We start from the raw sequence: 57,671 nt of genomic DNA, 5'->3' as shown, positions 1-57,671 counted from the left end.
GAGCAGGCGTTACTAAGGCTATTAAAGCAAGCGTCTGATTCGCGATCCAACCACCGCCGATCTTCGTCAGCAACTCAACGCGCTGGTCAAGCTGCAACCGGACCATTCCGAGCGCGCTGAACGCGCCCGGCAGACCTACGACCAGCTCAAGGCCCACCTGATGCTGGCCCGTCCGGACAAAGCCGACGCTGATCTGCTGGTCAAAACCCTGGCCAACGTCGAATCCTCCGCCCTGGTGTTGTGCCAGGCCTCTGGCAAACCCTGTCACCCACGCTTTGGCATTTCTATGGCTAGCACCTGGCCGCCAACCCCGCTTGGCGCATCGAGCAGTTTCTAAAGCGGCAATTGAGCGGCGTGTTGCGCAAGGAGGGCAGTCAGTGGGTTGTGGACCCACGTCATCGCCAAGAGTTACGTTTCAACCCGGCGTTTCTCAGCGCCATCAACCAGCTCAGCGACCTCGCCGATGTGCTCTACACCGACGGCGGCATGGGGCTGAGTTTCGAGCTGCAAGGCAAAACGGTGCGCGATGTGGTGCAGACCACCTTCATCCTCAACGGCGACCGGCACCAGTATTTCAACTAGAAGGAAAGTTGGCAGCGCTTCCACTGGCCGGGCCACAGCGACTATCCGGGCGTGAGCCTGAGCTGGACCAGCGTGCATGCCGGCGAGCGTCTGTTCGGCGACTACTCTGATACCTGGGACCTGATCCGCTGGCTGGGAAACGCCCAGGTCACGCCGTTGGACGACAATCACAGCCGCTATCGCCTGCTGCTCAAGGCGCCGGATGGCTTGAGCCTGACCTGGCACCTGCGCACGGAATTGGATGCGGGACCACTGGCGGTGCTCAAGTTGAGAGGCTTCAAGTTGCCGCAACAGATATTTCTCAGCTCAAATGACACTTGAGCCCGTTGAGTATGGTGCCGTGGGGCTTAGGTGGTCCCCGGTACATTCGGCCAAAGATCCGCCACCAGAAACAGCCGCTCCGCTTCCTGCCAATCCCCACCGTTGTGCATCATGCGCACCAACAGTTGCGCCGGCGCCATCGGATCAAGGTCGGCCAGCCAGCGCTGCATCTGCTCCTCACTCCAGATTTCCCCTGCCGGGTAATGCGCCGGCGCGAGCCAGGCATGGCGGGGCAGGGGTTGCCAGCGGCCCGGCGGGCTGGCATTGATAAAAGCCAGCCAATCGCGCTGATGCAACCAGCTCCCACGCAGATGCTGTGGATGGGCGCCGAGGGGCGGTTCGGCCTCGCCGGGCCAGGGGTACAGCAGGTAGCCGCCGAGCCACAGATGGGCGGTGAAATCCCTAATATCCAGGGCTGCCAGCATCTGCCGGCTTTGCGCGCTCGCCGAGATGGGCAGTTGATGGTCGGCCAGATGGGCCAGCTTGCGGTCCAGGCGGTCGTGACAACCGGGGCCTAGCCATTGCGCGGTATCACGGCCGTCGCCCTCTTGCGGGCCCAGGTAGAGCTTGATCGCCAGTTCCAGATGATGCACGCCGTCACGGTCGCGCAGCAGCATGTCCAGCTCCCCCAGGGTATGGCCGGCCTGGCGGATAGGCAGGTTGGCCGCGAGCAATTCCACGCCGGGCGCGTGTTGCACGGCAAATTGCCACAGGCGTTCGTAATACAGGCCCAGGCGCCGGGTACGTGCCAGGCTCAGCCAGTGCAGCAGGCGGCTGCTGTCCTGGTCCAGTTGCCGCAGCCATTGTTCCAGTGCCGCGGGTTGCTGCACCCAATCGCTGCCGGCCAGGGGATGGCGTTGCGGCCAGGGTGTTTGTTCCAGCATCGGCGGGGCGAGGATCACCCACGCCAGGTCCCGCACTTCGGGATGACGCAATTGACGGGGCAGGTACTGCAGGTCGGGAAACGGATTCATGGTCCGAGCATAGCTGTTTCCTACTCGCTGCGGGACCGTGGCGGGTGTTGAGAACCGTTGTCGTCTGGGCCCCGTGGCGACAAAGGATTTTGTCTAATGCGGCCTTTCGCCCATAATCGTTCTTTTTGCCAGACCCAAACCCTGCAGGAGCCCCATGGAGCAATTTCGCAATATCGGCATCATCGGTCGCCTGGGCAGTACCCAGGTTCTGGACACGGTCCGCCGGCTGAAAAAGTTTCTGCTTGAGCGCCACCTGCATGTGATCCTCGAAGACACCATCGCCGAGATTCTGCCGGGCCACGGCCTGCAGACCTCATCGCGCAAAATGCTCGGTGAAGTCTGCGACATGGTGATCGTGGTCGGCGGCGACGGCAGCCTGCTGGGCGCCGCCCGGGCCCTGGCGCGGCATAACGTGCCGGTGCTGGGGATCAACCGGGGCAGCCTGGGGTTCCTCACCGATATCCGCCCTGACGACCTGGAAGTCGAAGTGGCCAAGGTGCTGGACGGCCATTACCTGGTAGAAAACCGCTTCCTGCTGCAAGCCGAAGTGCGCCGCCATGGCGAAGCCATCGGCCAGGGCGATGCCCTCAACGATGTGGTGCTGCACCCCGGCAAGTCGACGCGGATGATCGAGTTCGAGCTGTACATCGACGGCCAGTTCGTTTGCAGCCAGAAGGCCGACGGCCTGATCGTCGCCACGCCCACAGGTTCCACGGCCTATGCGCTGTCAGCCGGCGGGCCGATCATGCATCCCAAGCTCGATGCCATTGTGATCGTGCCGATGTACCCCCATATGTTGTCGAGCCGGCCGATTGTGGTCGATGGCAACAGTGAGCTGAAAATCGTGGTCTCCAAAGACATGCAGATCTACCCGCAAGTCTCCTGTGACGGGCAGAACCACTTTACCTGCGCCCCCGGTGACACCATCACCGTGAGCAAAAAAGCGCAGAAGCTGCGGTTGATCCACCCGCTGGATCACAACTACTACGAAGTGTGCCGCACCAAGCTGGGCTGGGGCAGCCGCTTGGGGGGTGGAGGCGACTGATGCTCGATCCCGCGCGTAGCTACGACCTGATTGGTGACGTGCACGGTTGCGCTCATACCCTTGAGCACCTGCTCGACCAGATGGGTTACCACAAGCAGGGCGGCACCTGGCGCCATCCCTCCCGCATGGCGGTGTTCCTCGGCGATATCATCGACCGTGGCCCGCGCATCCGCGAGGCACTGCATATCGTCCACGACATGGCCGAAGCCGGCCAGGCGCTGTGCATCATGGGCAACCATGAGTTCAACGCCCTGGGCTGGAGCACCCTGGCGCCGCCCGGCAGTGGCAAGCAGTACGTGCGTGAACATTCGCCACGCCACGCGCGGCTGATCCACGAGACCCTGACCCAGTTTGAACACCACCCCGGCGACTGGCATGACTTCCTCGGCTGGTTCTACGACATGCCGTTGTTTGTCGATGCCGGGCGTTTTCGCGTGGTGCACGCCTGCTGGGATGCGGGGCTGATCGAACCGCTGCGCGGGCAGTTCCCCGACGGCTGTATCGACGAGCATTTCCTGCAGGCGGCGGCGGTGCCGGGCAGCTTTGCCTGCAATGCCTTCGATCGCCTGCTGCGCGGCACCGATATGCGCCTGCCGGACGGCCTGACGCTGACCGGTGGCGATGGCCTGACCCGTTCGTTCTTTCGCACCAAGTTCTGGGAAGACGACCCGAAGACCTACGGCGATATTGTGTTCCAGCCCGATGCCTTGCCCGACCCGGTGGCCCGTACGCCGTTGTCCTCGACCGAGAAAAACTCCCTGCTGCGCTATGGGGTGGATGAGCCGCTGCTGTTTGTCGGCCACTACTGGCGCAGTGGCAAACCGGCGCCGATCCGCCCGAACCTGGCCTGCCTGGACTACAGCGCAGTGCTCTACGGCAAGCTGGTGGCGTATCGCCTGGATCAGGAAACCTGCCTGGACCCCAACAAGTTCGTATGGGTCGATGTCGAGCGCCCTGAGGTGATTCATGAGTAACGTGGCCGTTTTACGCTTGCCGCTGACGGTTGACCTGGCTGGATTCGTCAAACTGTTGCAGCGCATGCAGGTGCCCCATCGCGTCAGCGAAGAGGCCGGCGAGCAGGTGCTCTGGGTGCCGGACGCGATCAGCGAAGACGTGCGCAGCCTGTATCAGCGTTTCCCTGCCGGCGATCCGCACCAGCAGCTGGATATTCCCCAGGAACCGGTAGCCAAGCGCGCCGGTTTTCTCCAGCAGTTGCGCCACAGCCCACTGACCGCGGGTGTGTTGCTGCTGAGCCTGATCGTCGGTGCGGTCACGATGCTTGGCGACAACTTGCAAGCCATGAGCTGGCTGACGTTCCTGAATTTCCACGTGGCCGGTGAATACCTGTACTTCACGCCCCTGGCCGACAGCTTGGCGGCGGGGCAGTGGTGGCGGTTGGTGACGCCGATGCTGATCCATTTCGGCATCCTCCACCTGGCGATGAATGGCATGTGGTACTGGGAACTGGGGCGGCGGATCGAGGCGCGCCAAGGCAGTATCAACCTGCTGGGCCTGACGTTGCTGTTCAGCCTGGCCTCCAACTACGCGCAATACACCTTTGGCGGCCCGGGCCTGTTCGGCGGCTTGTCTGGCGTGTTGTACGGCTTGCTCGGCCATTGCTGGATCTACCAGATGCTCGCGCCCAACCCGGCGTATCGCCTGCCGCGTGGCGTGCTGGTGATGATGCTGGTGTGGCTGGTGCTGTGCCTGTCGGGCCTGGTCTCGATGATCGGCTTCGGCGAAATCGCCAATGCGGCCCATGTCGGCGGCCTGGTGGCGGGTTGCATCACCGGTTTGCTCGGCGGGTTGTACAGCCACCATAAACGTAACGCTTGAATCTCTGCCCATTATTTAAAGGAAGAGTCTTATGTCCTCTTTTGCTGAAATGATCGAAAACATCACCCCGGATATCTACCAGAGCCTCAAGCTCGCCGTGGAAATCGGCAAATGGTCCGATGGCCGCAAGCTCACCGCCGAACAGCGTGAGCTGTCGTTGCAGGCGATGATCGCCTGGGAGCTGCAAAACCTGCCGGAAGACCAGCGCACCGGCTACATGGGGCCGCAGGAATGCCAATCGAAGTCGACCCCGGTGGAAAACATCCTGTTCAAGTCGGATGCCATCCATTGATTGAGATTGGCCGTGGTGCAGTCAGCAAGATGTCGGCGCAACTGGGTTCGCCGACCGTTCAATACGCTTTTCGCCTGGGCGACACCGAGGTGCCGGTCAACCCGTTGATTGGCACTCATGTGCGCCTGGAATACCTCGGTGCGATCCACTGCACCCACTGCGGGCGCAAGACCAAGACCAGCTTCAGCCAGGGCTATTGCTACCCGTGCATGACCAAGCTGGCCCAGTGCGACCTGTGCATCATGAGCCCCGAGCGCTGCCATTTCGATGCCGGCACCTGCCGGGATCCGGCCTGGGGCGAAAAATTCTGCATGACCGACCATGTGGTGTACCTGGCGAACTCGTCGGGGATCAAGGTCGGCATCACCCGCGCCACCCAACTGCCCACGCGCTGGCTGGACCAGGGCGCGAGCCAGGCATTGCCGATCATGCGCGTGGCCACGCGCCAGCAATCGGGCTTTGTCGAAGATGTGCTGCGCAGCCAGGTCGCCGACAAGACCAACTGGCGCGCCTTGCTCAAGGGTGACGCGGCAGCGGTAGACCTTGCGCAGGTACGCGACGAGCTGTTCGTCTCCTGCGCCGACGGCCTGCTGCAATTGCAGGAACGCTTCGGCCTGCAGGCCATCCAACCGGTAACCGATATCGAGCCCCTCGAAATCCGCTACCCGGTGGAGCAATATCCAACCAAGATCGTCAGCTTCAACCTGGACAAGAACCCGATTGCCGAAGGCACGCTGCTGGGGATCAAGGGCCAATACCTGATCTTCGATACCGGCGTTATCAATATTCGTAAATACACGGCTTACCAGCTCGCCGTGCATCAGTAGAAGGATTTCACGCATGCGCACCGAACAACCGAAGATGATTTACCTGAAGGACTATCAGGCGCCCGAGTACCTGATCGACGAGACCCACCTGACCTTCGAGTTGTTCGAGGACCATAGCCTGGTCCACGCGCAGCTGGTGATGCGCCGCAATCCCGAGCGCGGCACCGGCCTGCCGCCGCTGGTACTCGATGGCCAGCAGTTGGAACTGCTGAGCGTGGCCCTGGGTGACCAGGAACTGAGCGCCGCCGACTACCAGTTGAGCGACAGCCATCTGACGTTGCAACCGACCAGCGAGCGCTTCACGGTCGACACCAGCGTGCGCATCCATCCGCAAACCAACACCGCCCTGGAAGGCTTGTACAAGTCCGGCGGCATGTTCTGCACCCAATGCGAGGCCGAAGGTTTTCGCAAGATCACCTACTACCTGGACCGCCCGGACGTGATGAGCACGTTCACCACCACCGTGATCGCCGAGCAACACCGCTATCCGGTGCTGCTGTCCAACGGCAACCCGATTGCCAGCGGCCCCGGCGAAGACGGCCGGCACTGGGCGACCTGGGAAGACCCGTTCAAGAAACCGGCCTACCTGTTCGCCCTGGTGGCCGGCGACCTGTGGTGCGTCGAAGACACCTTCACCACCATGAGCCAGCGCACCGTCGCTCTGCGCATCTATGTCGAGCCGGAAAACATCGACAAGTGCCAGCACGCCATGAACAGCCTGAAGAAGTCCATGCGCTGGGATGAAGAGGTCTACGGTCGCGAATACGACCTGGATATCTTCATGATCGTCGCGGTCAACGATTTCAACATGGGCGCCATGGAAAACAAGGGCCTGAACATCTTCAACTCCAGCGCCGTGCTGGCCCGCGCCGAAACCGCGACCGACGCCGCGCACCAGCGGGTAGAAGCCATCGTCGCCCACGAATACTTCCACAACTGGTCGGGCAACCGCGTGACCTGCCGCGACTGGTTCCAGCTGTCGCTCAAGGAAGGTTTCACGGTATTTCGTGATTCACACTTCTCCGCCGACATGAACTCGGCCACCGTCAAGCGTATCCAGGATGTGGCCTACCTGCGCACTCACCAATTCGCTGAAGATGCAGGGCCGATGGCCCACGCCGTGCGCCCGGACAGCTTTATCGAGATTTCCAACTTCTACACCCTGACCGTGTACGAAAAGGGTTCGGAAGTAGTCGGCATGATCCACACCTTGCTCGGTGCCGAGGGTTTCCGCAAAGGCAGCGACCTGTACTTTGAGCGCCACGACGGCCAGGCCGTGACCTGCGACGACTTCATCAAGGCCATGGAAGATGCCAACGGCGCCGACCTGACCCAGTTCAAGCGCTGGTACAGCCAGGCCGGCACCCCACGCCTGGTGGTGAGCGAGTCCTACGACGCTGGCGCTAAAACCTACAGCCTGACCTTGCGCCAGAGCTGCCCGCAAACCCCGGACAACGTGGAAAAACTGCCGTTCGTGATTCCCGTGGCCCTGGGCCTGCTGGATGCCAAGGGCGTCGACCTACCGTTGCGTCTGGCCGGTGAAGCCGCTGCGCAGGGCACCTCGCGGGTATTGTCGGTGACTGAAGCCGAGCAGACGTTCACGTTCGTCGATATCGCCGAACAGCCGTTGCCGTCGCTGTTGCGCGGCTTCTCGGCACCGGTGAAGCTGAGCTTCCCCTACAGCCGTGACCAGTTGATGTTCCTGATGCAGCACGACAGTGACGGTTTCAATCGCTGGGAGGCGGGCCAGCAACTGGCGGTGCAGGTGTTGCAGGACCTGATCGGCCAACACCAGCAGGGCCAGGCCCTGGTGCTCGATCAACGGTTGGTCAACGCACTGCGTAGCGTGCTGAGCGATGAAAGCCTGGACCAGGCCATGGTCGCGGAAATGTTGTCGTTGCCGGGCGAGGCCTACCTGACCGAAATCAGCGAAGTGGCTGACGTCGACGCGATCCACGCCGCCCGCGAGTTTGCGCGCAAGCAGTTGGCCGACCAACTGTTCGAAGGCTTGTGGCTGCGCTACCAGGCCAACCGCGACCTGTCGCGCAACACGCCTTACGTGGCCTCGGCAGAGCACTTCGCGCGCCGCGCCCTGCAGAACATCGCGCTGTCGTACTTGATGCTCAGCGGCAAGCCAGAAGTGCTGGCCGCAACCCTGGAGCAGTTCGACGCGTGTGACAACATGACCGAACGCCTGACGGCACTGGCGGTGCTGGTCAACTCGCCGTTCGACGCCGAGAAGGCCAAGGCCCTGCAAGTGTTTGCCGAGAACTTCAAGGACAACCCGCTGGTCATGGACCAATGGTTCAGCGTCCAGGCCGGCAGCGTGTTGCCGGGCGGGCTCGCGCGGGTCAAGGCGCTGATGCAGCACCCGGCGTTCAATATCAAGAACCCGAACAAGGTGCGCGCGCTGGTCGGCGCCTTCGCCGGGCAGAACCTGATCAACTTCCACGCGGCCGATGGCTCGGGCTATCGCTTCCTGGCGGACCTGGTCATCGAGCTGAATGCCTTCAACCCGCAGATTGCCTCGCGGCAGTTGGCGCCGTTGACCCGCTGGCGCAAATACGACAGCGCCCGCCAGGCGCTGATGAAGGCGGAACTGGAGCGCATCCGCGGTTCGGGCGAGCTGTCCAGCGATGTGTTCGAGGTGGTCAGTAAAAGCCTCGCATGACGCTTGACTCACCGCTGGCTGCCTACCGACAGGCCCTGGCCGATGGTTTTGTGGCTGACGACGCGCAACGCCGAGCGGTTGAGGCGTTGCAGGCCTGCCATGCGGCATTGCACCAAGCCGCCGACGCACCGGTCACCGGGGTTTATCTGTGGGGGCCGGTGGGGCGGGGCAAGACCTGGCTGATGGATCAGTTCCACCAGAGCCTGCGGGTGCCTGCGCGACGCCAGCACTTTCATCACTTTATGGGCTGGGTCCATCAACGCCTGTTCCAATTGACCGGCACCCCGGACCCGTTGCAGGCGCTGGCCCGCGAGTTGAGTCGCGAGGTGCGGGTACTGTGTTTCGACGAACTGTTCGTCAATGACATTGGCGACGCAATCATCCTCGGGCGCCTGTTCCAGGTAATGTTCGACGAAGGGGTGGTGATGGTCTGCACGTCCAACCAGCCGCCAGGGCAGTTGTACGCCGATGGGTTCAACCGCGAGCGCTTCGTGCCGGCTATCGAGGCGATCCAGGCGCATATGCAGGTGGTGGCGGTTGATGGCAGTGAGGATCACCGCTTGCATCCGGGCACGGCCGTGCAGCGCTATTGGGTGGATCAACCCGAGGCGTTGGCCAGGGTCTTTGAGGATTTGAGCAAAGGCCAGGCCTTAAGCAGTGCACCGGTGAGCGTGGGCTCGCGTGTGATTGCCACGGTGCGGTCCAGCGAAAACATCCTGTGGTGCCGCTACGCTGACCTGTGCGAGCAACCGTTGGCGGCCATGGATTTCATGCTGTTGTGTGATCGCTATCGTGCCATTTTACTGGGCGAAGTCCCCGGCTTGAGCGCCTCGACACGCCCTGGACGGATTGCCCGTGGTACCGAGGATGGCGCCCAGCGCGTGGAGGCGGGCGACCGTGAGTTGCCGGCGCTGTCGGTGCACGACGACAGCGTGCGGCGGTTTATCGCCCTGGTCGATGAGTGCTACGACCGCAAGGTGGCGCTGTACATCGAAGCCAAGGTGCCCTTGGCTGAGCTATACACCGAGGGTTACCTGGAATTTGCATTCCGCCGCACCCTCAGTCGTTTGCAAGAGATGCAGTTGCAACGTTTTGGTCAGTGATGGCTATTTGCCCATGCTCACTGGCGTTTACTTGTTGGCTTTTTCCCGCGCCAACTTGTAGTTAATCTCCTTCATCTAACGCCTACACCGCGCTTACAATCGAGCTTTTGCGGGGAGCTCATCCCTGCCGGGCAGTTATCGAGGAAGGAAATGGAAGCCGCAGAAATACTGGTACTGCAAGCCAGCTACAGCAACCCCGTGCACGCCGAGGCCCTTGGCCTGTTGCTCAACCACTATGCACAAGACCCCATGGGCGGCGGCCACGCCTTGTCCGCCGACCTGCTGCAACAGTTGCCGGCGGAACTGGCCAAGCGCCCCCATGCGTTCAGCGTGCTGGCCTTTGTCGGCGGGGAGCCGGCCGGGTTGGTCAACTGTTTCGAGGGGTTCTCGACCTTTGCCTGCCGGCCGCTGGTCAACGTGCATGACGTGGTCGTCAAGGAAGCATTCCGGGGGCTGGGCCTGAGCCAGAAAATGTTGCAAAAGGTCGAGGAAATCGCCCGCCAGCGTGGTTGCTGCAAGATCACCCTGGAAGTGTTGGAAGGTAATGCCGTGGCACAGGCGTCGTACCGCAAGTTTGGGTTCGACGACTCAATCTTCGACCCGGCCCATGGCCGCATGCTGTTCTGGAGCAAGGTCCTCTAACGGATCATTCCCACGCTCTGCGTGGGAATGATCGGGGGTGGGGTTAGCTCTTGGGTTGCTCGGCGTCCCGCGCCTGTTCGGCAGATCCGGATTCAGTGCCCTTGGCATCGGCAGCCGCGGTCTGTTCGGCATCGCCGTGGATTTGCTTCTGGACGAAGCTGAAGTTGTTGAAGTGCTCCTTCACGCGTTCCCCGCCGCCTTCAGCGAAGGCCGCAGCGGAGGTCAGGCCCAACAGGCCGGTGAGCATCAAGGTGGAAAGTTTCATCGCATGTATTCCCATTAAAAGTGACCGGTATCTGCACCGTCCCTGATCAGATTTATGGGAATAGTTTGTAGGACGCTTATTAAGTGCGGGTTAACGTCACGCCCCTCCAGAGTTAACGTGAGGGGCGGGGTCGTTTACTTCAGCACCACATTCTGGGTGCCGGTACTGGCCTTGGGCTTGATCAGGCTGAAGTCGATCAAGGCCTTCTGCGGACGCTGGTAGGGATCGCCAATCAGCAACGGCCGTGGCTTGAAGCTATCACTGACCAGGCTGCGGCTGCGGTCCAGTTCGTCGAAGCTCAAGCCGGCCAGGTCAGCCCAGGTGTGAATCAACTGCGAACTGCTGTACGGCCGTTGCACATCACCCTGCATATTCCAGTCGTGGGTAGCGCGCCACTTCGGCGAGGCCCAGGTCATGAAGGGGATGGTGTACATCGGCGCCGTCGGCTTGCCCTCGTTGCGACCCAGGGTGTCGTGGCCTGCCGAGTCGAACACATCCTCGCCGTGGTCGGACAGGTACAGCAGGAACCCATTGGGGTCGGTCTTGGCGTAATCCTTGATCAGGCTCGACACCACGAAGTCGTTGTAGCGCACCGCATTGTCATAGCTGTTGTAGGTCGGCAACTGGTCGTCACGCACGCCGTCCGGCACGCCCTGGCGGTCGGTAAAAGTGTCGAAGCTTGGCGGGTAGCGGTACTGGTAGCTCATGTGGGTGCCCAGCAGGTGCACCACGATCAGCTTGCGCTCGGCCTTGTCGGCGAGGGCCTTGGAGAACGGCTCCAGCACGTCGCCATCGTACTGGCGGGCGTTCTGGTTGCGGTTGTTGTTGAGGTACACCTGCTCGTCGGCCTGCTCGGAGAACGTCGTGAGCATGGTGTTGCGCTTGGTCATGGTCTGCTGGTTGGTGATCCAGAAAGTCTTGTAGCCGGCCTGTTTCATCATGCTGACGATGGATGGGGTCTTGAGGTACAGGTCTGGATGCTCTTCGTCGGCAAAGGTCAGCACCTGTTGCAGCGCCTCGATGGTATAGGGGCGCGGGGTGATGACGTTGTCGAACACGTCCAGTTGGTCACGCAGCTTGTCCAGCTCCGGCGTGGTCTTGCGGGGATAGCCGTAGAGGCTCATGCGCTGGCGGTTGGTGGACTCGCCGATCACCAACACAAGCGTCGACGGTTGGCCGGCCATGCTGTCCTTGAAGTTGCTCAGGGGCGGGATCTTGCTGACGTTGTCGAGCATGCCCTGCATGTTGTTCAACTGCTGGGTGTAGCGACGATAGGCGACGATCATCTGCCATGGCACTGCAGGTTCGACACGGGTTTCGAAACCATCGATGGCCCGCTCCAGGGTGTCGTTGGTAGCGATCTGCTTGGCCAGCGGATAACCGACGATCGCCAGCACTATGGCGGTGGCTGCGACCATCGCCCGGCCCCGGGGCAGGTAGACCGGGCGTATGCGGGTCCAGAGGAAGATGGCCAGGGCGGTGTGCGCAATGAAGGCCAGTACGATCCACCAGGCAAAATACTGGGTGGCGTACTCGCCGGCTTCAGAGATGTTCGACTCGAACATGATGAAGATGACGCTCTGGGAAAATTCCTGCTGGTAAATAAAGAAATAGCCCAGGCTGGCCATGGAACAGGCCCACAACACAACACCGATCAAACCGGCCAGCAGCCGGGCGCGACGTGGGAATAGCAGCATGGGTGCCAACCACAGCGCGCTCATGAAGAACGCCTGGCGGAAGCCACTGAAACCGGAGGTGCCGGTCAGTTGGATCAGCAGTTGGGTAATGCCTGAGAAATACCAGAAAAACAGGAACATCCAGCCAAAACCTGCCCAATCAAACCCTTTTGCAGACTTCGTGCTGCGTTTGAACATCGCCATGCAGCGCTCCAACCCAATAATTACCACCGCCCATGCGTGAGGCGGCGTTCTGGCGGAGGATTATCGGGAAGGGCTGGTGAAAACTTCGTGAGTTGGATCTGAGGGAACGATCCTTTAAGGCGCCGGCAGGCCAGCGCCTACAAGGGCTCAGCAACTGATGGCTTGATTCGCGAGCTGGGCCTGCAACTGCGCGCGCAGACGGATGACTTCCTGTTGCAACTGTTCACGCTCGTCTTTCAACTGGCGCAACTCGTCGCGGCGGACGGTGACGTAGAGGGTCTGTGGCGGGCGTGTCATCTGTGCAGTGCGCATTGCTTACCTCGCAAATAGCCGGTGTGTCGCGGTGCCAGAGCGCTTGAGTCGAGGCCCTCGGCAGGAGTCAGGGGGCGATTCTGATTTCTTTTTCAGCTCAATGGAACTTTTTTATTTTTCAGGGTCGTTGTGACTTTTCAGGCGGTGATGGTGAAACGATGGCCTCTTTTTCTGATGAAACTAGTGCGATTGGCGCCGGACTAATTCGTCATTGCGCTATAAACTGTGTCACACATTTTTTTATTTGTAGTTGGGAGCATCAATACATGCAACTGGGGATTATTGGACTAGGCCGCATGGGCGGGAATATTGCGCGCCGCTTGATGCTCAATGGGCATACCACCGTGGTCTACGACCGCAATGAAGCATTCGTCAAAGGCTTGAGTGAAGAGGGCGCGACCGGCGTTGCCGATCTGGCCGCCCTGGTGGCCGGCCTGCAAAAGCCGCGGGCCGTCTGGGTCATGTTGCCGGCGGGCGAACCCACTGAAACCACGATCAACGACCTGAGCCAATTGATGGAGCCCGGCGATGTCATCATCGACGGCGGCAACACCTTCTACAAGGATGACGTGCGTCGCGGCAAGGCCCTGGCGCAAAAGGGCCTGCACTACATCGACGTCGGCACTTCCGGTGGCGTGTGGGGCCTGGAGCGTGGCTACTGCATGATGATTGGTGGCGACGCCGAGACCGTCAAGCACCTGGACCCGATCTTCGCCACCCTGGCCCCGGGCCTGGGCGACATCCCGCGCACCAAGGACCGTACCGCCACCGACGACCGTGCCGAGCGTGGCTATATCCACGCCGGCCCAGCCGGTTCCGGGCACTTCGTGAAGATGATCCACAACGGCATCGAGTATGGAATGATGCAGGCGTTTGCCGAAGGTTTTGACATTCTCAAGACCAAGAACTCGGAAAACCTGCCGCCAGAACAGCGTTTTGACCTGAACGTGGCCGATATCGCCGAAGTCTGGCGCCGTGGCAGCGTCGTATCCTCCTGGTTGCTGGACCTGACGGCCGATGCCCTGGCGACCGACCCCAAGCTCGACGGTTACTCCGGTTCCGTGGCCGACAGCGGCGAAGGGCGCTGGACCATCGAAGCGGCCATGGAGCAATCGGTACCGGTACCGGTGCTGTCCAACTCGTTGTTCGCCCGGTTCCGTTCGCGCCAGCAAAGCACCTACGGTGACAAGCTGCTGTCGGCCATGCGCTTTGGCTTCGGCGGCCATGTGGAGACTTCCAAAAAATGACGGTCAACGGCAAGAAACCCAAGGCCGAACCCGCTCCACCCACTACCTTGTTCCTGTTCGGCGCCCATGGCGACCTGGTCAAGCGCCTGCTGATGCCGGCGCTGTACAACCTCAGTCGCGATGGCCTGCTGGGCGAGGGCCTGCGGATTGTCGGGGTGGATCACAACGCTATCAGCGATGCCGACTTCGCCAAGAAACTAGAAGACTTCATCCGCACCGAAGCCGCGAGCAAGGTCAAGGGCAATGCCGAACATGCACTGGACCCACAATTGTGGGCCCAGTTGGCCAAGGGCATCAGCTACGTGCAGGGCGATTTCCTGGACGACGGCACCTATGCCGACATCGCCAGCAAAATCGCCGGCAGCGGCACTGGCAACGCGGTGTTCTACCTGGCCACCGCGCCGCGCTTCTTCAGTGAAGTGGTGCAGCGCCTGGGCCGGGCCAACCTGCTGGAGGAAAGCCCCGAGGCTTTCCGCCGCGTGGTGATCGAAAAGCCGTTCGGCTCCGACCTGGCCACCGCCGAGGCGCTGAATGCCTGCCTGCTCAAGGTCATGAGCGAAAAGCAGATCTATCGCATCGACCATTACCTGGGCAAGGAAACGGTACAGAACATCCTGATCAGCCGTTTTTCCAACGTGCTGTTCGAAGCGTTCTGGAACAACCACTACATTGACCACGTGCAGATCACTGCTGCCGAAACGGTCGGCGTGGAAACCCGGGGCAGTTTCTTCGAGAACACGGGCACCCTGCGCGATATGGTGCCCAACCACCTGTTCCAGCTGTTGGCAATGATTGCCATGGAGCCACCCGCTGCCTTTGGCGCCGACGCGGTACGCGGCGAGAAGGCCAAGGTGATTGGCGCGGTGCGCCCTTGGTCCCTGGAGGATGCGCGGGCCAACTCGGTACGCGGCCAGTACACCGCCGGCGAAATCGGCGGCAAGGCGCTGCCTGGCTATCGGCAAGAGGCCAATGTGGCGCCGGACAGCAGCACCGAGACCTTCGTGGCCCTCAAGGTGATGATCGACAACTGGCGTTGGGTCGGCGTGCCGTTCTACCTGCGCACCGGCAAGCGCATGAGCGTGCGCGACACCGAAATCGTCATCTGCTTCAAGCCGGCGCCCTATGCGCAGTTTCGCGACACCGACGTCGATGAACTCAAGCCGACCTACCTGAAGATCCAGATCCAGCCCAATGAAGGCATGTGGTTCGACTTGCTGGCGAAAAAGCCCGGGCCGACCCTGGACATGGCCAACATCCAACTGGGCTTTGCCTACAAGGATTTCTTCGAGATGCAGCCGTCCACCGGCTACGAAACCCTGATCTACGACTGCCTGACCGGTGACCAGACGCTGTTCCAGCGCGCGGACAACATCGAAAACGGCTGGCGTGCGGTGCAGCCGTTTCTCGATGCATGGCAGGAAGACGACGGGATCCAGGCCTACAAGGCCGGCGAAGATGGCCCGGCGGCGGCAGATGAGTTACTGGCTCGCGATGGCCGCGCCTGGCATAGCCTCGGATGAGTGAGGCCGCGATTCAACCCATCCGTTTTTTGTTGAGTGATATGGACGGCACCTTGTTGTTGCCCGATCACAGCCTCAGCCAGCGCACCATCGACGCCGTGCGTGCGCTGCGCGAGGCCGGGGTGTTTTTCAGCCTGGCCACCGGGCGGCCGCCCAGGGCGATGTTGCAGCAGATCGAAGCATTGGGCGTCGACGTGCCCACGGCCGGGTTCAATGGCGGCACCCTGGTCAACCCCGATGGCAGCATCCTGGTCGCGCACCATCTGCCAGAAGAAGCCGCGTTGATCACGTTGGCGCTGTTAGGCGATCAACCCGAAGTAGAAATCTGGGTGTTTGCCGATGGCGACTGGCTGCTGCGTGATCCTGCGGGTCCCATGGTGCCTCGGGAACAGCATGGCTTGGGCTATGCGCCGGTGGTGGTGGAGAGTTTCGGGCCGGTCCTGGGGCGGATCGACAAGATCGTCGCCGCCAGCGCCAATGCCCAGTTGTTGATTGAACTGGAGGCGCAGTTGCAGCCCAAGGTCGCAGGACTGGCCGAGGTCTCGCGTTCGCAGCCGGTGTATCTCGATATCACCGCGATGCAGGCCAACAAGGGCGATGCCCTGAAAACCCTGGCCGCTCATCTTGGCGTGGCGCTGGAGCACACAGCGGCCATCGGCGATGGCGGCAATGACCCGGCGATGTTCCAGGTGGCCGGGTTATCGATTGCCATGGGCCAGGCCGAAGAGGCGGTCAAGCGTCAGGCCGATGTGGTCACCGGCAGCAATATCGAGGACGGCGCCGCCCAGGCAATTGAGCGGTTTATCCTTCACAGCCAGTAACTGACCGCATACCAGCCCAGCACGCCCATCACCACGGTGTACGGCAGCGCCATCCACACCATGCGCCCGTAGGACAGGCGGATCAGCGGCGCAATCGCCGACGTCAGCAAAAACAGGAATGCCGCCTGGCCATTGGGTGTCGCCACGCTGGGCAGGTTGGTCCCGGTGTTGATCGCAATGGCCAGGGTCTCGAAATGCTCGCGGCTCATATGGCCGGACACAAACGCCTGCTTGACCTCGGTGATATAGATCGTCGCCACGAACACGTTGTCGCTGATGGCGGATAACAGGCCATTGGCAATAAACAGCATGCCCGGCTGTTGTTCGGCGGGCAGTGCCAGTACCCATTGGATCAATGGGGTAAATAGCTGCTGATCATGAATCACCGCGACCACCGCGAAAAACACCACCAGCAACGCGGTAAAGGGCAGGGCGTCCTTGAAGGCATTGCCGATGCGATGTTCTTCGGTAATCCCGGTAAAGGCGGTGATCAGCACGATCACCAGCAGGCCGATCAAGCCAACCTCGGCGACATGAAAGGCCAGGCCGGCGATCAGGATCAGTGCAGCCAGGCCCTGGACAATCAGCGCTGCCCGCTGGCGTGGGGTGCGTTCGGCGTTGTCTTCACGGGCGTAATCGGCCAGCACCTGGCGCACGTTGTCCGGCAGTAGCGTGCCGTAGCCAAACCAGCGCAGTTTTTCCAGCAGCACGCAGGTGACCAGGCCCGCTACCAGCACCGGCAGCGATACCGGGGCAATGCGCTGGAAGAACTGGCTGAAATTCCAGCCCATCTCATGGCCGATCAACAGGTTCTGTGGCTCGCCTACCAAGGTACACACACCGCCGAGGGCGGTACCGACGGCGCCGTGCATCAACAGGCTGCGCAGGAAGGCGCGAAATTGCTCAAGGTCGGCGTGGTGCAAGCTGGGCAGATGGCGATCGTCGCTGTACTGGCTGTCCTGGCGCGGATCATTGCCCGATGCCACGCGGTGATACACCGAATAGAAGCCCACGGCGGCACTGATAATCACCGCAGTCACCGTCAAGGCATCGAGAAAGGCGGACAGGAAGGCCGACAAAAAGCAGAACATCAGCCCCAGCAGCGCCTTGGAGCGTACGCCCAGCAGCAGGCGCGAAAACAGGAACAGCAGCAAGTCCTTCATAAAGTAGATACCCGCCACCATGAACATCAGCAGCAGGATCACCGGGAAGTTATGCAGCAACTCGTCGTACAGCGCCTGGGGCGTGGTCATGCGCAGCAACAGCGCCTCGACCATCAACAGCCCGCCGGGCATCAACGGGTAGCAGTGCAGCGCCATGGCCAGGGTGAAAATGAACTGGGCCACTAGGAGCCAGCCGGCGGTCACCGGGCCGAATACCCAGAGCACCAAGGGGTTGAGGATCAGGAACGCGAGAATGCAGGCCTTGTACCAACGAGGCGAGTGCCCAAGGAAGTTATGGGCGAAGGCCTGGGCCATTGATCCGGACATGGGGTGCTCCTGGGGGCGAGAAGTGCGCAAGGTGCCCGAGGCTCACTGGAAGATCAAGTGATCATGGCATGGCTGCTATATAAAGAAGGGCGATACGAAAGTTTCAGGCACCCAAAACACGTGGCGAGGGTTGAACTCACTCGCCACAGGTTTAATAGTCTTAACAAGTTGCAGCCGATATAAGAAGCGACGGTATGTCGCAGTAGCTGCGTTAACTTACTTGGGCATTGCCCAGGATTGAAGTTGATAACCTTCGCCATTCAATTCGGCGCGGGCTTGCAGCAGCAGGGCTTCCAGTTGCTCTGGATCGGAGTAGGTGCTGCTGGAAATCAGTTTGCGCCCGATGCGGGTTTCGGTGCGGTCGATCACGGCCAGGCTAAGTGCGCCAGTACCGTCTTGTAGTGCCCAGGCTACGCATTGAAAGGGTTCAAAGGCATGGCCGGCGATCAGCAGTGCTTCGTTGAAACGGAGCGGGGCGTTCATGGGGTCTTCTCTCTAAGTGCCCAATCAAAAGATGTGCCGTCGGTTGGGCTTACCGTTCGGCTAGTACCTGTACTGATGCACGATGACAGGGTACGGGTCACATGTTAGAGCAAGAAAATTCAACTTTTCGTGATTAACGTCATGTAAGGCGTGATTTTGAAAGGTGAATGAAAGATTGCAGTAGTGTTCGTCGCGGGGCTTGATCGCTAAACGCTGTATCGGTTAGGGTTTTATCGCGAAACGATACAAGGGTAGTGTCAAGATCTTGCTAGGGTTATGAGCAGCTCGCCCAAACTGTTGTTTCTAAATAACTTTAATGATTTTGACGCCAAGGAATAGTCATGGTCGTTACACCAGCCCTGCGTCGCTTGCTTGTGGTCGATCCCTGTGACGACTGCCACCAGTTATTGCCTGGTTTGCGGGCGGCTGGCTGGGATGTCGACAGCTGTGCCCTGGAGGCGCTGGGCGAGCGAACCTGTGATGTAGGGCTGTTGCGCCTGCAGCCTTTTCACCTGCAGCGGCCCGAAGCGGTCAAGGAACTGATCAGTCGCAGCGGCACCGAATGGATTGCCGTGCTCAGCCCCGAGATGCTGCGCCTGCAAAATGTTGGCGACTTTGTGTGCGAATGGTTTTTTGACTTCCATACCTTGCCGTTCGATGTGTCGCGCGTCCAGGTCACCCTGGGCCGCGCCTTTGGCATGGCGAGGCTAAGGGGCAAAGGCGTGACCCATGTGGACGAGCCGGAGCATGAGCTGTTGGGTGATAGCCGGCCGATCCGCGAGTTGCGCAAGCTGCTGGCGAAACTGGCGCCCACCGAGTCGCCGATTTTGATCCGTGGCGACAGCGGCACCGGCAAGGAACTGGTGGCCAAGACCCTGCACCGCCAATCCCAGCGCCACGCCAAGCCCTTTGTGGCGATCAATTGCGGGGCGATCCCCGAGCATTTGATCCAGTCCGAGCTGTTTGGCCATGAAAAGGGCGCATTCACCGGCGCCCATCAACGCAAGATCGGCCGCATCGAAGCGGCCAATGGCGGCACGCTGTTCCTCGATGAGATCGGTGACCTGCCGATGGAGTTGCAAGCCAACCTGTTGCGCTTTCTTCAGGAAAAGCATATCGAGCGGGTGGGTGGCAGCCAGCCGATCCCGGTGGATGTCAGGGTGCTGGCGGCGACTCACGTCGACCTGGAAGCGGCCATCGAGAAGGGCACCTTCCGTGAAGATTTGTACTACCGGCTCAATGTCCTGCAAGTGGTCACCGCACCGTTGCGCGAGCGGCATGGCGATGTGGGGATGCTGGCCAATCATTTTTCCAGGTTCTACAGCCAGGAGACCGGGCGCCGGCCGCGCAGTTTCAGCGAGGACGCGTTGGTCGCCATGGGCAAGCATGGTTGGCCGGGCAATGTACGCGAGCTGGCGAACCGGGTGCGGCGCGGCCTGGTGCTGGCCGAAGGGCGGCAAATCGAAGCGGCCGACCTGGGTTTGCAAAGCCAGCAGGCAATCGTGCTGCCCATGGCGACACTGGAAGACTACAAGCACCGCGCCGAACGCCAGGCGTTGTGCGATGTGCTGAACCGCCATAGCGACAACCTGAGCGTTGCCGCACGGGTGCTGGGGGTTTCCCGGCCGACTTTCTACCGGTTGCTGCACAAACACCAGATCCGCTAGGGCGGGTAAAAAAAGCCCCGTCGCGACCCTTATCGCGGCGGGGCTTTTCCTTTTCTCAAACTCACCATTCCCTGTAGGAGCGTTTAGAAGTAGTACGGGAATTTCAGGCTGAAGGTGAAGTCTGGTGCGTCATCGGTCATGCCGATAGCCAGGTTGGGCACGATGGTCAGGTTTTCGCTGGCGGCAATGGTCATGCCGACGTTGAAATACCCGGCATTGGCGTCACTGGACACAATCGACTGCCAATCACCGCCATCAGGCTTGAGCTTGCTCTTGCGCTGGATCAGGTCCGACACCGAGAACGACATACTCATGCGCTCGTTGAGGGCAAACGCCACGCCCACGCCCAACTGGAAGCTGTCGCCCAGGCGCACTTTGCCACCGATGTTCTGGTTGACGTCACTGCTGATGTCGTCAAACGAGCCCTCGAAATTGTGGGTGTAGGAAATCGAACCGAACAGCACGGCCGGGTCGAAGGTCTTGACCAGGGAGAGCCCCGGGGTGATCGACCATACGCCGTTGCCGGTGGGCAGGTTCTCCGGCACGTACAGGTTGTCGTTGGCCGTCGAGCGCACCAGCTTGATCCCGAAAGGCTCCTTGCCGGTGGGGGCTTTGACGCGGACCGACACCACGGCATCGGGCATCGTCGGCGATTCGTCGAGGAACTTGTAGGCAATCCCGAAGTTGACGTCGCCGATGGTCGGATCCCGGCTCACGCTCTCTTCGGAAGTGGCCTGCGGGTCACCGCCACTGGCGCCCCCGGACTGGTAGGTCGACTCGCGGTACACCACTGGCACGTTGACGTCGAACTGCCAGCGGTTGTCGAGGTTGTAGCGCCCGGTCAAGTCCAGGGTCCAGTTATCCGCCTTGATGCGGTCCAGGTTGATATTGCCGAGGAAGATCGAATCCAGCGCCAGGAACCCGTTGAGGGTCAACTGTCGGGCGTCGTAGCGGGCGTAGGTGATGCCGGTTTCAAAACTGAACTTGCCGTTGCCGAAGAAACCGCTGGCTTCGTTATACAAGTTGCTCACGCTTTGTGCTGGCTCTGAATCATCCTTGAGCGATTGCCCATAGGAACTGCCGCCGGCTGCAGCGCCCTTGCTGTCCTTGGCGCCGCTGGCCGCCACGGTGCTGCCGCTCTGCTTGAAGTCTGCCGGCGACTTGGCCAGGCGTTTGGGGGCTGGCGTCGCGGGCTGGTCTTCTACCTGGCGTACCCGTTGCTCGAGGACCGCCAGGGCCTTTTGTTGTACTTCGTAGCGCTGCTTGAGCTCCAGCAGTTCTTGTTTGAGGGTTTCGATATCCGCGTCTGGCGCTGCGTACAACAGACTCGCCGGCAAGAGCGTACTTAAACAGACAACGGCACGTAGTGATAACGATCGATGCATGAAATAAGCCGTCCTTTTCTAATGCGTAAGTGTCGAGGGTCAGCGTAGTTCAATAACCGAGTGTGCGTAGGCCCTTGAGTTGATCCAGATTGCAGTTCAATGCCCCGGCGCTCAGGCCATTGCTGCCAAGCGCGACATTGAGCTGGGTCATGTTATTGACGAAGTTGCTGTTGCCTTGCAAAACCGTGCCTTGCAGCACGTTGCCGGCGCCGATCTGCTGCAACGCATTACCCTGGTTGTTATGGGCTGCGATGGCCATTTGCACGCCGCCATTGTTGGCGGACACACTGACCCGGCCCGCCGCGCTGTCTGTGGTGAACGAGCCGCCCGCCATCAACGCATGCCCTGATTGCGCGACGTTGGCCGGCGACAGGCCGTTTTCACTGACATTGATCCCGACGTTGTTGTACGCCGTGTTGCCATCGCCTGCGGCGCGTACGGTCTGGGTCACGCCCTGGCCGCTGCCCAGCCCGGCGCCACCGACCACGGTGCCGGTGCCCGGGTCGCGGTTGGTGCCGTTACCCACCGAACCGGTGGATTGCACATAGAATTGCGGGGTGATCGTGGACGAGTCGATATGCATGTTGGCGCTCACCGTACTGGTGTCACCCGCCGCATTGGTCCAGGTGGTGCTCATGACAATGCCGAAACTGACAATCCGCCCCGGCATCACGAAGCGGCCGCGCAGTTCAGCCAGTTCCGCGTCGTTCATTTCAATGGGCTTGAACGCCGATGAGGCATAAGCAGGCATCGAGGCTGCCAGGCATAGGGCCGTGAGCCAACGGGAAGTGTTCATCATCTGCTCCTGGGGCATCCTGCCCCTTATGGCGCTTCTAGAAGAAGTCGCTCTGGATGAAACCGAAGTCCATCAGCTCGGCGTCGCCCACGGGCCGGAACTCGTTCATTTTGGTCTTGGCGGTCAACGGCGTGGGGGGATCGAGCAGGGCGTTGGTCTTGTCATAGCCTTCACCGAGTACGGCGAAGACGATGCCATTCCAGCCTGCGAGGAAGTCATCCCGCGAAAGGCGCTTGTTGCCCAGTACCGGATCGCCGATGTAGACCCAGTCTTTTTCAGCCCGCTGCATCACCACAAAGTGCTTGTAGCCACGGATCTCCACCAGCACCACCACCGGGATCTTCACCGTCAGCAGGGTGTCGGGTCCGATCTTGTAGCCCCGGGCGCGCATGCCGATGCTCTCCAGATAACGCTTCATGTCCAGCATGGAAAAGCCCTGGGTGCGTACCAGGTCCTGGTCAGCGTTGATCAGCATGCCCTTGATGATGTGTTCTTCATCCACGTCCAGCCAATAGGCCTGGCGCAGGATGGTAGCGAGTGCCGCAGCACCACAGCTGAAATCGGTTTTCTGTTCCACCAGGTTGGCGAACCGGCGTTCGCGGATGCTCTCGACCTTCTTGAAAATCACTGCACCGCCGGGCATGGCGGAAATCGCCATTTGCCCTGCCCACGAGGGGCCGGCGAGCAATAACAGAAGGCAAAGCGTCGCGAGGCGCATGATCATGACCTGATGGACACTGGAAATAAAAAGGGCCTTGTTGCCAAGGCCCCGTTGCATCAGAACGCCAGTTTGCTGCCAGTGCCCGCTGCGCAGACGGTGCAGCCGCTGCCCAGGGTGAGGGTGTTGCTTTGTTGGTTGCCCGAACCCGCTGCCACGTTCACGCCGATGTTGCCCGAGGCGTTGTTGGCGGAGTTGAGCAGGCCAGCGTTGTTGACCACATACTGAGGCTTGTAGCTGTGTTTGGAGGCCGCTTCGTTGAGGAAGTGGTTATCCAGGGACACTTGTTCGGTGTTCGAGGCAGCCGCGACGTTTTTGCCGTCAGCCGTCACGATTGCCAGGTTGTTTTTCTGTTGGTTGCCTTGACCGGCCGCCACGTTGACACCGACGTTGCCGGAGCTGTTGTTGGCCGAGTTGACCAGCGAAGCATTGTTTTGCGTGCCTTTGTTGGTGAACTTGTTGTCTTTGCTTTCTTGATAGATATCGGCCAAAGCGAAGGTACTTTTAATATCATCATCAGCGCTGCTGGTGATTGCCGCAGCGTTATCTTGCTGGTTGCCCGAACCCGCCGCGATGTTGGCGCCCAGGTTGCCTTTGCTGCTGCTCAGCGAACCGTTGGCCCCGGCGTTGTTGAGGGTCTTGGTGTCGTCGAACTTGTTGTCCTTGCTCACTTGGGTGTCGGTCACGGCAGCGGCCACGGTGCCGGTTGGCGCTGGGGTTGGTTTCCATTTTTCGGCAGGACCTGCCTGTGCAGCAACAGCCATGAGCGCAGCCAGAGCGAAAACCAGTGGTTTGAGAGCCATTGTAGGTTTCATGGTGTATCTCCTTGCTTCTAATTAGTTGGTTAAGTGTTGGTACGGTCTAACAAACACCTATCAAGGGGTTACTTGATAGTCACACCGAGGGTGTTAGCCATTCGGTTCCCCACCCCTGCACTCTGATTCACCTGTACCACTCCACGGCTGCCGGTGAAGGCCTGGTCGCTGGTAACGACCTGGCGGCTGCCAGTGGTAGAGGGGGATCGTGAGTCTGGTAACAACGTCATGTTCTGTTGCGACAGGACGCTGTCATCGATGCTTTGCGGACCTGTGCTGATCCGCACCGCATTGATCATCTGGTTATTGGCGCCGGCCGCCTGGTTGACGCCCAGGATGCCGTTGCCATTGCTAAATGAGCTGCCCTGGATCGCCGCGCTGGCGTTCAGGGCGGGATCAACCTTGCCGTCGAGTTTCTGGATCAGCGCCTCGCTGGCCTGGCCACCGAGGCTGATCGCCCGACTGTTGATCTGCTGTTGTTGATTGCCGGCGGCCTGGTTGACCGACAGCACACCGGTGTACTGCTTGCCGGTATTGTCGATCGAGGCCTGGTTGCTGCTGTCGGCCATGGTCGCCGAACAGCCGAGTACGCTGAGTAACAGCCACGCGCGATTCATGGCTGGACCCCCATCATCGCGCCAATGTTGTTGAGCGGTGCCAGGCCGCGCTCGATCGAGCCGCTGATCTGCCCGCCCAGGGTGTTGCCGCTGGCATGCCCGGCCGCGGCACCGGCGCCCAGGCCAGTCGAGCTGTTGCCCAGGGTATTGCTCAAGCCGGGGAGGTCGCCGTTAGGCAGGATGGCGCGGGTGATGGTCGAGCCGCTGCTGACACCGGCGAAATCGTTATCGCTGAGTTCGCTACCGGTAGCGCGCAGGATCTGTTGGCTGGGGTTGGCATTGGCGGTGGAAGGGTACGGGTCCTTGCCAAACGCAGGCCGGCCGACCATGAACCCTTGCACATTGCGACCTGTAACGATGATGCCGTCCTGCGCAGAGGCGGGCAGGCTCACACTGGCGCTGAGTACACAGCTGATCAGCAGTAGGCCTATGGAGCCTTGATTGAGAGTTGCCACGGCATCATTCCTTGTTCTATGACGCTGACCCTAAACAGCGCTGTAGGGAATAGAGCAGGAGCTGTGCCGTTTTTTATATTTGCAGCTTTTTCAAAGGCTTGGGATGTATGGCAGGGCGGGCAGGTGCAAAGGTGTATCAGCTATGAAACAGGACGCCAGCGGATGACCGGCACCTGGCATGGGCAGGCAGGGCGAAAGGGGTGTTTCAGCAGCGCAACACTATTGATGACCAATCGATGAATCCGCAGCCGCAGGGCGCTTGCGCGGCGGTGGGTGTTTCAAAAGTGGACATCATGGCGCGAGCAATCCCTTGGGGAGCGATTGCTGTTCAGCGTTTGGGAGTTTTGCGTGGGATCGAATTGAGCACGGTGTTGCCATCCTGGTTCTGGGTCAGGTAGACCGGCAGCACCTTGGGCAGGGAGGACACCAGATGGGTAACTTCATGGATATCGTAGATCCCGCCAATACGGATATTGCCGGTGCCGGTATCGGCCAGCATCACCGGTTTGCCCAGGTAGCGGTTGATCAGGGGCAAGGCATCTACCAGTGCCAGGTTGTCGAGGATCAACTTGCCCGTGCGCCAGGCCAGTGCCGGGTCGTGGGGGGAGAATGCCTGTAGCTGCGGTTGTGCATCACCACGGTTGTAGCTGGCCTGCATCCCGGGTGTGAGGTTCAGCCCGCTGTGGCTGGCATCGCTGGTGATCTTCACCGAGCCCTCCAGCAGCATGACCCGCACCTGCTCGTCATACTTCCAGACGTTGAACTGGGTGCCTGTCACACGGATCTGCCCGCTGCCGGCGCGCACCACAAACGGATGCTCGCGGTCGTGGCTGACGCTGAAGAAGGCCTCGCCTTTTTTCAGGGTCGCCCGGCGCTCGTTTTTATAGTTGCTGTAGACCAGCTCGGTGCCCAGGTTCAGTTCCACGACGCTGCCGTCGGCCAGTGTCACTTGGCGCAGGCCGTTTTCGGCGGCGTAATGCTCATAGGAACTGGGCAGCCACCCGGCCTCCCAGCCAGTGAAGGCGGCCAGGGGCAACGCCACCAGAGAGATGGCGGCAGCCACGGCATACTTGCGCCAGCGGCTGGGCGGTGGAACCAGCGCCAGGGGCGGGGCGGGTTCGTTACTGCGGGGCAAATGGTCGGCTACATCCCAGATTTCCAGCATGGCCGCATATTCGAACGCATGCAGGGGATGTGCGTCGTGCCATTGCTCGAACGCCTGGCGCTCGGCCTCTGTGCAATCAAAAGCGTGCAGGCGCATGCACCAATGCGCGGCGGCATCGGTGATTGCGTCGTAGTCAGCTTCTGAAAGGGGTTGCTCGGTCATTGGTGCTTCCTGATTTCCTACATTCTAACCTTCCCGGCAGGGTGCCGAGAACAGCCATCATGGCGAATGAGCATCAATGTGGAACTAATTCGGGGTCCAAACACCCTAAAAATCTGGATCTGTAAGTCATTCTCTCTAACGGAGTAAGAAAATGCTGAAGAAAACCCTCACCGCCATGCTTGCCACTGCCACCTTGCTCGGCGCTGGCGCCGCTCTGGCCGACAAACCCGGGGCAGGTTGGATCACCATCGAGAAAGCCATTGAAACCGCCAAGACCAAGGCCGGTTACATCGAGGTCTACCAGGCCGAAGCTGATAACGACGGTTACTGGGAAGTAAAAGGTCGCAAGGCTGACGGTATCGTTTATGAAGCACGCATCGACGGCGCCTCGGGCAATGTACTGCGCGATCAAAAGGACTGATCCCCGCGGGATCAGTCCAGCGATGCCCTTCGACTGGAGGGCACTGGGTCTAACTGACGTCCCAGGTTACTGATCATGAACGCCACCGAGTCGGCATTATCCAGCATGGTGTCGACTCGCCTTGCCAGGTTGCTCATGAAAATCCCCCTTGCGTTGCCCAAATTCGCGCCCCCGGTGGTGCGAAGTATCTGATCCCTGATGTACTCGGTATCTGAGGCTTGTCCGAAGTCGCTCCATAGCGTGCCGCTCACGTCCGCAAACTTGAATAGCTGGCCCACGGGTGTCCTGCGCGAGTAGCTTTGGGATTGCTGTTTTTTCAGGGCGCCAGACAGAGTGCGCCCGGCCTCTGTCAACGTCTCGATCAGGTCGGAAAACGGCGCCACGGAGTCCAGGTACGCTGCATCGGCTGTCTCAGCAACCACATGGCTCAACTCATGAATCAGCAGCGTCGCCCGCGCATGGGCCGCCCAGTCGAAATGGTCGGGCAGGCAGTTGTCATAAATGCTCAAAGGCGGTGCAAAAAAATGCTCGGACAAGTAAATCCGCCGATCAGGATCTTTATCGATAGTGAACCCCCAATTGCCGTGTGGGTCCGTTCGATGAGAACCGGCCACGAAACGCTTGGAATCAAGCGCGCTGAGCTTGGGGTCCAACAGCGCTGCCAGGATCAGATCGACGATACGATGCAGCTTTTGCACCAGGAGTGGATCAACCACTTGCGGGCCCTGATCGGTGTCGATATCAATGCCAAAGAACTCATTGACGAAGCGATGGATACGCGTGACCGGCGCTACCCCAGGCTCCAGCAAGGCCAGGTTCAACTTGCAGTTCTGCACATAAAAAGTTGCCAGGTCGATCGCCTCGACAATCATCCTGGCCCGATCAGGGCACAGTTGGCGAATGGCCCTCATCCCGACAGCCTCGATATTCATTGTCCTGCGCGCTGACGCCCGGATTTCCCTGCGATCCAGCAGGCGACCAAAAGCCTGGCCATAGCGTGCGATATTGCCGCGGGTGTCGATCGCCCATTGCCCGGCGCTGTTGCGATGTATGAAGGGGCCGTTTTGATCGGGTGTGCGAATGCGCCAGTCGTTCCCCAGAGACAGCGCCTTGTACACCTTGCCAGCCAACGGAATATAGGCGGCCCCTTGATGCTGGTAAGTACCGTTGAGCTCATTCTTGTTCATGTTCACCAGGGCCACATCACTCACTTCGCTGGGTGCAAGCTGGGTGCGTTGTGGGGCGGTGATGTCCAGTCCCGGCCATTTCACAAAGGTCTGCGGCGCAGCCTGGGGCGTTTGCTGCTCGGGATCGAAGAGCAATGACTGCGCGTCGTGCAATTGCTGAGCCAGTGACGCCATTTGCGCAATGCCTTCGATAAACGTCTGTAAGGCCCGGCGCCAATGATGGTCTTGCAATGCTTCGGCGGAGTCCATGAACAACGAAATGCTGCGCCAGATATTCCACGGCAGCGCCAGCTTGCCAGGCAGCAAACTCAGCACACTCTCGGCAGAACCGCTGAGCACCTGCTTGACGGTTTCCCATTCGGCCTGCGCCCCTTCGACCCATTGGACGCCGAGCCACTTGAGGAGCAGTTGCCGATTGTCGTCGAACAGCTGGCTGAACAGGTTGCCCTGGATTGGATTGAAGTCCAGGGTGATTTCCGAATCTCTCCCCAGCGTGCTGGCCAGCAGATTGCGATAGGTCGCGTCCTGAGGCGCGGCCAAGCGATTGAGGACGCAGTCTTGCAAGGCACCCGGCAGGTTCAGGGCTTCAAGAAACTGCGCTTCGCTTTCAAACTCGGTAAAGCTCAGTGTCGGGTGATAGGGTGCATACAACACCTGGATCCCCTCGCGTCCTGCGCTAATAAGGTAGAGGCCGAGCACGGGCGCGCGCGTGGCACCGGCCGTGGCTAGCAGCTCAAGCGGCCTGATGATAGCGCTCGCGCCTGCAACCGACGCGCGGGCAATCGCGTCTGGCATGTCGACAACCTGTTGGATCAGGTCCAAGCCTCGGTCTGACAGGCGCTCCTGTAATTTCAGGGCATGGGCATGCTGCAGCAGCTGCCACGGCAGTTGCTGGCTGAAGTCCCTGCGCCGCTGCTCGATTCCGGGCGCACCGCCAGCCAGGTGTCGCGCCAGGTAGGTGTGGTAGTCATCGTGGATTTTCAACTGGGTCAGCATCTGGCGCACCACGGTTTCCGTAAGGTCGGCAGACGTGCAGACCACATCGAACCTGGCACTTTGCAGGCTGGCGGGGTTCATGGCGAAATCCAGCAGGCTCTGGCGTAGCCCTGCCAGGGCCAGCTTGGGAACGATCTGCACCCCATCGGCAAACAGCGAGTAATCGACGAGCATTTCGTTAAGGCGATCCGACACATGCTGGCGCAATGACCGGAGCTCATAAAGATAGTCCCGGCCATGCAACGTACTGACGCGATATTGCTCGAGAATCTCCGCGTGGCGTCTTTGTTCCCTGGCCGGCGCGGCCCCGAGCCTGTCGGGCAGCGAATGCCTGAGTTCAGCCCAGCGGGCGATATCGATAGCGCGCTGCAGATTATTGGCCGGCAGTTGGCGCTGCACCTCGCCGAGCGCCTGGACCAATGACTGGGCATTGGTCTTGAACGCCAGAGTGTGTTGGCGCTGGGCGATGTGTTGATCGATCCACGATCGCTGGCACCTATGCAGCACCGGTTCTCTGATTGATTGAAGCGGTCCCAGCTCATAGCGTTGATGGGGGAGCCGCTTAAGCGCGTCCAGGTTTTCCAGCAGGCTCAGGCGTAGGGCCGAGTCGTTCAGCCGGTGCGCCAATGCGTCGCGCAGGTAACTGATCGTAGTAAAGGCTTCCACGCCGGTGGCGGGCGTCCACAACAACGCATGTCCGGAGTGATGCTGATCAAGCCCGCCGCGCTCGGTCAGCACAAAACAGTTGGCCAATTGACGCAAGGTGGTTTGGCCTTTCGCCAGCAGCGAGAGGGTGAAGGCTTCGGGTGTGAAGCCGTTCAAGGTCAGAGGCTGGCGTGTGCTGGTGTTGTCCGGTTTGAGGACGGCCCGCAGGATGCCGACATCACGTTCGTCCAGGGTTTTATCGAGCAGTCTGAGACTAGCCTCTTCAAGAATCCCCACTGCCATGCTGTGTGCCAGCGTGGGGATCAATGCCTCCAGGCCCGCGCGGGGAGTCTGGGCGACGGCCTGGAGGTTTAGCACGAGCAACCACTGGGTGAGCATGCTATTGAGTCGAGCAATGCTCAGTTCCGGCCGTTTTGCTGCCAGGCCGTGGTTCCGTGGCCCGTACACGCCGTACTGCGCAGAGTCAGGAATGGCCTGTGCCTCTCCCTTCAGCCGGGCGATGCAATGGGCCAGGATGCTCTGGCTGGCTTGGGGCGTCCGGCGTTCCTGAGCGTCGGCATGGGTGGCATAGCGGCTGATGTAGAGGTTTGCCGGATCCAGGGCGATCCCGGCAGAGAGGTTGAAGGTGCGGCGCAGTTGGTCGGTAATCAGCGTCTCAAGATTGGGAATCCGCGCTATCAGATCGCCCTGTGCGTTGACCAGGCTGTGCAGTTTGCGGATTGTCAGTCGCGCCCTTTCAGCGGGTACCGAAGGTGGCGATGGGTGAGTGCTCCAGCGACCCTTGGCATCCAGTCCCAGTAGACGATGGTCAAGCATGGCACGGATATCCAGGCCGTGATCAAGCAGGGCATAGGCATTGACCGTCCCCAGGTTACGCCGGTAGATATCCAGGCAATACTCGAGGTTCTGCCGCTGCTTGTTGATGATGCCTTCAAACAAGGTGTTGAATACCGGCCCATTGATAGAGGCCGAACTGATCTGTGGATGTTTAAAACCTATGAACCGCGCCCGTTCCTCCAATCCCAGGAAGCCGAAAAAATCATCTTCATGCCCCCTCGCCTGGGCCATTGCCTTGAGCGTTGCCTGCAAGTCGTCATAGCTTGCAAGTACTTGCAAGCCCTTGGATTGGGTGTAGAGACAGTTAAGGCTATCGGTAATCACCAGCGTACTGGCCAACTCGACAAAATGGGGTGGGTACTCCCATAGCCGGACTTTCTCGATAGGGATTGTTCCCCGGCGGTTGCCCTCCAGGTAAAGCGCTTGCAATTCTTGCCACTGTTGCGCCGAAATCACATCCTCCTGGCGCTTGAACAGCAGATCGACCCTGGATTTATCGCTCATCGCCTGGGCGAAGTACTCGCGCCTCGACTGCCCGGGATGGATGTCAGCGTTCCAGTAGGTCTCTATTGAGTTGAGGAGGAACAGATGTAGCTGGCGCGAGGCTTGTTTCAGCCCCTCTTCCCACAGTGTGTTGGTGCCCTGGGTCGCTGCCACCTCAGGGTTCACGAACTCCCGGCGCAGGCCTACGGGCCAGGACTGCTGGCGATAAAACAACAGCAGGGCATCGCGCAGGCGCAGCGCGTCGACCCAGCGGTCCTGCTCCGTAGGGGAGGCCGCCAGGGCATACAAAAAGACATGGGTCTTGTGTTGATCAGCGTTGGGAAAGGCTTTGCGCAACGTGCTGTTCAGCAGTTGGTCCAGCAACGTCTCCAATAACGGCAACTGGCCCAATTGATCGAGCATTGCCTGCACATTCAGTTGTTGGTAACGCTCGATGCAGGCTTTTTGTTCGTCGAATACGTTGCCCTCGATCAGTTGCCGAGTGAGCGTAGAACCGGCCGCAAAGCTGAAATCTGCGCGTTGGCCAATGGACAGGAAATGCAATAGCTCGCCACGTTTGTGCTCATCGCCCAGCCTGGTTTCCAGTGCTTGCGACAATTGCCCGTAATCACTGAATTTCTCCAGTCCGGTCTGCGGGCCATAGAAAAAAACCGCGCTGTAGTCGCCCTCGGAACCCATCGCGAATGCCCCGGCCAGTTCAATCGGTTCCTTGCCTGGGCAGTTGAGCAGCAAGCGCTCGGCGATCATCGGCGGGGATTGCGCTTTACGCCCGGTGGCGCTGGCAAAGAACAGATTGCGCAGAAACTGGCGATCCTGGTCGCAGATATTGCGCTGGCGTTCGCGCTCACTCAGGCGCTTGGCCAGGCGCATGGCCTCGGGGAAAAAGTAGGGGAGTTGCAGGTCGTCCATCGCAAAGGCTCGGTGCAGGTTATAGAAGGCATCGAGCCTAGGCGTGGCGGGCATCCGCAGGGCCCTAAATAAATAGGCTTGAAACCGCAGCGGTGGTTGACAGCTCACTTGTCACGCGTTGTTAATCAAGCAGCTGAATCCAGCAGGCTGTTGCCCCTTCCAATAACAATTCTGGAGCTTCAGATGTCAGCCACTCCCATTACCGCAGTGAATACTTCAATCGGCTTCACTGAACTTGTGACTCTACTCAAGGCTATTTTTACCCGTCATGGGGCCTCGCATGAGGTTGCCAGCGTACTGGCCGACAACTGCGCCCGCGCCGAGCAGGATGGGGCTCATAGCCATGGGGTGTTTCGCATACCGGGCTATGTCTCGACCCTGGACAGCGGCTGGGTCAATGGCCAGGCGGTGCCGCTGGTCGAGGATGTTGCCTCGGGCTTCGTGCGGGTAGACGCCGCCAATGGGTTTGCCCAACCGGCCTTGGCTGCCGCCCGCCCATTATTGGTGGCAAAAGCCCGCTGCGCCGGGATCGCCGTACTCGCGATTCGTAATTCTCATCACTTTGCCGCCCTGTGGCCGGATGTCGAACCGTTTGCCGAAGAAGGCCTGGTCGCCCTGAGTGTGGTCAATAGCATGACCTGCGTGGTGCCCCACGGTGCGGATCGGCCCTTGTTCGGCACCAATCCCATCGCGTTTGCCGCCCCACGCGCAGATGGGCCGCCGATTGTGTTTGACCTGGCCACCAGCGCCATTGCCCATGGCGATGTGCAGATCGCCGCGGGCAAGGGCGAACGGGTGCCGCCGGGCACCGGTGTCGACAGCCTGGGCCAGCCGACCCAGGACCCCAGGGCGATCCTCGAAGGCGGTGCGTTGTTGCCGTTTGGCGGGCACAAGGGCTCGGCGTTGTCGATGATGGTCGAGCTGCTGGCGGGGGCCTTGACCGGGGGGAATTTTTCGTTTGAATTCGACTGGTCCAACCACCCCGGCGCCAAGACGCCCTGGACCGGCCAGTTGCTGATCGTGATCGACCCGAGCAAAACCGCCGGGCAAGACTTCGCCCAACGCAGCCAGGAATTAGTGCGGCAGATGCATGCGGCGGGGCTGCGGCGTTTGCCAGGCGACCGGCGTCATCGCGCACGGGACAAGGCCGCGCTGGAAGGGATTATGTTGGATGGGGATGAGCTGGCGCGGTTGCGCGCGTTGGCGCAAGGCTGATGGCGGGCGCGGGCTGAGCCGCGCCAGCCGTGTTGTCGATCAGTTGCGACGGCCCAGCAGCAGGCCCACTACCAGGCCGAAGCCTGCGGAAATCGCCACGGTCTGCCAAGGGTGGCCACCGATGTAGGTTTCGGTAGCATCCACCACCGGCTTGCTGCGCTCGCGCACGCTGGATACCGAGTCCAGGGCCTGCTTGAGCTTGATCGCGACCTGTTCGCGCAGGGTTTCACCTTCTTCTCCCACCAGCGACGCGCTGCTCTTGAGCAGTTTGTCGGATTCTTCGATCAGGGCCTGGAGTTCGCTGAACGCCTGGTCCTTGATTTGCTCTTCGACAGCTTGGGCGGCGGTTTTACGGGCCATTGAGTAGCTCCTTGCGGGGTAAGTGGGCAGTGAACAATGGAGTCTTGCAGCACGGCAAAAGTTGCAGTTTTTTTTCGTGGGTTACTGAGTCTATGCAAAATCCGAATTCGGACCTTTCCACCTACAGTGTAAGATGTCACCTATTTGTGCAGCAGGTAATTCCACATGAGCTTCAATCTGGCCAACAAGCCCTTAGCCGAGCGTGCGGCGCTTGAAGATGAAAAGTCCCGTCTGTATGACTTGTGGCAAAGCAACCTGGGCAAGGCCAAGGGCGAGGGCGCGCGACTGTTTGGCGAGCGCGCCAAGCGCAAGGGCAAATGGGCCGAATGGGTGCGTTCGGAACTGGACGGTATGTCGCCACCGGAATTTGCCAACATGGTACGCAGCGAAGTCAACCGCCTGATGGCCGCCAAGTAGGCCTGGCTGGCCGGTGCCTACAGCTGTTGTTTGAGCCACTCTTCGCGGGTGATTTCCCAGATGTCCTTGGGGAACGCCCCCTCCACGAACTGTCCTTCTTGCGTGCGGATCAAGCGCATCCCGGTTTTTTCGCTAAGCCTGCGTGAGCCCAGGTTCGGCGCCGCCTTGGGCACCCGCAGCACGGGTCGCCCAAGCACCTTGAACCAATACGCGGTCACTGCCGCGCTGGCTTCGCTCATCAACCCCTGGCCCTGCCATTGCGGCCCGAGCCAGAAGCCACGGTTGTTGTCTTGCTCATCCATCAGGCTCACGTTGCCGATCAACCGTTCGGGCGTCTCGCGCAGGCGGATCGACCAATGCCACTCGCGCCCCTGGGCCATGGCAGGCAAAGCCACCTGTTCCAGGTAGCTGCGCGCACCGTCGGCCGGGTAGGGCCAGGGCACCAGGGCATTGAGGTAGCGCACCACTTCCCAGTGGGGAAACTGCTGCTGTATGCCCTCGGCATCGTCCAGGGTCAGCGGCTGCAGGATCAGGCGTTCGGTGTACAGGGTAGGCAAGGTGTTCATGCTATTTACCAAGTCACGGTGTTGGGCAGGTCCAGGGTACCGCGATCGACAAAGCGCATCGTGCCAAACAACCCGCCTGCCAGCTTGCCGCGCAGTACATAGGGCAGGTTGTTCAAACTCTGGGTCTGGCTCAGGCCCAGGGTCTGGCGCAATACCGAAAACGCTGAAACGCTGACCGGGACGGTCAGAACCGTCTCGGAGAAGCGCGGGATGGATCCCTGTTGATCAGCGACCCCAGCCGCCAGCGGCCGGCCATTGACCTCCAGGTCCAGGGCCACGCCGTTGTAGTCGATGGCCGTGTCGTTGGGGTTCTGCACCCGCAGCTTGATTGCAAAGCGCACTTCCAGGTCCTGGCTTTGCAGCGGCTCGATGCCCACCACATTGATATGCAGCGGGTCACGGTTGGGGAACAAGGCGCAGGCGCTCAGGCTGAGCAATATCAAAGACAGGGTCAGGCCGATCAATCTGCGCATAAGGGTTCCTATTTGGTCGGTTCCGGGTCCTGCATCACTTTGAGGGTAGAGGCTTCCGGGTCAAATTCATCTTCTTCCAGCTCTATGAACTCTTCAGGCAGGAAAATGTTCAGCAGGATCGCACAGAACGCACCCACGGTAATCGGCGACTCGAAGATGTTATGCAAGGCCTTGGGCAGTTCGCGCAGCACTTCCGGCACCGCCGCCACGCCCAGGCCCATGCCCAGGGAAATCGCCACGATCAGCACATTGCGCCGATGCAGCCCGGCCTCGGCAAGGATCTTGATCCCGGCCACCGCCACCGTACCGAACATGATCAGGGTCGCGCCGCCCAGCACCGGCTTGGGCATCAGTTGCAGTACCGCGCCAATCATCGGGAACAGGCCCAGCAACACCAGCAGGCCGGCAATGAAATACGCCACATAGCGGCTGGCCACGCCGGTCAACTGGATCACCCCGTTGTTCTGCGCGAAGGTCACCATCGGCAGGCTGTTGAAGGTAGCGGCCATCACCGAGTTCAGGCCGTCCGCCAGCAGGCCGGACTTGATGCGCTTGATATACAGCGGGCCCTTGACCGGCTGCTGGGAAATCATCGAGTTGGCGGTCAGGTCACCAGCCGCTTCCAGGGGCGAAATCAGGAAGATCACCGCCACCGGGATAAACGCCACCCAGTCGAACGAGAACCCGTACTTGAACGGCACCGGCACGCTGATCAGCGGCACCTGGGGCAATGCCGCCAAGTCGACGCGCCCCAGCCACCAGGCCACCACAAACCCCAATGTCAGGCCGATGACAATCGAACCCAGGCGCAGGAACGGGTTATTGAAGCGGTTGAGCACCACGATGGTCAGCAGCACCAGGGCTGCGAGCCCCATATTGCCCGCTGCGCCCAGGTCCGCGGCACCGTAGCCGCCTGCCATGTCGGTCACGGCGACCTTGATCAGCGACAGGCCCATCAAGGTGATGATGGTGCCGGTCACCACCGGGGTGATCAGCTTGCGCAATTTGCCGATGAACTGGCTGAGCACCACTTCGATAAATGCGGCGAAGAAGCAGATGCCGAAGATCGTCGAGAGAATCTCCTCGGTGCCGCCGCCCCGGGCCTTGACCATGAAGCCGGCACTGAGGATCACGCTGATAAAGGAAAAGCTGGTGCCTTGCAGGCACAGCAAGCCCGAACCCACCGGGCCGAAGCGTCGCGCCTGGACAAAGGTGCCCAGGCCGGAGACGAACAGCGCCATGCTGACCAGGTAGGGCACTTCGCTTTCCAGGCCCAGTACGCCGCCGACGATCAGGGTCGGGGTAATGATCCCGACGAAGCTGGCGAGCACATGCTGCAGGGCGGCAAAAATCGCCGCCGTGAAGTGCGGACGGTCTTCCAGACCATAGATCAGGTCCGATTTATAACGGGGGCGGGGGGCTTGAGCGTCAGACAAGATACGTGCTCGGGTCAGAAAATGGAGGCGCAGGATGCCAGAAAGCGCCCACTGTCAAAAGTGTGAAAATATATTTCTCCGGTTTGTGCAAAAAGCCTCAAGCCGGCCGATACCTCTTATAGGCCCACACAACCCTTATAACAGTGGCGCCGAACAGTCATCTCGGTGCGTTGACGCTAAGTGACCGTGTCGCGGCAAGGACGCTCGCAGCCATCCCTCTTTGAGAGCTTTCCTATGTCCCTCCGTAATTTGAATATCGCACCTCGGGCGTTTCTCGGTTTTGCGTTTATTGCGTTGCTTGTGATTGTTCTGGGGGTGTTTGCCGTCAACCGCATGACCCTGATTCGCCAGGCCGCGCTGGACATGGGCGCCAATCAGCTGCCGAGTGTCGGCTACCTGGCCAATATTACCGAGAGCGTATTACGCCTGCGCATTCTGTCGTTCCGGGTGCTGGTCAACCGCGAGCCTGGCGCCCTGCAAGATGCCCAGGCGCGCATTGATGTCCTGGTCGACAAGGCCCGCCAAGCCCAGGCGGGTTACGCCGCGATGCCGGCCGGCGCCGAAGAAGCGGCGCTTTACAAGACTTTTGCGGTGACGTTGGACAACTACCTTAAAGCCCAGGCTGAAATGCTGACATTGTCCCAGCAGAACAAGGTCGAGGAGATGCGGGCCCTGATCAACAGCCGGATCAAGGACGGCACCGATCAGATGGGTGAACAGCTCAACAAGTTGATTGCGATCAACGCCGCCGATGCCAAGCAGGCCGGGGACGACGCCGGGCGCAGCTACAGCGATGCGATCAGCGGGATTATCGTGGTGTCGGTGGTCGCGGCACTGATGACCGTCTTGCTCGCCTGGCTGCTGACCCGCAGCATTGTCACGCCCTTGCGCAAGGCGGTGGCAGCCGCCGAGACCATCTCCAGCGGCGACCTGAGCAAGGTTATTGAGGATGATGGCCAGGATGAGCCTGCGCGGCTGATCAGCGCCCTGGCGACCATGCAGGGCAACCTGCGCCAGACCATCCAGCATATCGCCGGCTCGGCGACGCAATTGGCGTCCGCCGCCGAAGAGCTGAGCGCGGTGACTGAGGAAGCCTCCAAGGGCTTGCAGCAACAGAACAATGAAATCGACCAGGCCGCCACCGCCGTCAATGAAATGACCGCTGCCGTGGAAGAAGTGGCGCGTAATGCGGTGTCCACCTCCGAGGCCTCGACCCAGTCGAACCAGGCCGCACGGGAAGGGCGCGACCGCGTGGTGGAAACCGTGGGCGCGATCCAGACCATGACCCAGGACGTGCAGAACACCTCGGTGTTGATCGAAGGCCTGGCCACCCAGGGCCGCGATATCGGCAAGGTGCTGGATGTTATTCGGGCGATTGCCGAACAAACCAACCTGCTGGCCCTCAACGCCGCCATCGAAGCCGCACGCGCCGGTGAAGCCGGGCGCGGGTTCGCCGTGGTGGCCGATGAAGTGCGCGCCCTGGCCCACCGCACCCAGCAGTCGACCCAGGAGATCGAAAAAATGGTCGCCGGCATCCAGAACGGCACGGGTGAGGCGGTGCAGTCCATGCAACAGAGCAACCAGCGCACCCAAAGCACCCTGGAAATGGCCCGCGCGGCGGGTGTGGCACTGGAGCAGATCACCCAGTCCATCAGCCTGATCAATGAGCGTAACCTGGTGATCGCCAGCGCATCCGAAGAACAGGCCCAGGTATCGCGCGAAGTGGACCGCAACCTGGTGAATATCCGCGACCTGGCCACCCAATCGGCGGCCGGCGCCCACCAGACCAGCGCCGCCAGTCACGAACTGTCGCGCCTGGCAGTGGATTTGAATGCGATGGTGGCGCGGTTTGTTATCTAAGCAGGGAAGGCTTGGGTGCCTGGCATACCGCTATCGCAGGCAAGCCAGCTCCTACCTCTGATTTGTGGTGTGACCCAAACTTCTGCCCTGACGAACATCCCCTGTAGGAGCGGGCTTGCCCGCGATGGCGGTAGCTCAGCCACTGTTTGCGGTGGCTGACATACCGCTATCGCAGGCAAGCCAGCTCCTACATTTGATTGGTGGTGTGGCCCAGACTTCTGCCCCAATGAAGATCCCCTGTGGGAGCGGGCTTGCCCGCGATGGCGGTGGCTCAGCCACTGTTTGCGGTGGCTGACATACCGCTATCGCAGGCAAGCCAGCTCCTACATTTGATTGGTGGTGTGGCCCAGACTTTTGCCCCGATGAAGATCCCCTGTAGGAGCGGGCTTGCCCGCGATGGCGGTGGCTCAGCCACTGTTTGCGGTGGCTGGCATACCGCTATCGCAGGCAAGCCAGCTCCTACACTTGATTGGTGGTGTGGCCCAGACTTCTGTCCCGATGAAGATCCCCTGTAGGAGCGGGCTTGCCCGCGATGGCGGTGGTTCAGCCACTGTTTGCGGTGGCTGGCATACCGCTATCGCAGGCAAGCCAGCTCCTACACTTGATTGGTGGTGTGGCCCAGACTTCTGTCCCGATGAAGATCCCCTGTAGGAGCGGGCTTGCCCGCGATGGCGGTGGCTGACACACGCCATTTGGTCGAGCTGTCAGGCTTTCCATACGCCGGGATTGACCAGGTTTTTCGGTCGTTCTCCCGCCAGTGCCGCCAGCAGATTATCCACGGCACACCGCGCCATCGCTTCCCGCGTTTCATGGGTGGCAGAGCCGATGTGCGGCGTCGCCACTACATTGTTCAAGCGCAGCAGCGGCGAGTCATGGTTCAACGGTTCACGCTCGAACACATCCAGCCCCGCCGCGCGGATCGTACGCTGTTGCAGCGCTTCTACCAGCGCCGCCTCGTCCACCACCTTGCCCCGGGAGATGTTGATAAAGATCGTCTCCGGGCCCATGAGCGCGAATTCCCTGGCGCCAATCAGCCCCTGGGTCTCGGCGGTCAACGGCAAGGTCAGGCATACAAAGTCGGCTTGCTGCAACAGGTCGGGCAAGCTGCGGTATTGCGCGCCGAAGCGCTGTTCCACCGCAGGCTTGGGGGAGTGGCTGTGATAGATCACCGGCATGCCAAAGCCAAAATTCCCGCGCTGTGCCAGGGCTTCACCAATGCGCCCCATGCCAATGATGCCCAGGGTCTTGCCGTGTACATCGCTGCCAAAGTGCAACGGGCCGATGTTCTGGTTCCAGTTGCCGGCGCGCACCATGTTGGCCAGCTCCACCACGCGCCGGGCGGCGGCGAGGATCAGGGCAAAGCCGGTGTCGGCGGTGGTTTCGGTGAGTACATCCGGGGTGTTGCTGAGCAAAATGCCGCGTTGGGTCAGGTAGTCGATGTCGTAGTTATCGACGCCCACCGAAACACTGGCCACTGCCTCCAGGCGCGGCGCCAGGTCCAGCAGTTGCGCATCCAGGCGCAAGCTGGCGCCCAGCAGGCCGTGGGCGGTGGGCAATGCCTCACGCAGTTGCGCCAGGCCCGTGGCGTCGAGGCTTTCGATCAGGGTCACGGTGGCCGCCTCGTGCAGGCGGGCCATCAGCGGCGCGGAGAGTTTTTTGTACAGCACGACATGTTTTTTCATCAGGTTCTTACCTTCAAATCCAGGGAGTGCAACGGTGCTGCCGGGGACGGCTCACGGGCACCGGTCTTGAGAAAAATCGTCAGTACCACCGACAGCAGCAACGCGCCGCTCATCAGCAGGTAGGACGCACCGGGCGAGCCGGTGCTGCTGTTGAGATAGCCCACCAGGTACGAACCGCCAAACGAACCCAGCGCGCCCATGCTGTTGATCAGCGCCATGGCGCCCCCGGCAACGTTGGCCGGGAGGATTTCCGGGACGATCGCAAAAAACGGCCCGTAGGGCGCATACATGCAGGCGCCAGCAATCACCAGCAGGGTGTAGGACCACCAGAAATGCTCGGCCCCAAGCAGGTAGGAGCCATAAAACGCCACGGAAGCGATCAGCAGCGGTGGCCACACGAAACGTTTACGCTTTTGCAGCTTGTCCGAGCCCCAGGACACCACGAGCATGCCAATCACCGCCGCCAGGTACGGCAACGCCGAAAGCCAGCCGGCTTCGACCATGTCCATCTGCAAGCCGGCCTTGAGGATCGACGGCAGCCACAGCACAAAGCCGTACACGCCGATGCTCCAGCAAAAGAATTGCAGCGCGAGGATGATCACCTGTGGCGAGCGGAACGCTTCGGCGTAGTTTTTCACCGCCTTGAGCCCAACCTGCTCGGCGGCCAGGGCGGTTTCCAGGTCGTGCTTCTCGCCGGCGTTCAGCCACTTGGCATCGGCTGGGCGCTCATCGGCCAGGCGCCACCAGATAAAGGCCCAGAACACCGCCGGCAGGCCTTCGATGATAAACATCCAGCGCCAGCTGTAATGCTGCACCAGGTAGCCGGACACCACCGACATCCACAGCATGGTCACCGGGTTGCCGAGGATCAGGAAGGTATTGGCCCGCGAGCGTTCGGCACGGGTGAACCAATGGCACAGGTACACCAGCATCGCCGGCATCACGGCGGCCTCGACCACTCCGAGCAGGAAGCGGATGGCGATCAACATGTAGGCGTTGGACACGATGCCGGTCAGCGTGGCCAGGCCGCCCCAGAGGATCAGGCTGACAAAAATCAGCTTCTTGACGCTACGTCGCTGGGCATAGATCGCCCCCGGCACCTGGAAGAAGAAGTAGCCGAGGAAGAACAGCGCGCCGAGCAGCGAGGACATGCCCGGGGTGATCATCAGGTCTTCGGCCATCCCGGAGGCGGCGGCGAAGCCATAGTTGGCGCGGTCCAGGTACGCCAGGCTGTAGGTGATGAACACGATGGGCATGATGTACCACCAGCGGCGGGTGGCGAGTTTGGTCGTCATGGGTTTGCTCCTGAGCTTGTTGTAGTTGTGGCAACAGGTAACGGGTTTAGCGCCGGGGTCAGCCGGCCTTTTGCAGGGCTGGCAGGTCGGCGCGCATGGGCAGGCCTTCCATATCGCCGCGACTCTGTACGGCGCGGCTGCCGATCCAGTTGGCGCGCTGCACCGCCTGGGCAAAGCTGAGGTTTTCGAGGAGGGCGCTGATCATGCCCACGGCAAAACCATCACCGGCGCCCACCGTGTCCACCACCTTGGCCACCGGCACGGCGGCGACAAACCCTTGGTCCAGATGGCTACGGTAGTAGGCGCCGTGGGGCCCGAGCTTGATCGCCACCGCTTCCACACCCTGGTCAAGGTAGAAGGCGGCAATATCCGCCGGGTCTTCGAAGCCGGTCAGCAGGCGACCTTCGCTCAGCCCCGGCAACACCCAGTGGGCCAGGCAGGCCAGGGCGTTGATTTCGCGGATCATTTTCTGCTCGCTGGGCCAAAGTGACGGGCGCAGGTTAGGGTCGAACGACACACTGCGGCCTGCCGCGCGCATCTGGCTCATCAACTCGCGCGACAGCTCGGCGGTGGCGTCCGACAATGCTGGCGGAATCCCGGTGGCGTGCAGGTGCCGTGCTTTTAGCAACTGTGGAGTGATCACGGCGCTGGACAGGTGACTGGCCGCCGAGCCACGACGGAAATACTCGACCTTGGGATCGTCGCCGCGCTCTTCCCGCGACTTGAGCTGAAAACCGGTGGGGTGCGCCGGATCGACCGCCACATGCCGGCAATCCAGGCCTTCGCTTTCTAGGGTATCGACCACAAAGCGGCCCAATGAATCATCCCCCACACGGCTCAGCCAAGCCACATTGAAGCCCAGGCGCGACAAGCCGATCGCCACATTGCTGTCGGCGCCGGCAATGCGTTTTTCAAAGTGACCGACCTGGGCCAGGTCACCGGTTTGTTCGGCGACGAACATCGCCATGGTCTCGCCGAACGAGAGGATATCGATCTCAGACATGGGCATTCTCCACACGCGGTTGGCCAAGGTGGGTGAGGGCGGCGACTTGCACGGTGGTGACCGCCACCAGGTCTGCGCCTTGCAGCGGGAATTCCACCGCGCGGCTGATACCTTGGGGCATCAGTTGCAGCAATTGTTCCCACAGATGCAGGTCGGCGGTGCCCGGCGGCAACGCCACCAGCTTGCCGTCGGCGCGGCGCTCTACGGCCTTGCAGTGCAGGTAGTCGACATGGCGGCCCAGCAGGCGCGCAGCGGTGCGCGCCGATTGGTCCTGCCAGTGCCAGTTGCCGATATCGAAGGTCATTTTCACCGGTACCGCCAGGCGCTCAGCTTCATCGAAGAAACGTTGCAGCGGCTCGATGCGCCCGCCGTGCAGGGTCTGGTCGTTTTCCACCAGCAAGCGCACCGGGTGGCGATTGAGCAAGGCACTGAGGCTGTGCAGGTCGTTGGTGTCGGTGAAGTAACCGAGGGACACTTTCAACCAGCGCGCACCGAACGCCTGGGCGCGGTCGAGGGTGGCAGCAAGCTCGGCGTTGGCTTGCGCCCGCCCGGCCACCCACAGTTCCAGGGGCGAGGAAAATACACACTCCAGGCCTTGCGCTGCGGCGGCTTGCGCCAGTTCAGCGGGCTGTTCGGTGGTCAGCAGCTCTTCACGCCATTCAATGCGCGTGGCGCCGGCGGCGGCCAGCAGGTCGACAAAACTCAGTTGGCCGCGCTGGCGGACCAGGTCGGCGCCGTAGCTGGAAAGGCTGATGGAAACGGGGTATCTGTGCATTGTTATTGATCTCTGAAACCGGTTTCATTTGAAGATAAAAAAATGCTCGTGCAGGCGGTTATGCCTACACGGGTTGGGTTGAGCCTCGGACGATCAGTTGCGGGGCAAAATCCACCGAACGGGTCGGCGCGGTATCGCCGCGCAAGCGCTTGAGCAAGCACTCAAAAGCACTGGCGCCAATGGCTTCGGTCGGCTGGGCCAGGGCGGTGATGCCGCTGCCCACCAGCGGGTACCATTCCAGATCATCCAGGGCGAGCAAGCCCACGTCCTCGAACAATCGGCAACCCAGTTCGCGCAGGGCTTTGGTACAGGCCAGCGCGGCAATGCCGTTGGCACAGAACAACGCTTTGGGCCCGGCTTGGCCTGCGCCAAGAAACGTCTGCAAGCGGTGGGGCAGGTCGCGGTCTATTTCCAATACGGCGCCGCGCATTTTTTTGCGACGGCGGATCTGGGCCTGGAAACTCTCCATACGCTCAACCCGCGAACTGGTGCCATCGGCCGCCTCGCTGACCAGCAAGATATCCCGGTAGCCCTGGTGTTCCAGGTGGTCCAGCGCCATGCCCACGGCCAGTGGGTTGTCCAGGCCTACCAGGTCGCTGTGCAGGGCGTCGACCTTGCGGTCCACCAGCACCAGGGGCATTTCCCGTTGCAGTTCCAGCAGTTGTTCGAGGTGATGGCCCAGGGTGTTCACTATCAAGCCTTCGATGTTATAGGCGCGCAGGGCTGCCAGGTGCTGGCGCTCCTGCTCGTCATCGCGGTCGGTGTTGCACACCACCAGGCTGTAGCCGTGCTGGCGGCAGGCGGTTTCCACGCCATGCATCACGGCAATCGAATAGGGGTTGCGGATATCGGCCACCAGCATGCCGATCAGGCGCGTGCGCCCACGTTTCAGGCCTCGGGCCATCTGGTTGGGGCGGTAGCCCAAGTCATCAATAGCCTGCTCGATGCGCAGGGCGATGGCGTCGGAGAGCAGGGCGCGGTCGTCGCCGATAAAGCGCGACACGCTGGCCTTGGAGACGCCGGCGCGTTCGGCTACATCAAGCATGGTCACGCGGCTGCGTTGGGCGGCGGAGAATGAAGTCACGGCGGAGCCTTTCTTATTAGTGTGAGGTGGCAGTGCGCTGGGCATTGAAACCGGTTTCAGAAAACACCAGCCAGCCCCTTTCGTCAAGAAAATCTTTGCTGGAACACTGCCAAAACCGGCGGCGTGAAACCGACGAGCGGCGAGCCGACCTGTTAGTTCTGACAGTATCCGCAGCGCTGCTGGACGTGTTCAATTATCCCAACTGAGCCGCAAGCGCCGTGATCCATCGACGCCTTGGCGCGTGTCTAGGTGATGGGAGGTTTTGATGAGCACCCACAATGCTGGCCAATCCAATGGCCCAGGCGGCATCCTGTTGATTGAAGCGCCTATCGTCGTCGACGCGCTGCCTGATGGGTTGCTGCCGGCACAGTTTTATTTCGCTGATCTGCAGCTTGAGATTCCGACGCCCTGGGCGTTTTTACCCGGTCCGGGCAGAGATCAGTATCTGGTGTTCGAGTGGAACGTTCGCGGTGCCCGGCCCTTGGATACGCCGCCGATTTTGCTGCCTAACCCGATGACGCCTGCCGACTTTCCCTACGCCCTGCAGATACCTCAGGCATTCCTGCTCAACAGTGCAATTGTTGATCTGCGGTTTCGCATCCATAACCGCACGCCGAACAGCCCCAGCGTTGATGCCTCCGAGGTTGTGACCATCAGGATCGACCGCGATGCACCCGGTGGGGGGGCGTTGCTGCCACCGCCCATTTTTCCCATCGATCCGATCACCGAGGCCTACCTGGTTGCCAACCCCCTGGTGCCCATGGAAATCCCCAAGGACTATCTGGATCGTGAGGTGGGTGATCAGGTGCTGATGTATTTTTCAGATATGAACACCTTGCCAACCGGCGCGCCTACCCTGGTTTCAGCGCCGCTGACCAGCGCCACCGGCCGTATATTCGTGAATGTGCCCAGCGCCGTGTTCCGCAGTTTCCCGGGCGCGCGCTGGATCTTCTGCTTCTATCGCCTGAAGGACCGCGCAGGCAACGTCAATCCGCTGTTTTCACAGGTGGAGCAAGCGGAGCTGCAAACCGGCCTGCCGCCGTCCAGGTACCCTCGGCCCAGTTTCCCGCAGGCGGAGTCGCATCCAAACCGTTTCCTGACCTGCAGCACCCAACCTGCGATCTGGTTGAGAGTCGAGGTGCATGTCGCGCCTCACGCCGACATACACGCTGGCGACCTGATCACGCTGCGGTTCCAGGGGTATGGCAAGTACCCGGATGTCAATCCGGACCCCAATATCGTGGAAACCCTCACGCATTATTGGGATGGGGTCGCCGATGCGGCGGGCTATACCTTCTGGATTCTGGATGTCGAGCGCGTGATTCGGCCCCTGAAAAAAAACGCCGGCGGCGAGGCCAGTTACACGGTGTCCAGGGGCGGCGTGGTGATCGGCCGTTCTTCTTCGCGCTATGTGGAGTTCGACCGCGTGGTGCCCACCTCACCGCCACCGCCCACGCCTATTTATTGCTGGATTGACGGCAATGGCCCCGAGGACTGAACACCCTACACGTTTGCTTTAACAACAGATGGGTAATTCGAAAGGTGGTTTGTTTGGCCGCGTGTTTTACGCGCTGGAGAGAGTGTTGCTGCGATTTCAGTCACCAGGCAATCACTCAAGTATCGGGCGATGGCGGCTTGGCCACCTAATGAGTGTTTGTGCGACGCCTACATTAAGTACTAAGGAGAGACTGATATGAGCAGCAACCCTGACGTCACCATTACACCAGCGCCGTTCGTTATTGATGCCCCCACGATTGCAGAAGCATTGGATGATGCATCCGGGCTCATCCCGGTAGCCGTTGCACGGGCGGGTATAACCCTTCAACTGCGAACCGGGCTGATTTCATTACGCACCGACTGGCTGAGTGTCGAAATTCGCAGAACCACAGATACGGTGCCCAGTTGGACCACCTTCGTGCCCCCCTTCCAGATCAACTTGAACCCCGTGCCGGCAATAATCGATAGATTTGTTCCTGCTCCGGCTCCCGAGTTTGAGTTCGCCCATGGCTTTTATGAACTCAAAGTCACGCAATACCGTAATGCCGGTGGTGTACCGGGTCCTGCGATGGATGAGTCCAACCCCGCCGCATTCCGGGTCGACCTCATTGCGCCCTACGCCGTAGCGGCGTCCCGTGAACAGCCGACCGCTCCAGTATTAGTCAATGCCCCGCCGGGTACGGTTATCAACAATGCTTTCCTGATCAACCAGGGCGGCGTGGAGGTGCGTATCCTGGCAAACAGTTTCGGGCCGCAGCCCGGACGGTTTGAAGCGGGGGACGAAATTGACGTGTACTACAGCCCGGTCATGGACCCTCGGCCCGAGTATTTGGTCAGTGGTCCAGGTGTGCCTATGCTGCCGCCACCTGCGTCGAGCACTTTTTTCCTGCCAGCCAGCCTGATCACCTTGAGTGGTCTCTATTACTTTTTCTACACCATCAGGGACCGTGCAGGGAACGTCAGTCGCCCGTCGTTCAATGAGTTTCGTACGGTTTCGTTGTTGGCCGATCCCGTGCCATTGGCGCCGTTCCTGCCACTTGCGCCTGCCCCTCGTAACGGCAGCACTGATGACCTGCTCAGCATTGCGGACTATGTGCAAGGGATCGATCTGCATATTGAGCAGTATGTTAATTTCGTGACAGGGCTGGACAAGTTCGAGACGCAATGGGAAGCCGAGCCTTTTGGCCCGCAAACTACCGAGCTCACTGGTTTCCCGGTGGTGTTCAATAATATGAATGACGCAATCAAGGCCGCCTATACCGCGACGCTGGGCCCGCAGACGGTAAATGTGCGTTACCGGATCGAGCGCAACGGTGTGTTCTTCACCTCGCCAGATAAAACCCTGCAGCTCGATTTGTCGGTCGAAGGGCCGGTCCTGCCGGGCACACTGGAGCCAGGCGATGTGAACCCTGGGCTGAACCCGCCGCAAGTGTTTGGTGCCAACTCCAACGAGTTGAACACCCTGCGCATTGGGGATGCGAACCTGCCTGTCACTATTGTGATTCCCCTTTGGACCATTGCGGCGCTGCCTCATGCAGCTAATGAGTTTTACCTGTATTGGGGCACCTCCAGAGAGCGTGTCGGGCCGTTCCCTTTAAGCACTACAGTTCCCGGCGCCGACGCAACGTTTACCATTCCCTGGGACGTAGTGGCCCGCCACGGCAACAATATGCAACCGGTCAGCTACTCTGTGATTGGCCCCGGCACCACCAATGAAAACCCATCGCCCGTGACCATGGTCAATGTGATCGATGCCGTGACGGTGGAGCTGGCACCTGCAAGGTATCAGCGCCTCGTGTTTGATGAATGGAACTGTCAGTCGCTGGTACAAATCCAGCCTGGCTCGCCACCGGTACTGGCTGCCACTGTGTTGATCCCGGGCGATGCAAGACTGGTAGTGGGCAATACCGTGGATGTTACGATCACCATTACCAGCGAACGCCCAGGGCATCCGTCAGGGCCATTTACACTGACTATTACAACCCCGCCCTTGACCGCTGCCGAGGTGGCCAACGGTATTGAGGTAAATATCATCTACCGTCCGTTCCTGGCTCAAGTGGCGTTTGGGCCGTGCGAGGTCACCTACACCACGGGCGTGGCAGGTGGGGGACTCGGTCGCGGCGAGCTGGCCGAGGTATACACGGTATTCTCCAACCCTGACTCATTCTGTGATGGCGTACCGGCTAGCCTGGGAACCACTCTGATAAGTCAATAAACCGCTGCAAGCACAAAAGGGAAGCCTGGCTTCCCTTTTGTGCGTCTGCAAGCCTTGGATTGGCGCGTTTAGACGGTTCCGTCTGCCGGGGGCGCCACTTTCCATGCATCTGCGCTGCCGATTAACACTGCTCGTTCAGATTAGTCCTACAGTCGTCGGTATGTTCACTACGTAACCTCTGCGCTGTACAGGTGAGGCCTCATTCCGCGGGGAACGAGCCAAGCCGTTTTTAGTGGCTCTACCCCAGAGAGTGAACCCGATGTCAGCACCCATTAACTTCGAGCTCAAACCCTTGAGCAAGATGATGAAAGTCCCAGCCATGACTGTCCTGCTGTTTGCGGCAGTGCAAACCAATGTGCAAGCCGGCCATCTGATTGGCGAGTCCAAGGTCATTGGCGCCGATGAACCGACAAATCACTGGCAACTCGATCAAAAGTCCGAGCTGACCATGAACGGCGCCCGTGCGGGCCATATCCTGGCCAACGATTCGACGCTGAATGTCAATCCCGGCAGCCTGATCGAGGATATCCGCGCGACACAGGGCTCCTCCGTCAGTATTAACGGTGCCACGGTCAATTCCAACAACTCGACATGGGGCGCGGTGCGCCTGGATGACAGCACAGCCATCATTCGTGACAGCTCCATCAACAGCAACACCGTTGTCGGCCTGCAAGCGTTCCAGAGCTTCAACTCGCAAACGGGCGGCATTGCCCAGGTGTTCAACAGCATCATCCGCGGTGTAAAGGGTGGCGCAATAGCCAACGGCAACGCCGAGTTGCATTTCAACCAGAACACCGTGGTCGAAGGCACTGGCGCCGACAGCTATGGCGTGTTGCTTGATGGTGCAACGGCGACTGCCAGCCAGAGCAGCATCATCGGCGGCAAGAATGGCGTGCTGTTCACCAACAACCTTGGCAGCACCACTGCCGGCAAGCTGGTGCTGGACAATTCCAGCGTCGAAGGCCGCAGCGGCTCGGCCATTGTTGTCGAAGGTGAGCCTGGCGAGCCGATGGACGTTGAAATCGACGTGCGCAATGGTTCGACCCTGATCGGCGGCAATGGCACGTTGCTGGAAGTCAACGGCGGCGCCCAGGCGAGCATGAACGTCGACAACAGCCGCTTGAACGGCAATATCATTGTCGAGGACGGCAGCACCGCGCACCTGAACCTCGACAACAACGCCGGGCTGACGGGCCAGTTGCACAATGTCAGCAGCCTGAACATCGGCGACCAGTCCTACTGGGAGTTGACCGGCGACAGCCAGGTGGGTGCCTTGAACCTGGCCGGCGGTACGGTGAAGTTCGGCGACAGCGACGCGTTCTATCAGTTGGACCTGGACAGCCTCGACGGTAAAGGCACCTTTGTCATGGGCACCGATTTTGCCCGGGGTATCACCGACTTCCTGAATATCAATGGCCAAGCCAACGGCACCCACAGCCTGCTGCTTGAGGCCACTGGCGTGGAGCCGCTCAACCCTGAAGCGATTCGTATCGTGCACACCGAAGGCGGGGACGCGCAGTTCTCCCTGGCCAATGATTTCGTCGACGTGGGCGCCTACTCCTACGGCCTGAAAAAGGACGGCACCGACTGGTTCCTCGACCCGGAAAACCGTGTGATCAGCCCGTCCACCCGCTCGGTGATGGCGCTGTTCAACACCGCACCGACCGTCTGGTACGGCGAGGCGACCTCATTGCGTACGCGCATGGGCGAACTGCGTTTCGAGCCTGGTCAGGCGGGTGTGTGGATGCGCGGTTACGGCAACAAGTACAAGGTGGCCGAGAGCACTGGTGTGGGCTATGACCAGAACCAGCAAGGCTTCACCCTGGGTGCCGACATGCCGTTGGCCGACAGCCAGTGGCTGGTAGGTGTGATGGCCGGTCACAGTACCTCGGACCTGAACCTCAAGCGCGGTACGTCCGGCACCGTGAAAAGCTACTACGTGGGTGCCTATGCCACCTGGCTGGATGAGGAAAGTGGCCTGTACTTTGACGCCGTGGCCAAGCTCAACCGCTTCAACAACGAGTCCAAGGTCGGCATGAGCGACGGTACCAAGTCCAAGGGCAAGTACGCCAACACCGGTGGCGGTCTGTCGGCAGAGTTCGGGCGCAACATCAAGCTCGATGACGGCTACTTCGTCGAACCGTATGCACAATTGTCCACCGTGGTCATCCAGGGTGCCAATTACAACCTGGACAATGGCCTGCACGCCGATGGCGAGCGCACCCGCTCGATCATGGCCAAGGCCGGCGCGACGATTGGGCGTGATATCCAACTCGACAGTGGCAGTGTCGTCCAGCCGTACCTGCGGGCAGCGATGGTGCATGAGTTTGCCAACAACAATAAGGTTAAGGTGAACAACAATGTGTTCAACAACGACCTGTCAGGCTCACGCACTGAGTTCGGCGCAGGGGTTGCGGTGAAGTTGTCGCAGAACCTGCAACTGCACGCTGACCTTGAGCACAGCAGTGGTGGCCGGGTCGAGCAGCCTTGGGGCGCCAACGTAGGTATGCGTTACAGCTGGTAAAAACAGGACGCTTATTAACGCCCGTATCGAAGGATACGGGCGTTTTTTTCTCTTGCATAAGCGATCAACTGGTTAGATCAAAGTCGACTTGTATTGTATGCCTGTTGCCGTTTTCATCCGGATCGGTGGTACCGTTCAATTCACCGCCGAACTTGACAGTGCCTGCTTGCAAGCGATTAACGATCAAAGTTCCTGTGGAACACCGCATGGAGTTAGGATTCGGAGTGCCCTCAATGGCATACCAGACACTAACCTCATTGGTCTGCCACTTACTCAGATCCAGTACCTGCCCCTGACGAACGGTGTTGGGCAGCCCAATCGTGATTTTTTTCACTGTGATTGAGTTATCAGCATGTCGCGCATTAAGGCGGTACATGGCTTCTATAGGGTCATGCAGCAGTTTCAAGGTCTGAAAGTGGAGCGGTATATTATCGATACGCGCATCGAATGTGCCAGTTGCAAGAAGGAACCTGGGGTAAAGCAATTTTTTTTGCTCGGGGGTCAACTGTTGCGCTTGTTCGGTCATGATCGCTTCTCCATCGCTGATGATTGTGCGAGTAACAGAGATGTTGACGGCTCTGTCTGAGTCATGAAATAGCACCGCACCTGCGCTGTAAACTGTCAGAACTAACAGTATACGAAGACAACGACTTATGAATGATCTAATGACAATCTAAGCACGCCGCTGTTAATACTCTTTGGCACTTAGACTAACCGAACAACCCCGCCGCGATGTTGATCGAAAAACCCAGGATCGCCGTATTGAACAAAAAACCGATCAACGATTGCCCCAACACCACTTTGCGCATGGCCCGGGTAGCCACCCCCACATCCGAGGTCTGCACGGCAACGCCGATGGTGAAGGAGAAGTACAGGAAGTCCCAGTAGTTGGGGGTCAGCAGCCCTTCGGCAAAGCGCAGCGCCGGTTCCTTGCCCTCCCAGGTGTAATAGAGGCGGGCGTAGTGCACGCTGAAAATCACCCCGATCAACAACCACGAACCAATCACCGTCACCCCGGTAAAACCGTAATGCAGCAGGCGCTCGGTCGTGTCCAGGCCCTTGCTGCCGGCCAGGCCAACGGCAATGGTGGCTAGGCTCGCAATCGCTGCAATGCACACCATGAACAGCACCAGACCGGCGTTCTCGTCCTCGACCTCGGCGATGCGCTTGACGTCTTCGGCCTTGGCACGGATGGTCAGGCGCAGCATTAGAATCAGGTAGGTCCAGACCCCTACGTTCCAGCCGATCAGGATTTTGCTGAGGATTGAGTCGACGGGCGCCAGGATGCCGATTGCCAGGCCCAGGACGGCAGCGGCGGAAAGGCGAGGGTGGGTACGGGCGAGAAAAGGCATGATGGCTCACAAACACAGGACATGTGAGCACCATAGCCTATTCCCGTAGGAGCCGGCTTGCCGGCCCCTACAGGGGGGGTATCAATCTTTGCGTTTGCGCACCAGTTTCATGACGACCACAAAGAACACCGGCACAAACACCACCGCCAGCGTCGCAGTGATCATCCCGCCGATCACCCCAGTACCAATCGCCTGCTGGCTCGCCGAACTGGCGCCGGTGGCAATCGCCAACGGCACCACGCCCAGGATAAACGCCAGCGAAGTCATGATGATCGGTCGCAGACGCAAGCGAGCAGCCTTCAATGTCGCCTCGACCAAGTCTTCGCCCTGGTCATACAAGTCCTTGGCAAACTCGATGATCAGGATCGCGTTTTTCGCTGACAGTCCGATGATCGTGATCAGGCCGACCTTGAAGAACACATCGTTGGGCATGCCGCGCAGTGACACCGCCATGACCGCGCCCAATACCCCCAGTGGCACCACCAGCAGCACCGAAGTGGGGATCGACCAGCTTTCATACAGCGCTGCCAGGCACAGGAACACCACCAGCAGCGACAGCATCAGCAGCAGCGGCGCCTGGGAACCCGACAAGCGCTCCTGCAACGACAACCCGGTCCATTCCTGGCCCAGGCCCGCTGGCAATTGGCTGACCAGACGCTGGATTTCTTCCATTGCCTCGCCGGTGCTATGACCCGGTGAAGCTTCACCCGAAATAGCGATGGCCGGGTAACCGTTGTAACGGGTCAACTGCGCCGGGCCCTGGACCCAGCGCGCTTGGACAAACGCCGACAGCGGCACCATCTTCCCGGCGTTGTTGCGCACATGGATCTTCATCAGGTCTTCGACCTGGCTGCGCTGGTCGCCTTCGGCCTGCATCACCACGCGCTGCATGCGGCCCTGGTTGGGGAAGTCGTTGATGTAGGCCGAGCCAACGGCCGAAGACAGGATATTGCCCACATCGGCAAACGACACGCCCAGGGCGTTGGCCCGCTTGCGGTCCACCTCCAACTGCACTTGCGGCGCCTCGGCCAGGGCGCTTTCGCGCACATTGGCCAGGATCGGGCTTTTTTCCGCCGCCGCCAGCAGCTCGGTACGCGCCGCCATCAATGCGGCATGGCCCACGCCGCCACGGTCCTGCAAACGGAACTCAAAGCCGCTGGAGGTGCCCAGGCCATCCACCGGTGGCGGCAGCACGGCATAGGCCATCGCATCCTTGAGTTCGGTAAAGGCCATGTTGGCGCGATCGGCAATCGAGGCCGCCGAATCGTCGCTGCTGCGCTCGGACCAGTCCTTAAGCGTGGTAAACGCCAGCGCCGCGTTCTGCCCGGAGCCGGAGAAGCTGAAGCCCATGATCATCGTCGTATCACCGACGCCCGGCTCGGTGGCGTTGTGCGCCTCGATCTGCTCGGCCACCAGCACCGTACGGTTCTTGCTCGCGCCTGGCGGCAACTGAATATCGGTGATGGTGTAGCCCTGATCTTCCACTGGCAGGAACGAGGCGGGCAGGCGGCTGAACAGGAAGCCCAGGCCTACCAGCAGGACCAGGTAGATCAGCAGGTAGCGGCCGCTGCGCTTGAGGGCATAGGCAACCCAGCCTTCGTAGCGGTCGGTCAGTTGTTCAAAGCGCCGGTTGAACCAACCAAAGAACCCGCCCTTGGCATGGTGCTCGCCCTTGGCAATTGGCTTGAGCAACGTGGCGCACAGGGCCGGGGTCAAGGACAGGGCAAGAAACGCCGAGAACAGGATCGAGGTGGCCATCGACAGCGAGAACTGCTGGTAGATCACCCCAACCGAACCCGGCATAAAGGCCATCGGCAGGAACACCGCCACCAGCACCAGGGTAATGCCGATGATCGCCCCGGTAATCTGGCCCATGGCCTTGCGTGTGGCTTCCTTGGGCGACAGGCCCTCCGTGACCATGATCCGCTCGACGTTCTCCACCACCACAATCGCATCGTCCACCAGGATGCCGATGGCCAGCACCATGCCGAACATGGTCAGCACGTTGATCGAGAAACCCAGTAACAGCATGGTGGCGAAGGTGCCCATCAGTGCAATCGGCACCACCAGCGTCGGGATCAGGGTGTAGCGGATGTTCTGCAGGAACAGGAACATCACCGCAAACACCAGCGCCATCGCCTCCAGCAGGGTGTAGATCACCTTGGTGATCGAGACCTTGACGAACGGCGAGGTGTCGTACGGGATCTTGTACTCGACGTTGGCCGGGAAGTAGCGCGACAGCTCATCCATCTTAGCCCGCACCAGGGTCGCGGTGCTCAAGGCATTGGCGCCGGGCGACAGCTGCACGCTGACGGCGGTGGAAGGCTTGCCGTTCAAACGCGTGGAGAACTGGTACTCCTGGCTGCCGACCTCGACCCGCGCCACATCACCAATGCGCACGGTGGAACCGTCCGGGTTGGCCTTGAGCACAATGTCGGCAAATTCGGCGGGGGTGGAGAGCTGGCCCTTGACCAGAATCGACGCGGTGATTTCCTGGGTATTGGTGCCTGGCAAATCACCGATGCTGCCGGCCGAAACCTGGGCGTTCTGCGCGGTAATCGCGGCGTTGACGTCGGCCGGGGTCAGGTTGAAACCAATGAGTTTCTGCGGATCGATCCAGATCCGCATCGCCCGCTCGGCGCCATACAGTTGCGCCTTGCCCACACCGTCCAGGCGCTTGAGCTCGTTCATCACGTTGCGCGCCAGGTAGTCGCTGAGCGCCACGTCGTCGAGCTTGCCGTCACTGGAGGTCAGGGTTACCAATAGCAGGAAGCCGGCAGACACTTTCTCCACCTGCAGGCCTTGCTGGGTCACCGCTTGCGGCAGGCGCGGCTCTACGGCTTTGAGACGGTTCTGCACATCGACCTGGGCCATTTCCGGGTTGGTTCCCGGCTGGAAGGTCGCGGTGATGGTGGCCGAGCCGAGGCTGCTCTGGGATTCGAAATACAACAGGTGGTCGGCCCCGTTGAGCTCCTGCTCGATCAGGCTGACCACGCTTTCGTCCAGGGTCTGCGCCGACGCACCGGGGTACGTCGCATAGATTTCCACTTTCGGTGGCGCGACGTTGGGGTACTGCGCCACGGGCAACTGCGGGATGGCGAGGGCGCCGGCCAGCAGGATAAACAGGGCGACCACCCAGGCGAAGATCGGGCGGTCAATAAAGAACTGCGGCATTGTCTCTGATCCCTATGATTACTGGCCGGCTGCCTGGGCGACAGGCGCGGTGCTGGCATCCACTTCGACTTTTTCACCGGGGCGCGCATGTTGCAGGCCTTCGACGATGATGCGGTCCCCGGCCTTCAAGCCGCTGTTGACCACCCAACGATCATTGACCGCTGCGCCCAATTCCACCGGTTGCTGGCTGACGTTCTGCTCGGCATCCACCAGCAACACCATGGGGATGCCGGCGCTGTCGCGGGTGATTGCGCGCTGCGGCACGCTCAGGCCTTGCTGGTCGACGGCCTGCTCCAGGCGCACACGGATAAAGCTGCCGGGCAACAGGTCGAGGTCCGGGTTGGGGAATTCGCTGCGCAGGATGATCTGCCCGGTGCCGGGGTCTACGGAAATTTCCGCGAACAGCAACTTGCCCGGCAGCGGGTAGAGGCTGCCGTCATCCTGAATCAGCGTGGCCTTGGCCTGGTTTTGGCCCACTTGCTTCAAATGCCCGGCGCGGAAGGCGCGGCGCAGGTCATTGAGTTCGCGGGTGGACTGGGTGAGGTCGGCGTGGATCGGGTCCAACTGCTGGATCACGGCCATGGGCGTGGCTTCGTTCTGGCCCACCAGCGCGCCTTCGGTCACTAGCGCACGGCCGATACGCCCGGAGATCGGCGCGGTGACGGTGGCATAGCCGAGGTTGAGCTTGGCACGCTGCACCGCTGCCTGGTTGGCCGCGACCTCAGCGGCGGTTTGCCGGGCGGCGGCGCGGGCGTTGTCGTAGTCCTGGGCGCTGATGGCATTGCCTTCGACTAGTTGGCTATAGCGCTGCTCTTGCAGACGCGCCTGGAAGGCATTGGCCTCAGCCTTGCGCAGGCTGGCCTGGGCACTGTCGAGGTCGGCCTTGAACGGCGCCGGGTCAATACGGAACAGCACGTCGCCCTGCTTGACGTCATGGCCTTCGTTGAACACCCGTTGCAATACCACGCCTGCGACCCGTGCGCGCACTTCGGCAATGCGTGGCGCGGCAATCCGTCCGCTCAGCTCGCTGCTGATGGACAGGGGTTTGGCTTCGAGGGTTTCGATCCGTACCTTGGCCAGGGGCATTTGCGGGGCGTCGTCCGCAGAGTTGCCACAGGCACCCAGGGCCAACGTCAGTGCCAGTAGGCAAAACGGCGCAAACAGATTCTTTGACATGCTCTTATCCCAATATTGACTGGCGCATCCTACGGACGCCCCCGGCTCGGTGCTGTGAAGCTGTGTAGGTGGTGTGTGAAGAAATGTAAGGTACGGCGCACGCCGAGGCGCCTGCGTATATCCTTTACGGCCGTGGATCCTAACAAGCTCTTCTGATCAATGACGATCTAATGTGAAACTGTATTATTTGGAAGCACCATGCCCAACATCCTCCTGGTCGAAGACGACGCCGCGCTGTCCGAGCTGATTGCCAGTTACCTTGAACGCAATGGCTATCACGTCAATGTGCTCAGCCGTGGCGACCACGTACGCGAGCGGGCCAGGCTCAACCCACCGGACCTGGTGATCCTCGACCTGATGCTGCCGGGCCTGGATGGCCTGCAAGTCTGCCGCCTGCTGCGCGCCGACTCGGCCGGCCTGCCGATCCTGATGCTCACCGCCCGCGATGACAGCCATGACCAGGTGCTGGGCCTGGAGATGGGCGCCGATGACTACGTGACCAAGCCCTGCGAGCCACGGGTGCTGTTGGCCCGGGTGCGCACTCTGTTGCGCCGCAGCAGCCTCAGCGAGCCACAGGCGGCCAATGACCAGATCATCATGGGCAATCTGTGCATCGACCTGTCGGAGCGCGCCGTGACCTGGCGCGACCAGGCGGTGGAGCTGTCCAGCGGTGAATACAACCTGTTGGTGGTGCTGGCCCGGCATGCCGGTGAAGTGCTCAGCCGCGACCAGATCCTGCAGCGCCTGCGGGGCATCGAGTTCAACGGCACCGACCGCTCAGTGGATGTGGCCATTTCCAAGCTGCGGCGCAAGTTCGACGACCATGCCGGCGAGGCGCGCAAGATCAAGACGGTGTGGGGCAAGGGTTACCTGTTCAGCCGTTCCGAGTGGGAATGCTGACAGCATGTTCCGGCTCCTGATCCGTCTCTACCTGCTGACCATCGTGACCTACAGCGCGGCGATCTACCTGATTCCCATGGGCATCATCGAGGTCTTCCATCATCGCTACATGAACTACAACCTCGAGCAATCCCGGGGCTTGCAGAGCCTGATCGTGCGTCAGTACCACAGCCGGCCGGTGGAGCGCTGGTCCGAGGTCACCGACCAGTTGGCCCGGGACTTTGCGCCCTTGAAGGTGCAATTGCTGCATCGCCAGGATGCCCGCTATACGCCGGCCGAGGAGCGGTTGCTGGAGCAGGGCAAACCGGTCATCCGCCTGGGGGAGTGGGGCTGGATGGAAGAAATCAGCTCGCCGCTCAATGACCAATTGGCGGTCAAGCTGACCATCCCGCCCGACCCGCTGGACATGAACCTGCTGTACTGGACCATGAACGTACTGATCGGCGCGGCGCTGCTGGGAGGCCTGTTGCTGTGGCTGCGCCCGCACTGGCGCGACCTGGAACGCCTCAAGACCACGGCCGCGCAACTGGGCCGTGGTCATCTGGAAGAACGCACGCACATTCCGCCCAGCTCCAACATCGGCAGCCTGGCGGCGGTGTTCGACACCATGGCCAATGACATCGAACACCTGCTCAACCAGCAGCGTGACTTGCTCAACGCCGTGTCCCACGAACTGCGTACCCCGCTGACCCGCCTGGACTTCGGCCTGGCCCTGGCGCTGTCCGAAGACCAACCGGCCGCCAGCCGCGAACGCCTGCAAGGCCTGGTGGCGCACATCCGCGAGCTGGATGAGTTGGTGCTGGAACTGCTGTCCTACAGCCGTCTGCAAAATCCGGCACAACTGCCCGAACGGGTGGAAGTGGTGCTGGATGAGTTTATCGACAGCATCCTGGGCAGCATCGACGACGAACTGGAGAACCCCGAGATTGTGATTGATGTGGTGCTGGACTGCGCCGTGGAGCGTTTTACCCTCGACCCACGCCTCACCGCCCGCGCCCTGCAAAACCTGCTGCGCAATGCCATGCGCTATTGCGAGCGGCGCATCCAGATTGGCGT

Annotated in this window: 49 protein-coding genes and 1 pseudogene (1 of these 50 running past the window's edge); 23 read left to right on the top strand and 27 right to left on the bottom strand. The window is 60.7% G+C overall.

Annotation, left to right across the window (positions count from 1 at the left end):
* Positions 1-160: 160 nt before the first annotated feature.
* Both ACSSVH_RS13605 and ACSSVH_RS13600 read left to right on the top strand, forming a co-directional pair.
* Entirely contained in the window at positions 161-337 is a 177-nt protein-coding gene (locus tag ACSSVH_RS13605) for a hypothetical protein (RefSeq protein WP_262386243.1), read from the top strand.
* Positions 319-903, top strand: a pseudogene (locus ACSSVH_RS13600) (type VI secretion IcmF C-terminal domain-containing protein); the annotation flags it as partial. The gene ACSSVH_RS13605 and the pseudogene ACSSVH_RS13600, both read left to right, overlap by 19 nt.
* Before the next feature lie 26 nt (positions 904-929).
* On the opposite strand, the gene ACSSVH_RS13595 reads toward ACSSVH_RS13600, so the two are convergent.
* Positions 930-1,877 (bottom strand): DUF1853 family protein, encoded by a 948-nt coding sequence (locus ACSSVH_RS13595; RefSeq protein WP_432754184.1) that lies wholly within the window; start codon positions 1,875-1,877, stop codon positions 930-932.
* 154 nt (positions 1,878-2,031) lie between these two features.
* Here ACSSVH_RS13595 and ACSSVH_RS13590 point away from each other — a divergent pair, with 154 nt between their 5' ends.
* From ACSSVH_RS13590 to ACSSVH_RS13555, 8 genes are all read left to right on the top strand, one after another.
* On the top strand, positions 2,032-2,922 hold the full coding sequence (locus ACSSVH_RS13590) for an NAD(+) kinase (protein WP_010210870.1): 891 nt from the start codon (positions 2,032-2,034) through the stop codon (positions 2,920-2,922).
* On the top strand, positions 2,919-3,896 hold the full coding sequence (locus tag ACSSVH_RS13585; protein WP_170041613.1) for a metallophosphoesterase: 978 nt from the start codon (positions 2,919-2,921) through the stop codon (positions 3,894-3,896). Before ACSSVH_RS13590 ends, ACSSVH_RS13585 begins: the two co-directional genes overlap by 4 nt.
* Entirely contained in the window at positions 3,889-4,758 is an 870-nt protein-coding gene (locus tag ACSSVH_RS13580; protein ID WP_492633311.1) for a rhomboid family intramembrane serine protease, read from the top strand. Before ACSSVH_RS13585 ends, ACSSVH_RS13580 begins: the two co-directional genes overlap by 8 nt.
* A gap of 31 nt (positions 4,759-4,789) precedes the next feature.
* Positions 4,790-5,050: a YeaC family protein gene (locus ACSSVH_RS13575; protein ID WP_029291449.1), complete on the top strand. Its 261-nt coding sequence runs from the start codon at positions 4,790-4,792 to the stop codon at positions 5,048-5,050.
* On the top strand, positions 5,047-5,877 hold the full coding sequence (locus ACSSVH_RS13570; RefSeq protein ID WP_178123663.1) for a DUF2797 domain-containing protein: 831 nt from the start codon (positions 5,047-5,049) through the stop codon (positions 5,875-5,877). The genes ACSSVH_RS13575 and ACSSVH_RS13570 overlap by 4 nt, the downstream gene beginning before the upstream one ends.
* Positions 5,878-5,890: 13 nt before the next feature.
* Positions 5,891-8,548: an aminopeptidase N gene (gene pepN, locus ACSSVH_RS13565; RefSeq protein WP_492633310.1), complete on the top strand. Its 2,658-nt coding sequence runs from the start codon at positions 5,891-5,893 to the stop codon at positions 8,546-8,548.
* Entirely contained in the window at positions 8,545-9,651 is a 1,107-nt protein-coding gene (gene zapE / locus ACSSVH_RS13560) for a cell division protein ZapE (protein WP_492633309.1), read from the top strand. The genes pepN and zapE overlap by 4 nt, the downstream gene beginning before the upstream one ends.
* 150 nt (positions 9,652-9,801) lie before the next feature.
* Entirely contained in the window at positions 9,802-10,293 is a 492-nt protein-coding gene (locus ACSSVH_RS13555) for a GNAT family N-acetyltransferase (protein WP_169951944.1), read from the top strand.
* A 43-nt stretch (positions 10,294-10,336) separates the two neighbouring features.
* On the opposite strand, the gene ACSSVH_RS13550 is transcribed toward ACSSVH_RS13555, so the two are convergent.
* The 3 genes from ACSSVH_RS13550 to ACSSVH_RS13540 all read right to left on the bottom strand — a co-directional run bounded on the left by ACSSVH_RS13550 (position 10,337) and on the right by ACSSVH_RS13540 (position 12,735).
* Complete coding sequence (locus tag ACSSVH_RS13550; protein ID WP_170041327.1) at positions 10,337-10,558, bottom strand: hypothetical protein; 222 nt, start codon at positions 10,556-10,558, stop codon at positions 10,337-10,339.
* 134 nt (positions 10,559-10,692) lie between these two features.
* A complete protein-coding gene (locus ACSSVH_RS13545) occupies positions 10,693-12,438 on the bottom strand; it encodes a phosphoethanolamine transferase CptA (RefSeq protein WP_170041328.1) in 1,746 nt (581 codons plus the stop codon).
* A gap of 147 nt (positions 12,439-12,585) precedes the next feature.
* On the bottom strand, positions 12,586-12,735 hold the full coding sequence (locus ACSSVH_RS13540) for a DUF6026 family protein (protein WP_222931746.1): 150 nt from the start codon (positions 12,733-12,735) through the stop codon (positions 12,586-12,588).
* A gap of 281 nt (positions 12,736-13,016) precedes the next feature.
* Here ACSSVH_RS13540 and gnd point away from each other — a divergent pair, with 281 nt between their 5' ends.
* From gnd to ACSSVH_RS13525, 3 genes are read left to right on the top strand one after another with little or no spacing between them, the layout of a single operon-like run.
* Complete coding sequence (gene gnd, locus ACSSVH_RS13535) at positions 13,017-13,997, top strand: phosphogluconate dehydrogenase (NAD(+)-dependent, decarboxylating) (protein WP_169951938.1); 981 nt, start codon at positions 13,017-13,019, stop codon at positions 13,995-13,997.
* The gene (gene zwf / locus ACSSVH_RS13530) at positions 13,994-15,517 is read left to right on the top strand and encodes a glucose-6-phosphate dehydrogenase (RefSeq protein WP_492633308.1); all 1,524 of its coding nucleotides are present in this window, start codon (positions 13,994-13,996) and stop codon (positions 15,515-15,517) included. The genes gnd and zwf overlap by 4 nt, the downstream gene beginning before the upstream one ends.
* On the top strand, positions 15,514-16,338 hold the full coding sequence (locus ACSSVH_RS13525) for an HAD family hydrolase (RefSeq protein ID WP_492633307.1): 825 nt from the start codon (positions 15,514-15,516) through the stop codon (positions 16,336-16,338). Before zwf ends, ACSSVH_RS13525 begins: the two co-directional genes overlap by 4 nt.
* On the opposite strand, the gene nhaB is transcribed toward ACSSVH_RS13525, so the two are convergent.
* Together nhaB and ACSSVH_RS13515 are read right to left on the bottom strand one after the other, a co-directional pair.
* A complete protein-coding gene (gene nhaB / locus ACSSVH_RS13520) occupies positions 16,326-17,828 on the bottom strand; it encodes a sodium/proton antiporter NhaB (protein WP_169951931.1) in 1,503 nt (500 codons plus the stop codon). The genes ACSSVH_RS13525 and nhaB overlap by 13 nt on opposite strands.
* Before the next feature lie 216 nt (positions 17,829-18,044).
* The gene (locus ACSSVH_RS13515) at positions 18,045-18,311 is read right to left on the bottom strand and encodes a hypothetical protein (RefSeq protein ID WP_170057275.1); all 267 of its coding nucleotides are present in this window, start codon (positions 18,309-18,311) and stop codon (positions 18,045-18,047) included.
* 341 nt (positions 18,312-18,652) lie between these two features.
* Here ACSSVH_RS13515 and ACSSVH_RS13510 point away from each other — a divergent pair, with 341 nt between their 5' ends.
* A complete protein-coding gene (locus tag ACSSVH_RS13510; RefSeq protein ID WP_169951915.1) occupies positions 18,653-19,978 on the top strand; it encodes a sigma-54 dependent transcriptional regulator in 1,326 nt (441 codons plus the stop codon).
* 83 nt (positions 19,979-20,061) lie between these two features.
* Here the strand turns inward: ACSSVH_RS13510 and fapF are convergent, their stop codons facing one another.
* The 7 genes from fapF to ACSSVH_RS13475 form a co-directional block, all read right to left on the bottom strand.
* A complete protein-coding gene (gene fapF, locus ACSSVH_RS13505) occupies positions 20,062-21,363 on the bottom strand; it encodes a fibril amyloid transporter FapF (protein ID WP_169951912.1) in 1,302 nt (433 codons plus the stop codon).
* A 49-nt stretch (positions 21,364-21,412) separates the two neighbouring features.
* Positions 21,413-22,159: a fibril amyloid subunit FapE gene (gene fapE, locus ACSSVH_RS13500; RefSeq protein WP_492633306.1), complete on the bottom strand. Its 747-nt coding sequence runs from the start codon at positions 22,157-22,159 to the stop codon at positions 21,413-21,415.
* A gap of 37 nt (positions 22,160-22,196) precedes the next feature.
* On the bottom strand, positions 22,197-22,877 hold the full coding sequence (gene fapD, locus ACSSVH_RS13495; protein ID WP_170041332.1) for a fibril amyloid maturation endopeptidase FapD: 681 nt from the start codon (positions 22,875-22,877) through the stop codon (positions 22,197-22,199).
* A gap of 59 nt (positions 22,878-22,936) precedes the next feature.
* Positions 22,937-23,641, bottom strand: coding sequence for an amyloid-like fimbrin subunit FapC (gene fapC / locus ACSSVH_RS13490; protein WP_492633305.1), 705 nt, complete (start codon positions 23,639-23,641; stop codon positions 22,937-22,939).
* Between the two features lie 119 nt (positions 23,642-23,760).
* Positions 23,761-24,309, bottom strand: a complete 549-nt coding sequence (gene fapB / locus ACSSVH_RS13485) for a fibril amyloid subunit FapB (protein WP_492633304.1) — start codon at positions 24,307-24,309, stop codon at positions 23,761-23,763.
* Positions 24,306-24,764: a fibril amyloid chaperone protein FapA gene (gene fapA / locus ACSSVH_RS13480; RefSeq protein ID WP_169951899.1), complete on the bottom strand. Its 459-nt coding sequence runs from the start codon at positions 24,762-24,764 to the stop codon at positions 24,306-24,308. The genes fapB and fapA overlap by 4 nt, the downstream gene beginning before the upstream one ends.
* 328 nt (positions 24,765-25,092) lie before the next feature.
* Positions 25,093-26,091, bottom strand: coding sequence for a FecR family protein (locus ACSSVH_RS13475; RefSeq protein ID WP_170057276.1), 999 nt, complete (start codon positions 26,089-26,091; stop codon positions 25,093-25,095).
* A 151-nt stretch (positions 26,092-26,242) separates the two neighbouring features.
* Here ACSSVH_RS13475 and ACSSVH_RS13470 point away from each other — a divergent pair, with 151 nt between their 5' ends.
* Positions 26,243-26,512, top strand: coding sequence for a PepSY domain-containing protein (locus ACSSVH_RS13470; protein WP_169951895.1), 270 nt, complete (start codon positions 26,243-26,245; stop codon positions 26,510-26,512).
* A gap of 11 nt (positions 26,513-26,523) precedes the next feature.
* Here ACSSVH_RS13470 and ACSSVH_RS13465 read toward each other — a convergent pair whose 3' ends face one another.
* On the bottom strand, positions 26,524-31,665 hold the full coding sequence (locus tag ACSSVH_RS13465; RefSeq protein ID WP_492633303.1) for a dermonecrotic toxin domain-containing protein: 5,142 nt from the start codon (positions 31,663-31,665) through the stop codon (positions 26,524-26,526).
* A gap of 129 nt (positions 31,666-31,794) precedes the next feature.
* On the opposite strand from ACSSVH_RS13465, the gene ACSSVH_RS13460 reads away from it, so the two are divergent.
* The gene (locus ACSSVH_RS13460; RefSeq protein ID WP_492633302.1) at positions 31,795-32,826 is read left to right on the top strand and encodes an Ldh family oxidoreductase; all 1,032 of its coding nucleotides are present in this window, start codon (positions 31,795-31,797) and stop codon (positions 32,824-32,826) included.
* 39 nt (positions 32,827-32,865) lie between these two features.
* On the opposite strand, the gene ACSSVH_RS13455 is transcribed toward ACSSVH_RS13460, so the two are convergent.
* Positions 32,866-33,186: an ElaB/YgaM/YqjD family protein gene (locus ACSSVH_RS13455; protein ID WP_169951888.1), complete on the bottom strand. Its 321-nt coding sequence runs from the start codon at positions 33,184-33,186 to the stop codon at positions 32,866-32,868.
* 165 nt (positions 33,187-33,351) lie between these two features.
* Between ACSSVH_RS13455 and ACSSVH_RS13450 the strand changes: the two genes are divergently transcribed.
* The gene (locus tag ACSSVH_RS13450; protein WP_038441493.1) at positions 33,352-33,603 is read left to right on the top strand and encodes a hypothetical protein; all 252 of its coding nucleotides are present in this window, start codon (positions 33,352-33,354) and stop codon (positions 33,601-33,603) included.
* A 17-nt stretch (positions 33,604-33,620) separates the two neighbouring features.
* Here ACSSVH_RS13450 and ACSSVH_RS13445 read toward each other — a convergent pair whose 3' ends face one another.
* From ACSSVH_RS13445 to ACSSVH_RS13435, 3 genes are read right to left on the bottom strand one after another with little or no spacing between them, the layout of a single operon-like run.
* Positions 33,621-34,169, bottom strand: coding sequence for a GNAT family N-acetyltransferase (locus ACSSVH_RS13445; protein ID WP_492633301.1), 549 nt, complete (start codon positions 34,167-34,169; stop codon positions 33,621-33,623).
* A 5-nt stretch (positions 34,170-34,174) separates the two neighbouring features.
* A complete protein-coding gene (locus tag ACSSVH_RS13440; protein ID WP_170041338.1) occupies positions 34,175-34,642 on the bottom strand; it encodes an LEA/WHy family protein in 468 nt (155 codons plus the stop codon).
* 8 nt (positions 34,643-34,650) lie between these two features.
* Positions 34,651-36,078, bottom strand: a complete 1,428-nt coding sequence (locus tag ACSSVH_RS13435; protein ID WP_169951882.1) for a nucleobase:cation symporter-2 family protein — start codon at positions 36,076-36,078, stop codon at positions 34,651-34,653.
* 234 nt (positions 36,079-36,312) lie between these two features.
* On the opposite strand from ACSSVH_RS13435, the gene ACSSVH_RS13430 reads away from it, so the two are divergent.
* Positions 36,313-37,938, top strand: coding sequence for a methyl-accepting chemotaxis protein (locus tag ACSSVH_RS13430; RefSeq protein ID WP_492633300.1), 1,626 nt, complete (start codon positions 36,313-36,315; stop codon positions 37,936-37,938).
* A gap of 704 nt (positions 37,939-38,642) precedes the next feature.
* On the opposite strand, the gene ACSSVH_RS13425 is transcribed toward ACSSVH_RS13430, so the two are convergent.
* From ACSSVH_RS13425 to ACSSVH_RS13405, 5 genes are all read right to left on the bottom strand, one after another.
* A complete protein-coding gene (locus ACSSVH_RS13425) occupies positions 38,643-39,620 on the bottom strand; it encodes a 2-hydroxyacid dehydrogenase (protein ID WP_492633299.1) in 978 nt (325 codons plus the stop codon).
* Entirely contained in the window at positions 39,620-40,915 is a 1,296-nt protein-coding gene (locus ACSSVH_RS13420) for an MFS transporter (protein ID WP_169951876.1), read from the bottom strand. The genes ACSSVH_RS13425 and ACSSVH_RS13420 overlap by 1 nt, the downstream gene beginning before the upstream one ends.
* A gap of 58 nt (positions 40,916-40,973) precedes the next feature.
* Complete coding sequence (locus ACSSVH_RS13415) at positions 40,974-41,918, bottom strand: sugar kinase (protein ID WP_170041342.1); 945 nt, start codon at positions 41,916-41,918, stop codon at positions 40,974-40,976.
* Positions 41,911-42,693 carry a sugar phosphate isomerase/epimerase family protein gene (locus ACSSVH_RS13410; protein WP_170041343.1) on the bottom strand — a complete coding sequence of 261 codons (783 nt, stop codon included), beginning with the start codon at positions 42,691-42,693 and terminating at the stop codon, positions 41,911-41,913. Before ACSSVH_RS13410 ends, ACSSVH_RS13415 begins: the two co-directional genes overlap by 8 nt.
* A 64-nt stretch (positions 42,694-42,757) precedes the next feature.
* Positions 42,758-43,777 carry a substrate-binding domain-containing protein gene (locus ACSSVH_RS13405; protein ID WP_170057282.1) on the bottom strand — a complete coding sequence of 340 codons (1,020 nt, stop codon included), beginning with the start codon at positions 43,775-43,777 and terminating at the stop codon, positions 42,758-42,760.
* A gap of 265 nt (positions 43,778-44,042) precedes the next feature.
* Here ACSSVH_RS13405 and ACSSVH_RS13400 point away from each other — a divergent pair, with 265 nt between their 5' ends.
* The 3 genes from ACSSVH_RS13400 (at position 44,043) to ACSSVH_RS13390 (ending at position 50,013) form a co-directional block, all read left to right on the top strand.
* The gene (locus tag ACSSVH_RS13400) at positions 44,043-45,275 is read left to right on the top strand and encodes a hypothetical protein (RefSeq protein WP_169951867.1); all 1,233 of its coding nucleotides are present in this window, start codon (positions 44,043-44,045) and stop codon (positions 45,273-45,275) included.
* 195 nt (positions 45,276-45,470) lie between these two features.
* Positions 45,471-47,489 carry a hypothetical protein gene (locus tag ACSSVH_RS13395; RefSeq protein WP_492633298.1) on the top strand — a complete coding sequence of 673 codons (2,019 nt, stop codon included), beginning with the start codon at positions 45,471-45,473 and terminating at the stop codon, positions 47,487-47,489.
* Between the two features lie 259 nt (positions 47,490-47,748).
* Positions 47,749-50,013, top strand: a complete 2,265-nt coding sequence (locus ACSSVH_RS13390; RefSeq protein ID WP_492633297.1) for an autotransporter outer membrane beta-barrel domain-containing protein — start codon at positions 47,749-47,751, stop codon at positions 50,011-50,013.
* Between the two features lie 64 nt (positions 50,014-50,077).
* Here the strand turns inward: ACSSVH_RS13390 and ACSSVH_RS13385 are convergent, their stop codons facing one another.
* The 4 genes from ACSSVH_RS13385 to ACSSVH_RS13370 all read right to left on the bottom strand — a co-directional run bounded on the left by ACSSVH_RS13385 (position 50,078) and on the right by ACSSVH_RS13370 (position 55,715).
* Positions 50,078-50,539, bottom strand: a complete 462-nt coding sequence (locus ACSSVH_RS13385; protein ID WP_170041348.1) for a hypothetical protein — start codon at positions 50,537-50,539, stop codon at positions 50,078-50,080.
* A 184-nt stretch (positions 50,540-50,723) separates the two neighbouring features.
* A complete protein-coding gene (locus ACSSVH_RS13380; protein WP_492633296.1) occupies positions 50,724-51,365 on the bottom strand; it encodes a DUF1345 domain-containing protein in 642 nt (213 codons plus the stop codon).
* An 81-nt stretch (positions 51,366-51,446) separates the two neighbouring features.
* Positions 51,447-54,539, bottom strand: coding sequence for a multidrug efflux RND transporter permease subunit (locus tag ACSSVH_RS13375; RefSeq protein WP_492633295.1), 3,093 nt, complete (start codon positions 54,537-54,539; stop codon positions 51,447-51,449).
* Between the two features lie 18 nt (positions 54,540-54,557).
* The gene (locus ACSSVH_RS13370; protein WP_169951855.1) at positions 54,558-55,715 is read right to left on the bottom strand and encodes an efflux RND transporter periplasmic adaptor subunit; all 1,158 of its coding nucleotides are present in this window, start codon (positions 55,713-55,715) and stop codon (positions 54,558-54,560) included.
* Between the two features lie 198 nt (positions 55,716-55,913).
* On the opposite strand from ACSSVH_RS13370, the gene ACSSVH_RS13365 reads away from it, so the two are divergent.
* Both ACSSVH_RS13365 and ACSSVH_RS13360 read left to right on the top strand, forming a co-directional pair.
* Positions 55,914-56,615, top strand: a complete 702-nt coding sequence (locus tag ACSSVH_RS13365; protein ID WP_170057286.1) for a response regulator — start codon at positions 55,914-55,916, stop codon at positions 56,613-56,615.
* A gap of 4 nt (positions 56,616-56,619) precedes the next feature.
* Positions 56,620-57,671 carry the 5' portion of an ATP-binding protein gene (locus ACSSVH_RS13360; RefSeq protein ID WP_432754172.1) on the top strand. 244 nt of this gene lie beyond the right edge of the window, so only the first 1,052 of its 1,296 coding nucleotides appear in the window; it begins with the start codon at positions 56,620-56,622; its stop codon lies off the right edge, out of view.

Source organism: Pseudomonas sp. HC1(2025) (assembly GCF_058742075.1).
This window is presented reverse-complemented; position numbering and strand designations above follow the sequence as displayed.

Bases quoted from the DNA above. Each gene is read 5' to 3' on its own strand.
- ACSSVH_RS13425 (WP_492633299.1), bottom strand. From the start codon at position 39,620: ATGAAAAAACATGTCGTGCTGTACAAAAAACTCTCCGCGCCGCTGATG.
- ACSSVH_RS13440 (WP_170041338.1), bottom strand. From the start codon at position 34,642: ATGCGCAGATTGATCGGCCTGACCCTGTCTTTGATATTGCTCAGCCTG.
- zapE (WP_492633309.1), top strand. From the start codon at position 8,545: ATGACGCTTGACTCACCGCTGGCTGCCTACCGACAGGCCCTGGCCGAT.
- ACSSVH_RS13395 (WP_492633298.1), top strand. From the start codon at position 45,471: ATGAGCAGCAACCCTGACGTCACCATTACACCAGCGCCGTTCGTTATT.
- ACSSVH_RS13525 (WP_492633307.1), top strand. From the start codon at position 15,514: ATGAGTGAGGCCGCGATTCAACCCATCCGTTTTTTGTTGAGTGATATG.
- zwf (WP_492633308.1), top strand. From the start codon at position 13,994: ATGACGGTCAACGGCAAGAAACCCAAGGCCGAACCCGCTCCACCCACT.
- ACSSVH_RS13605 (WP_262386243.1), top strand. From the start codon at position 161: ATGCTGGCCCGTCCGGACAAAGCCGACGCTGATCTGCTGGTCAAAACC.
- ACSSVH_RS13550 (WP_170041327.1), bottom strand. From the start codon at position 10,558: ATGAAACTTTCCACCTTGATGCTCACCGGCCTGTTGGGCCTGACCTCC.
- ACSSVH_RS13375 (WP_492633295.1), bottom strand. From the start codon at position 54,539: ATGCCGCAGTTCTTTATTGACCGCCCGATCTTCGCCTGGGTGGTCGCC.
- ACSSVH_RS13575 (WP_029291449.1), top strand. From the start codon at position 4,790: ATGTCCTCTTTTGCTGAAATGATCGAAAACATCACCCCGGATATCTAC.
- ACSSVH_RS13365 (WP_170057286.1), top strand. From the start codon at position 55,914: ATGCCCAACATCCTCCTGGTCGAAGACGACGCCGCGCTGTCCGAGCTG.
- ACSSVH_RS13540 (WP_222931746.1), bottom strand. From the start codon at position 12,735: ATGACACGCCCGCCACAGACCCTCTACGTCACCGTCCGCCGCGACGAG.
- ACSSVH_RS13580 (WP_492633311.1), top strand. From the start codon at position 3,889: ATGAGTAACGTGGCCGTTTTACGCTTGCCGCTGACGGTTGACCTGGCT.
- fapE (WP_492633306.1), bottom strand. From the start codon at position 22,159: ATGAACACTTCCCGTTGGCTCACGGCCCTATGCCTGGCAGCCTCGATG.
- ACSSVH_RS13430 (WP_492633300.1), top strand. From the start codon at position 36,313: ATGTCCCTCCGTAATTTGAATATCGCACCTCGGGCGTTTCTCGGTTTT.
- fapB (WP_492633304.1), bottom strand. From the start codon at position 24,309: ATGAATCGCGCGTGGCTGTTACTCAGCGTACTCGGCTGTTCGGCGACC.
- ACSSVH_RS13420 (WP_169951876.1), bottom strand. From the start codon at position 40,915: ATGACGACCAAACTCGCCACCCGCCGCTGGTGGTACATCATGCCCATC.
- ACSSVH_RS13445 (WP_492633301.1), bottom strand. From the start codon at position 34,169: ATGAACACCTTGCCTACCCTGTACACCGAACGCCTGATCCTGCAGCCG.
- ACSSVH_RS13450 (WP_038441493.1), top strand. From the start codon at position 33,352: ATGAGCTTCAATCTGGCCAACAAGCCCTTAGCCGAGCGTGCGGCGCTT.
- ACSSVH_RS13380 (WP_492633296.1), bottom strand. From the start codon at position 51,365: ATGCCTTTTCTCGCCCGTACCCACCCTCGCCTTTCCGCCGCTGCCGTC.
- gnd (WP_169951938.1), top strand. From the start codon at position 13,017: ATGCAACTGGGGATTATTGGACTAGGCCGCATGGGCGGGAATATTGCG.
- ACSSVH_RS13545 (WP_170041328.1), bottom strand. From the start codon at position 12,438: ATGGCGATGTTCAAACGCAGCACGAAGTCTGCAAAAGGGTTTGATTGG.
- ACSSVH_RS13415 (WP_170041342.1), bottom strand. From the start codon at position 41,918: ATGTCTGAGATCGATATCCTCTCGTTCGGCGAGACCATGGCGATGTTC.
- ACSSVH_RS13590 (WP_010210870.1), top strand. From the start codon at position 2,032: ATGGAGCAATTTCGCAATATCGGCATCATCGGTCGCCTGGGCAGTACC.
- ACSSVH_RS13370 (WP_169951855.1), bottom strand. From the start codon at position 55,715: ATGTCAAAGAATCTGTTTGCGCCGTTTTGCCTACTGGCACTGACGTTG.
- ACSSVH_RS13510 (WP_169951915.1), top strand. From the start codon at position 18,653: ATGGTCGTTACACCAGCCCTGCGTCGCTTGCTTGTGGTCGATCCCTGT.
- ACSSVH_RS13455 (WP_169951888.1), bottom strand. From the start codon at position 33,186: ATGGCCCGTAAAACCGCCGCCCAAGCTGTCGAAGAGCAAATCAAGGAC.
- ACSSVH_RS13410 (WP_170041343.1), bottom strand. From the start codon at position 42,693: ATGCACAGATACCCCGTTTCCATCAGCCTTTCCAGCTACGGCGCCGAC.
- ACSSVH_RS13555 (WP_169951944.1), top strand. From the start codon at position 9,802: ATGGAAGCCGCAGAAATACTGGTACTGCAAGCCAGCTACAGCAACCCC.
- pepN (WP_492633310.1), top strand. From the start codon at position 5,891: ATGCGCACCGAACAACCGAAGATGATTTACCTGAAGGACTATCAGGCG.
- ACSSVH_RS13400 (WP_169951867.1), top strand. From the start codon at position 44,043: ATGAGCACCCACAATGCTGGCCAATCCAATGGCCCAGGCGGCATCCTG.
- fapC (WP_492633305.1), bottom strand. From the start codon at position 23,641: ATGGCTGTTGCTGCACAGGCAGGTCCTGCCGAAAAATGGAAACCAACC.
- ACSSVH_RS13515 (WP_170057275.1), bottom strand. From the start codon at position 18,311: ATGAACGCCCCGCTCCGTTTCAACGAAGCACTGCTGATCGCCGGCCAT.
- fapD (WP_170041332.1), bottom strand. From the start codon at position 22,877: ATGCGCCTCGCGACGCTTTGCCTTCTGTTATTGCTCGCCGGCCCCTCG.
- ACSSVH_RS13465 (WP_492633303.1), bottom strand. From the start codon at position 31,665: ATGCCCGCCACGCCTAGGCTCGATGCCTTCTATAACCTGCACCGAGCC.
- ACSSVH_RS13460 (WP_492633302.1), top strand. From the start codon at position 31,795: ATGTCAGCCACTCCCATTACCGCAGTGAATACTTCAATCGGCTTCACT.
- ACSSVH_RS13390 (WP_492633297.1), top strand. From the start codon at position 47,749: ATGTCAGCACCCATTAACTTCGAGCTCAAACCCTTGAGCAAGATGATG.
- ACSSVH_RS13475 (WP_170057276.1), bottom strand. From the start codon at position 26,091: ATGACCGAGCAACCCCTTTCAGAAGCTGACTACGACGCAATCACCGAT.
- ACSSVH_RS13385 (WP_170041348.1), bottom strand. From the start codon at position 50,539: ATGACCGAACAAGCGCAACAGTTGACCCCCGAGCAAAAAAAATTGCTT.
- ACSSVH_RS13470 (WP_169951895.1), top strand. From the start codon at position 26,243: ATGCTGAAGAAAACCCTCACCGCCATGCTTGCCACTGCCACCTTGCTC.
- fapF (WP_169951912.1), bottom strand. From the start codon at position 21,363: ATGCATCGATCGTTATCACTACGTGCCGTTGTCTGTTTAAGTACGCTC.
- ACSSVH_RS13595 (WP_432754184.1), bottom strand. From the start codon at position 1,877: ATGAATCCGTTTCCCGACCTGCAGTACCTGCCCCGTCAATTGCGTCAT.
- nhaB (WP_169951931.1), bottom strand. From the start codon at position 17,828: ATGTCCGGATCAATGGCCCAGGCCTTCGCCCATAACTTCCTTGGGCAC.